The following is a 54,988-nucleotide window of genomic DNA, read 5'->3' on the forward strand; positions in this document are numbered from 1 at the left end:
AGCAATCCTTTAAGGTGCATGTATTACAGCATCATACAGTCTTTGAAGAGGTTGCGAAGATGGATTTAGCTTCCTCACCATTTTTGGAGTTTGGTGCGATGAAAATTTTTATTGATGGAGCCTTTGGAGGTCGTACGGCTGCACTACGTCAGCCTTACTGCGATGATTCGGACAATGCAGGGATGCTTATTCATACAACTGAGCAATTAACAAGCTATGTTCAGCTGGCACGTCAATATGGACAAACCGTTGCCGTGCATGCCATTGGGGATTTAGCAATCGACACGATTTTAGACGTTTTTGCGGCATATCCTCCTCAGGAAGGTCAGCTTGATCGCGTAATTCACTGTAGCTTAGTCGATGAGGAACTATTAGCCAAGCTAGCTGCATTACCAGTGGCAGTGGATATGCAGCCGCAGTTTGTACAGGGAGAATACCAAGCAGAGCTATCGAGACTTGGAGAGGAGCGCGCACAGGGCTTACATCCTTTAAAATCGCTTCTTGACAGAGGGCTGATTGTCGCAGGCGGCAGTGATGCGCCAATTGAAGTGCCAAACCCGTTGCATGGTATTTATGCGGCTGTCACTAGAAGAAATTTTGGGGAAACACATGATGGCTATAACCCTCATGAGAAAATTTCCCGATTTGAGGCAGTCCGTTTGTATACAGTAGGAGCGGCTGAAATCATTGGACAGCAATTGATGCGTGGCAAAATTGCAGAAGGCTTTGCTGCAGACTTTACGATTTTACAAGAAGACGTTTTTACGGTAGAGATGGAGCAGCTTCCACACATTCAAGTCGCATGTACGGTTGTGAATGGTCAGATAGTATATGAAAATCGCTGAGAAGGTTATCCTTCCCAGCGATTTTTTTATGGGACTATTGTTTGTCAGTTAATTGTTTTACTTGTTGTTCTAGGGTCGACACATGTTTTGATAAGTCCTCTACTTGCTGTTGCATGGTTGGTGGAGGAGACACAGGGGCAGTGGATTTCATTTTTTTGATCATATGGATCATTACGAAAAAGATCGCTAGAAACATACATAAAAGAACGGTTGTACTAATGATATCACCAAGGTTGAATTTCATGTTTGCGCTCCTTTCTGTAGCGGGTATCTAGTTATATACAGGGTGGCCTGCTAAAAAGTTTCAAAAAAATGGTGAATGTCACGATTAATACAAAAATTGACGCCTACTTTGGTATAGAGGAGTGCTATTTTATTGGCTTCGAGGAATGGGTCATAGCAGTCAAAACATACGTTAGTAGTGAGCGATTTTAACAGCATGATAGGGGTGAGTATGTGCACAAGGCAGGACAAGTAATGCGACAGGCTGTCCATAATATTTATGTTTATCGATTCGATTATGTACAGGTTTTCGCATTAATTAGAATCTTTCAGTTTTTATTAATGATCCCTGTAACCTCTATCGTTTTGAAGCTCATGCTACGAGTAACAGGGTTTACACATATTACTGAGCAAAATTGGCAAAGCTTTATGACGCATCCCTTTGTGATGATAATGATTTGTCTATTAATTTTGCTGTTTTTATTATTTGTATATTATGAGATGGGCTTTCTATTTCTCATGGCCTTTCATCAGCAACGAGGACTTCGCTACCGATTTCTTCCTTTATGGCAACAATTAAATCGCAAGGTTGTCTATTTTTTTAGTGTGCAAGTTCTATTTCTCATCGTCTATTTAGCACTATTAATGCCACTAGCTTCCTTTATGCTACCCCTTACATTGACTCAATCCATCTCCCTACCACATTTTCTAACTGAAGAAATCATGAGTAGTCGAGCGGGTAGGCTAGCATATGCTGCGGTGGCAAGCATCATCGTGATGATAGGTATTCGAAGCATCTTAACGTTACCCATCTTTACAATCCAGCCGAACATCTCTATTTTGCGTTCTTTTAAGCAAAGCTGGCGATTTTCCAAGCGTGGTTTATTTGAACTAGTCGTGCTACTAGCTATGCTTTTAACAGGTCATCTGTTGATGATGCTTGGTATCACAGTGGTCGCTACGTTTCCGCTCTATCTAATTGAACGTTTAATGCCAAGTGCAGCCTTGGTTACGGCTGGGCTGACACTAGCCTTTTTAGAAATGGTCTTTGTGGTGCTATTTAGTTTATTACAGGCGATGTTTTCACAAGTTATGGTCGCCATCACGTATAATACGCTAGTTATAGGCAAATTGAGCGGGACTACACATCGGAAGCGGCACTATAAGCCATTACTATTGATCAGTGGCATTGTGTTTCTCGTATTAAGTATGATGAATATCAATTCATTAGAGAAAAGTGTCTATGCGCCAGATACCAAAATTATTGCCCACCGCGGCTATGTAGCAGGCAATGTAGAAAATACAATTAGTGGATTGGTGAGTGCAGCCAATGCGGGGGCAGATTTAATTGAAATCGACATTCAACAAACGGTGGATGGGGAATTCGTCGTCTTCCATGATCGAACATTACGAAGGTTAGCAGGTAAAAATGGTGTTATTGCGAATATGACCCTGAGCGAACTAAAAACGTTAACCATTCATCAAAATGGCTTTAGCGATAAAATTGCTTCATTAGATGATTGTATTGAAATTGCCAAAGCGTTAGATGTGGCGCTTCTAATCGAATTAAAGGTGCATGGTCAAGAAACAGAAGATGTTTTACCTAAATTAGTAGAGAAGCTACGAAAATACAAGGTGCTAGATTCCTATTATGTGCAATCCGCTGATGGACAGAAAATGACGCAATTAAAAAAATTGGTGCCGAATTTGCGAGTCGGTATTGTCTATGCACTCAATATTGGACCGATGGAGGAAAATGTTGATTTTATCGCATTGGAGGAATCCTGGGTAACGGAGCAGCTTATCGAAGAATTGAAGCAACATCCGACCGATTTATTTGTTTGGACACTCAATGACGACCGCTCCCTGCAAACCTTTATCGAAAAAAATGTCAGCGGCGTCATCACTGACCACCCCGACGTCGCCCGTGAGCTAAGAACCCAGCAAAGCGAAAACCAGTATTTCTTACAGCGCATCCTGAATCGTCTGAGATTTATCTTTTGATCAGGGGAGAATAAAATTGCGAAGAAGCGAATATCCAAAAGCAAAGCACCGCCATCTAGTAAATCGAATATTCAAGAGAAGTCGCTCGCAAATCGCTATAGCTCAAAATGAGGAAGCAAAGCTCTAGCCATAAAAATGGAGACAGTTTGTAACCTTTTTCGTGTGAACACGACTACTTTATTGAATTCGGGAAAATGAAGGAGATGCTTTTTGTATGAAAATGACGAAAGTCGTACCATTTGCTATGTCAGCATTATTATTAGGGGGCGCGATTGGAGCTCCAACTGCATCAGCGAACGAAGGAGAGGCTACTGTGATTAACGCAGAAACTTCGGAGCAACAAGTGCAGCCTATTTTTATTAAAGTGACAGGTACAGTTGAAAACGTAGAAGTACGTGAAAATGCCACATACTATACAGTGGTTGATGGTGACAATACAAATATTGTGATTGCCAATAAAGACTCATTAGTTTTTGACAATATGGGAAAAGAAGCCAAGCTTCAAAAAGGAGATAAGGTGTCAGCTTACTCATATGCCAAGAAGCCGATGCTTGCGATTTATCCACCACAATACAACCCAGAAGTAATCATTGTAGAAACAGAAGAAATGGGTAGCGTGGAAGTGGATTTCTTCAATAAAGATTTAGTGGATACTGAAAATAACCTCAAGTTAAATGTTGGGGAAGACACGAAGCTAGCAAGTGCTACTGGCAAAGCTGTGAAAGTGGACGATTTAAAAGAGCAGCATTTAGTGGTGTTCTACACAATCGCAACGATGAGCATCCCTGCTCAAACACCGCCATCAAAAGTGATAGTATTAGATACAATTGAGAAGGAAGAGCCTGTTGAAGTGGATCCAGTTCCAACACCAGAACCAGCTCCAGCTCCAGCTCCAGTTGATTCAGCGGTTCAAGAAATTATCAATAAAGACTTTTACGAAGTAGATGGGACAAAAATGGTGCCGCTACGCTTAATCGCTGAAAAGCTAGGCTTTAAAGTAGAAGTAACGCAAAAAGGTGCCATTGTTTCAAAAGGAGCCCTTTCGTATACAATTACGCGAGGTCAAAAAGAATATGGTTATAATAAAGCGCTTCGCCAATTTAAAGTAGCCCCTGCTTTATTAGAATCTGGCAAAACATACGTACCTGTTGAATTTGTAGAGGAATTAACAAAATAATCTCGTCATCTCCCTTTATGGTTTCTACCATGAAGGGGGATTTTTTATGGGAAAAAATAGTTGTAGAAAAATATTTTAAAAAAGGTTTTAGAGAGCAGTTGGAGACAACTGAAATTGGTTTTTTGTGGAGTTTTCATTTTACGCTTAAGAGAAATAAGTGGCTTTAGAGAGAAAAAATCATACAGAAAATAAAATTCAGAGTATTGACAATTATTAAACTATTATTTAAAATTCAAAACAAATCCACATAAATACAGAAATAAAGTGTTGGATTTGTGGATTTTGTTGGATTTAACTTTGTGTTTGGAGTGATGATGTATGTCTCTTTCGTTTGAGGAACGTAAAAAAGTGATTTTAGATATTTTAGATTTAGAAGGAAAAGTGAAGGTAAGTGATGCAGAGCAGCTATTAAATGTATCAGGCGAGACTATACGTAGAGATATGGATCGATTGGAGAAGGAAGGGCTTCTACACAAAGTCTATGGGGGGGCTGTGAAGGCAAAGGAAAAGTATGAGAGGACCTTTGAACAGAAAACGTCACTTAACAATATAGAGAAGAGAAGGATTTGTAAGGCTGCTGCAAGTATTGTGGAAGACGGTGATGTTATCTTTATCGGTCATGGTACAACAGCCTATGAAATCGTTCGTTATTTAGGTGATAAGCCCAACGTCATTGTCGTCACAAATTCACTCCCAGTTCTATCATTAGCCGCAGAATGCTTTCAAGGGAAGGTGCTCTTTGCGGGAGGAGAATATGAACATCGACAAAAATTTATGGGAGGTCCATTAGCTGATTTATTTTTTAATCAACTAAAGGCAAATAAAGCCTTTGTTGCTGCAGGCGGAATTTCGTTAGCAGATGGTATTACCGACTATGATATTACGGGCGCAGCGATTTCAAAGAAATTAATAGAGCGGGCAGAAAATACGATTATTTTAGCAGACCATACGAAATTTGGTGTCTCTACATTTGCGCATATTTGTCATTTAGAGGACGTTTCGATGGTGATTACAGATCAAAAGAGCTCCACACAATGGCAGGAACGATTACAGCAGAAAAAAGTGGAATTATTCATTGCAGGTGAAATGTTGGATGACGTCAATGTATAGGAAGGTGGAAACTATGGACTATTTTGCAAATAAACAGGCAACCTTACAAAAATCAATTGACTGGTGGAATCCAGGAAAAACGAAACAGTGGCAAATCGATGGTGTTGATGTCGTTATCGGGAAACGAGAGGGCTATTATTTCTACGATGTGGATGGCAAAAAATTAATGAATGCGCATCTCAATGGCGGAACATATAACCTTGGCCATCGTAATCCAGAAGTCATTGCTGCATTAGTGGAAGGAACCAATTATTTTGACATTGGTAATCATCATTTTCCATCTACTGCACGTGCACAGTTAGCTGAAAAATTAGCAGCCTGCACACCAGAAGGCTTAACATATTCTATTTTCTCTAGTGGTGGAAGTGAAGCAATTGATGTGGCTCTAAAGTGTGCGCGTTATGCTACAAAACGTAAAAAAACGATTTCCATTAAAAATGGATATCATGGACACACAGGTCTTGCAGTTTCGCTTGGCAATGAACGCTATTCAAAACCATTTTTAAGTGAGGGCAGTCCCCATGAATTTGTGCACGTACCTTTCAATGATCTGGCGGCAATGGAACGAGAGCTTGCTAGAGGGGATGTAGCTAGCGTAATTATCGAGACTATTCCTGCGACATATGGTTTCCCCTTGCCCACTGCTAATTACTTGGCTGATGTCAAATCACTTTGTGAACGATACGGGGCATTATATATTGCAGATGAGGTGCAAACGGGCTTGATGAGAACAGGTAAGCTGTGGGGAATTGAGCATTATGGCGTGAAACCGGATATTCTGGTGACAGCAAAGGGGCTAAGTGGCGGTATCTATCCAATTGCAGCTACAGTGGTCAATGAACGAGCAGGCGGCTGGATGGAAGAAGATGGACTAGCCCATATTTCTACATTTGGTGGAGCAGAACTAGGTTGTGTAGTGGCGATGAAAGTATTAGAAATCTCCCAACGTCCTGAAGTAGTAAAGAATGTAGAATATGTTGCTCGTTATCTACGAAGTGGTTTAGAGCGTATTCAACAACAATATCCTGATTTCTTTGTGGGCATTCGTCAGCTTGGCGTTGTTATGGGCCTAGAATTTAATCATCCTGAAGGGGCTAAATATGTGATGAGCTCCTTGTACAAACATGGTGTATGGGCCATTTATTCAATGCTGGATACACGTGTGTTGCAATTTAAGCCAGGGCTATTATGTGATAAAGCATACTGTGATGAATTGCTTGAAAAATGTGAGGCGGGCATTAAAGAAGCAGCGCAGCTTGTAAAATTTGCACGCTATTAAAGTAAAGAAAGCTTGTCAATTTAGTAAACAGGGGGTTTTCTAGATGGGTCAAATGGATTTCATAGATTTAGAATTGGTCCTTTCCAACTTTCATCAAGCAGCAAATGATGCATTAAAGGAGTTTAGTTGTTTACTAGAAGCATCTTGTAAAATGATTGATTATTCCGAAAATGCGACGTATCTCGTAGAAGATGGGCAGGGCAAAAAATATATTCTGAGGATCAGCCGACCAAATTACCATAAAAAAGAGGAGATCGAAGCGGAGATTGCCTGGTTAAACTCGCTCCATGAGCAATCTCCTATTGATGTATCACTACCGATGCGAGCAGATGACGGTGACTACGTACATGCTCATTCGTATAATGACACGATCTATTATAGCACATTATTTACATTTTTGGAGGGCAATGCTCCTGATGAGAATAATGAAGATGACTTAATTCAGCAATTTGAAACATTAGGCGAAATTACAGCCATGTTCCATAAACACACAATCGAGCAGCATGATTATTACCAAGCCTTTCAGCGCATGACATGGGACTATGACACGATTCTAGGTCAATCTCCAAAATGGGCGAGATGGCAGGATGGACTAGGAATGACCCCTGCACGAATCGCTTTATATGAGGAAGCATCACATATCATTCAAAAGAAGCTTGAGGCATTTGGGAAAGATAAAACACGATTTGGTCTTATCCATGCGGATTTACGCTTAGCTAATTTACTCATCTATGGGGACGAAATTAAAGTGATTGATTTTGATGATTGTGGTTTTGGGTGGTTTTTATATGATTTAGCAACATCGGTGAGCTTTATTGAGCATATGCCTTATCTTGATGAGTTGATCGCTTCATGGGTTAAGGGCTATAGCAAAATTCGATTATTAACAGACGCAGAAAAAGAAATGATTCCAACTTTTATATTAATGAGAAGACTACAGCTTATTTCGTGGATTGGAAGTCGTGATAATGAGACAACGCGCTTACTTGGTGAAAATTACACGCTTCAGAGTGATGATTTAGTGAAAGCCTATGTAGAAAAGTATCAAGACTGTACCAACTAAATAACGATAAAAGGTGGCGAATAACATGTCTTCGAAAAAGGATGAAATCATCGTATTAAAGAAAGCCCTTACACCCATCCATTTATGGACAATTGGCGTCGGCATTGTGATTTCTGGGAACTACTTTGGCTGGAATTTTGGTTTAAGTCAATCTGGTTTTTTAGGAATGCTCATTGCCACATTATTTATGGCGATTATGTATTTAACGATGACCTTAGGTATTTCTGAATTATCGACGATGTTACCTTATGCAGGAGGACCTTACTCCTTTGCTCGACGGGCGATGGGGCGTTATATCGGTTTTATTACAGGAGTTGGTGTCGTGCTGCAATATGTCATTGCCGCACCAATTATCGCGATTGGTATTGGGGGCTATATCAGCTTTTTGTTTCCAGCCGTACCGACAGTGGTGGCAGCTGCCTTTATGTATGCTCTGTTCATGGGGGTTCATATTATTGGTATTAAGGAATACGCCACAATCGAAATGGTGCTTGTCTTTATCGCGTTAGGGCTATTAGTATTAATGTATTTCGTTGGTTTACCGCAAATTAATGTGGGCCATTTATTCCCTGAGAATGGCGATCTTATACCAGGTGGATTTAAAGGTATCTGGTCAGCATTGCCCTATGCGATGTGGCTATTCCTAGCAATCGAGATGTTGCCTATGTTATCGGAGGAGACGAGAGATGTGCAGAAGGACATGCCGAAGGGGTTAATTTCAGGTATGGTGACCTTGCTGATTTTATCCATTTTGACAACAACTGTTGCCATTGGGCTAGCTGGCATCGATGTCATGACGGTTGCTGAAGATCCATTGCCAGCAGCGATTGCCGCTGTTTTTGGAAATACGTATTGGTTGGCGCAGATTTTAGCATCTGTTGGCTTAGTAGGACTAATTGCAAGCTTTTCGGGTGTGATTTTGGCTTACTCTCGTCAGGTCTATGCTTTATCACGTGCAGGCTATTTGCCAAGCATGTTATCGAAGATGCATAAAAAGCGTCAGACACCATATATGGCCATTATTTTGCCAGGCTTTATCGGGTTAGTGTTAGTCATTCTATTTAATCCAGATGATTTAATTTTAATTTCTACATTTGGGGCATTAGTATCGTATATTACGATGAATTTATCAGTGTTGATTTTGCGTAAAAAAGAACCTCATTTAGTACGTACCTTTAAGACACCACTGTATCCATTTACGCCTATTGTCTCACTTGTGCTAGCCGTCATTGCTATCTTTGCGAGCTTCTTTGCGAATTTGACTTTTTTCATCGTTTGTTTGGCTGTTTTTGCTGTGGCAACGATCTATTATTGGGTGTGGGCAAGACACCATATTAACGAGGATGCACCAGAGGAACGCTTTGCGAAGGACGCTACAGTGCAGGTAGAGGTGCAAGCACCAGTATCGCCAATAGAGGCTATACGAGAATAAATAAAGGGATGGGTTTTCCTATGACAAAAGTGGAATGGGTCATTTTTGATAAGGATGGAACAATCATAGAAATGGATTCTTTATGGATTGCCTGGGCCAAAAATTTATATGCTAATTTAACTGAAAATTCAGACTTAGAGATCTATTTTTCCTTACAAACTTTTTTAAGAAACATAGGGGTTAATGACAATGGAACAACGATTGACCCAACGAGTCCTCTAGCTATTGGAAGTATACAAGAAGCTGAGACGATCTTGGCGTTCTTACTCTATCAGCAGGGAATCCCATGGAGCAAAGGGGTAACACTTGCGAGAGCAGCTTCCAACTTAGCCACATCGCAGCAGGAAAATAGCAAGGTACAGGCATTACCAGGTATTCGTAATCTCTTAATAACCTTAAAAAATAAAGGGAAGAAATTAGGGGTGATTACAGCTGATCAAACGGCACGAGCCAAATCTCATTTACAACAGCTAGAGTTATTAGCTTTGTTTGATTTCGTTCTAGGAAGTGACCAAGCTACATCCAGTAAGCCCTTCCCAGACTTAGCATATGTGGCAAAGGAACAATTTCAAGTATCGCTTGAGAAAGCCGTGATGATTGGCGATTCGAATGCAGATATGCTCTTTGCTAAAAATGCTGGCATGTGCTTTTCCATTGGCATCATTCCTAGTACCACATACCCAAAGGATTATTTACCTGATGCAACCGCAATTATTGAAGCGTATGACGAATCTGTTCTCACCATGCTAATCGAAAAGGAGTGAGCATATGGACAATCAGCTAATTGCCAAGATTACTGAATTGGTATTGGAAAAACTAACGCAAGGCTCTCAGCCTGAACAAGCTTCTAAAACGTTATCAAATGATGAATTACAGGAATGGCAATCATTTCGATTAATAAAAGAAAACCAACATCAGACGCAGCAAACAACTGCCCCTGCCTATGTAGCATTATCTACGCATGAATTACAGCATTGGCAAAGTCTGCACCAGCAATCATCAGGCACTGTCTTTGTAGCTAATTCAAGCGATTTAATTGCCCTAAAAAAATTTACATGACGGGAGGTTCGTCATATGGTGAGAGACCAAGATTTGGTTTCGATACAAGAGGCAAGAGACGGAATAGCAGCCGCTTCGATTGCGCAAAAAATGTATGCCAGCTTTACGCAAGAGCAGGTCGATCGAATTGTAGAGACCATTGCCCAAGCTGCTTATAAACAGGCAGAAAATCTTGCTGTATTAGCTGTTACGGAAACAAAGATGGGCATTATTGAACATAAAAAAATAAAAAATGAGTTGGCTTCTCAAGGTGTCTATGAAGCCATTCGGCATGAAAAGACAATTGGCGTTATACACGAGGATAGGGTAGCAAGGCAGGTGGAAATTGCTTATCCATTCGGTGTTATTGCGGCAGTTACACCTGTTACGAACCCGACTGCTACAGCCATTTTTAAAACGCTAATTGCCCTAAAGGCGCAAAATGCCATTGTCTTTAGTCCTCATCCAACAGCAGTCAACTGCACTATCGAGGCATTGAAAATTTGTCAGCAGGCAGCCGTTCATGCAGGAGCACCAGAGGGACTTATTCAATGGATTAGCCATCCAACAATAAAAGGAACAGAGGAACTTATGCATCATCGTGATGTACAGCTAATTTTAGCAACTGGTGGAGCAGGGCTTGTCAAAGCTGCCTATAGCTCAGGGAAACCAGCCTATGGTGTTGGCCCTGGGAATGTTCCTGTCTATATTGATCGCACAGCAAATGTGAACGAGGCAATGAAGCAAATTATCGATAGTAAATCATTTGATAATAGTACGATCTGTGCCACAGAACAAGCTATTGTCGTACATCAGGAGGTCAAAGCACATGTGATGGCTGCTTTAGCAGAAAATGGGGCCATCCTTCTAAGTGGGCAGGACAAGGAAAAATTAGCAAAGGTGATTTCACCAGTAGCTCGTACATTAAATAGCCAAATTGTCGGGAAGCCAGCAACCGTAATAGCCCAAATGGCTAATATTGATGTCCCTCGGCATACACGCGTATTAGTGGCGGAGGAACAGGAGATTGGGAAGGAGTATCCATTTTCCATGGAAAAGCTTTCTCCCATCCTAGGTCTTTATACGGCTCGTTCTCAGGAAGAAGCCGTAAAGATTTGCCGTCGCTTGCTTGACGTTGGAGGGAGAGGACATAGCCTGGCTATTCATGCACAGGACGAAAATTTTGTTAAGCAGTTTGCCGCTCAAATGCCCGTGTCCAGAATATTAGTCAATACTTTAGCATCTGTTGGGGCTGCAGGCGGTACGACAAGTTTAACGCCTTCCTTTACATTGGGCTGTGGGGCCTATGGGGGAAATATTACGAGTGATAATATTTCTGCACATCATTTATTAAATAAAAAAAGAGTGGCCTATGGTGTGAAGGCACTAACTATTCCACCCCCACAGCATCCACAAAATATACAGGCTCCAGCGATGCAAGCAATTGAAGGGGTGTCTATTGACAGGTTGTCCATTGAAAAGATTGTAGAGGAAGTACTCACAAAGCTAAGTAATTAGAGGAGGAAAAGGAAATGAGCGTAGAGATAAATGGAGCTTTAGGCATGATTGAAACAAGAGGCTTAATCGGATCAATTGAGGCGGCAGATGCCATGGTGAAGGCAGCAAACGTCAATATTGTAGGGAAAGTACATGTTGGTGGCGGCATTGTGACGGTGCTGGTGACAGGTGATGTCGGGGCAGTCAAGGCAGCGACGGATGCAGGCTCTGAGGCCGCACGTCGAGTAGGTGAGCTATTATCGGTACATGTTATTCCACGCCCTCATTCGGAATTATACGCAATTTTACCTAAGTGAAAAGTGAGGGATTGTGATGACAAACAATCAAATACATGTCACTGAAGTTACAAATCAAAGTATCCCGATTGCGATTTCTGCCCGTCATTGTCATGTTAATGAGGAGGATTTCTATTATTTATTTGGTAGAGACGCAGCGTTACAGAAATGGAAGGAACTTTCCCAGCCAGGTCAATTTGCTTCACAGCATGTTCTAACGATTAAGGGACCCAAAGGCCAAATTGACAAGGTTCGGGTTTTAGGCCCATTTCGCACTGCAACCCAAATCGAAATCAGTCAAACGGATGCCATCAAGCTGGGTGTAACACCACCGATTCGTATGTCAGGCGACTTAGAAAAATCTGAATCAATCACATTGATTGGACCTCATGGAACTCGCCATAAAACACAAGGATTGATTATTGCACAAGCACATATTCACATGGCTGTATCCGATGCTGCTGCCTTCAATGTCCAAGATAAGGAAGTTGTGACGGTTGAAATCTGTGGGGATGGACGTAAGCTCCGATTAATGAATGTGGTTGTGCGTGTCTCCTCAGCATTCGTCCTTGAGATGCATGTAGATACAGATGAAGCGAATGCCGCCGCTGTTCAACAGCATTCAATTGGCAAGCTTATCAAAATGGAGTGACAGGTATGGATATAAAAGAATTACAGAGAATCATCGAAGAAGTAGTCATATCAATGATGGATAAAAAGCATAAAAGACTTTTGCTTGTCCATTCTCATACGACCATTTCTAAGAAACAGGTGGACGTATTACAAAGCTATTGCCATGTTGAGGAGTGGCAGGCAAATGAAACCACAAGTCCCACTCAGCTATTCTACGATGCTATTGTTTTTCTCGAAGTGGATCAAGCATTTATCGTCAGCAGTGCCCAAGGCTTGCCTACTACACCGGCAGCCTTGTACCTGTCTGAGCTGCTGGTTAGCAATCAAACAGCAATTTTAATTCCAAATGAAAAATTATCTGCTGTTGTCACAGCAAAGGAACCGAATCCTTACATGAAAATGTTGCTGCATCATATAGAGCGCTTACAGGAGTTTGGCTGTGACATTCAGTTATTTGCACAGCTTATTCGATTTTTAAAGCAGCAAGAGGAACCGGCTCGTTCGACTATAGTGGCAAACTATTTGACAGCAGAGATGCTTCAATCGTACAAGGGGCAACGGCTGACACTACCTGCCCACACAAAACTTACACCACTAGCACAAGAAATGATTCAGGAAAAAGGGATGACGATACAAAGATATTAGCAGGAGTGTTGTTACATGATGAAATCGATTGGTATTGTGGAGACAAGAGGACTTGCGATTTCAATACGAATCGCAGATGCTATGCTTAAAGCAGCGGATATTCGAATACTTCGACAAGAAACCATCGATTTGGCTCTAGTAACCATTGCCATTGAAGGGGACACAGCGGCCATTCAGGAAGCGATAGCCATTGGTACACAACTAGCTAAAGCAGACAACCAATGGATTGCCTCTTCAACTATTTTAAGGCCAGATATCGCGGTGAATGGATTAGTAACAGAAATTGCGAAAAAGCCAAGTACTTAAAATGAATAAAAGGAAAGGTGGAGGAACGAGTTGAAGGTCGATTTAACAGGGAAGGTTGTCATAGTTACTGGTGGTAGTAAAGGAATTGGGAAGGGGATTGCTACCGTATTTGCTGAACAGGGTGCTCATGTGGTGATTGCAGCAAGAGGTATGGAAGCTGCCACAGATGTAGCAAATCAATTACAAGCGCAAGGATTCTCCGCTTCTGCTGCCACTGTTGATGTTGAAAACTATGAATCTGTTGAAAGCATGGCTACGGAGGTTGCTAGCTCTTTTGGTTCCATCGATATTTTATGTGCCAATGCTGGTATTTTTCCCTCGATGAAACTAGAGGACATGACGACGGACCATTGGGATCAGGTATTAAATGTCAATGCCAGAGGAACGATGTTTGCTGTCAAAGCTTGCGTGCCCCATTTAAAGAAAGCGAATGCTGGCAGGGTCATTATTACCTCGTCGATAACGGGTCCAGTGACTGGCTATGCTGGATGGACACATTATGCCGCAAGTAAGGCAGCTCAATTAGGGTTTATGCGAACTGCGGCTCTTGAATTAGCACCCTATCATATTACGGTCAATGCCGTGTTACCAGGAAATATCGCTACAGAAGGCTTAGATGGTCTTGGTGACACCTATCTACAGAAGATGGCGAAGGCGATTCCATTTGGCAGCCTTGGTCGTGTGGAGGATATAGCGTATGCTGCATTGTTCCTTAGTAGTAAGGAGGCAGGCTTTATTACGGGTCAATCGATCATTATTGATGGTGGCCAAACATTACCTGAAGATGCAGAGGCATTTTAATAGAAGGAGGGATACCAAATGAATTTAGGCGCATTAGGAATGATTGAAACAAAGGGCTTAGTGGGCTCTATTGAAGCAGCTGATGCAATGGTCAAGGCTGCCAACGTGAATATTGTTGGTAAAGTCCATGTAGGTGGCGGTATTGTCACGGTGCTTGTTCGTGGGGATGTAGGGGCTGTGAAAGCCGCAACAGATGCAGGAGCAGCAGCTGCACAACGTGTTGGAGAGCTATTATCTGTACATGTGATTCCGCGACCACATGCAGAATTGGAAGCGATTTTAAAAATGCAATAATGAGTGAGGTGGCTATATGAATGAACAAGCAATAATAAAAATTGTTAATGATGTCATAGCCGAATTACTACCTAAAAAAGAAGCAGCGCCTACACCCAATGAAATTCCTATAGGTATCTCAGCAAGGCATATTCATTTACAACAAGAACATGTCGAGCAGCTATTTGGCAAAGGTGCTACGCTGAGTGTAAAAAAAATGTTAGCTCAACCCGGTCAGTTTGCAGCACATGAAACGCTACAGGTGGTGGGACCAAAAGGAAGCATCCAAAATGTACGTGTATTAGGTCCTGCTCGCACCTTCACACAAATTGAAATTAGTCATACAGATGCCATTGCCCTAGGAATTCAACCACCTTTGCGTGAATCGGGAGAAATTGCTGGCTCAGCTAGCTGTATATTGGTAGGACCTAGAGGAAGTTTGATTTTACAAGAAGGGGTCATTATCGCACAAGCACATATTCATATGGCACCTGCTGATGCACAGCAGTTAGGGGTTCAGAACGGTCAATACGTCTCCGTTAAGGTGCAAGGGCGACGTCCCATTACCTTTGAGCAAGTGAAAATTCGTGTGGCTGATCACTATCATTTAGAAATGCATATTGATACAGATGAAGCAAACGCAGGCTTCATCCAACAGGGTGAAACGGGTACAATTATAACAGGCAAGATGGCAGGAGAGCCTTACAATAACTTCGTCAGTCCTCCAATTGAAATTAACCACAAGATAATAACGGCAAATGATGTAAGCCGTTATCAAGGTGAGACAGTGATAGTCCCCAAAGAGGCAAGGTTGACGGCACTGGCGAAGGAGGCCGTGGAAAAATTAGAAATTGAACTTCAGTTTCACGAAAAAGGATGAGGATGCATGCGGATAGGAACAGTGGTCGGAAATATCTGGGCAACACGTAAAGAGGAAGGGCTACAGGGATTGAAATTACTCATTATCCAGCCAATAAAGCTGGATGGTCAACTGAGTGATGAACAAATTGTTGCGGCAGATCGTATAGGTGCAGGTGTTGGAGATAACGTCATTTTAACAATGGGCAGTGCTGCTGTACGAAGTTTTTCTACGTCCAGTATTTGTCCAATTGATGCCATTGTTGTTGGCATTATAGATGGCACAGATGAATCGTGAGGTGAGCAAAGTGACAGAAGCGATAGGAATGATTGAAACGTATGGCTTGATTGGCTCCATTGAAGCTGCAGACGCCATGCTAAAGGCAGCCAATGTCCAATTAGTGAAACAGGAGCTAGTAGACGGTGGTATCGTAACCATTATTGTTGAGGGAGATGTTGGTGCAGTACAGGCTGCGGTTGATGCTGGTAAAGCGGCAGCAACGCGAACGAGCAAGCTACTAAGCGCACATGTAATTCCACGAGCAGCCAATGAAGTATTCACAGCGATTATTGATGAAACACAGCCGATAAAAGTGACGGAGGCAGCAGCCAAAAAAACAAGCACTCGCCAGAAGCCTCAACAAGCAAAACTTGTAGAGGATGAGCAGGCAGATAAGTAGTCGATGAATCTATGTCGTTAGGAGGGGGAGGCAGATGAGCTTTAGGCGACCCAAAATCGCCATCATTGGCGCTGGACATACAGGTGCAACCGTAGCGTTAATGGTCGCACAGAAACAGATCGGGGATATTGTGCTTATCGATTTACCAGACTTCGAAAATGCTGCGAAAGGGAAGGCATTAGATATTCTCCAAGCTGGACCAATAGAAAGATTTAACGTACAGGTGACGGCTACTTCAAAGTATCAGGAAATAGCTCATGCTGATATTGTGGTTATCACGGCAGGTATTGCAAGAAAGCCTGGCATGACACGGCAGGATTTAATTCATACAAATGCGGCAATCATCCGCTCGGTAAGCGAACAAATCAAACGTTATGCGCCAACTAGCTATATTATCGTCTTAAGTAACCCTGTCGATGCCATGACCTATGTTTGTCTGGAAACAACGGGTTTTCCCAAAAATCGTGTCATGGGACAATCAGGTGTTTTAGATACAGCGCGCTTTAATACCTTTATCGCACAGGCTCTTCAGCTTGCTGTCGAGGATATATCGAGCTTCGTTTTGGGTGGACATGGCGATGAAATGGTGCCACTCGTTCGCTATACGTATGTCGGAGGAATACCATTAGAAAAATTAATGCCACAAGCACAGATTGAGCAATTAGTGGAGCGAACGCGAAAAGGTGGAGGCGAAATTGTCGCCCTACTTGGCAATGGCAGTGCTTACTATGCCCCAGCCGCCGCCATTGTCCAAATGATTGAAGCGATTGTGAAGGATCAACGGAAAGTAATGCCCATCATTACTTATTTACAGGGCGAATATCAAGTAGACAATGCCTGCATCGGTGTCCCAGTTGTTTTAGGGGGAGCTGGTATTGAAAGTGTAATTGAATTGCATTTAAACGAAGAGGAACAGCAAGCATTTAATCATTCGGTTCACCAAGTTTATCAAACATTAGCCTATATCAAATGATGCGAGCGCATGACACCATCTAATAGTGGCATGTATTAGATGGTACTTTACATAGTTGAGGCACCTTACGATGTTGTAAAGGTGCTTTTTGTTGTGCAAAATTTTCTTTTAATGGAAGATCGTTTTCTGTACAATTAAAAAAGTTACTACTGATGCACAAAGGAGGATACGATGAAACAAGCACTCATCATTATCGATATACAGGAGGCTTTCTTTCTAGATGGCCAGCAAAATCTTTGGAACAGTGAAGCTATTATCAAAAATATTAATGCCTCCATTACATGGGCACGGCGCAACGAAGTACCCGTTATTTTTATTCAGCATACAGACGCAGATGATGTGGATTTTGCATTAGGTCAACCAGGCTGGGAACTGTATCATGGATTACTTAGACAGGCGGAGGATCAAGTGATTCAAAAAACAACGTGGGACGCTTTCTATCAAACGGAGCTTGCAGCTTATTTACAAGCGCATCACATCGACCAATTGATTTTCGCGGGTGCTCAAACAGAGTTTTGTCTTGATACAACAATCCGTAGTGCTTTTAGTCATGGCTACCATCATAATATTTTAATAGAAGATGCACATAGCACCTTAAATAGTAATGTACTGGCAGCACCACAAATTATTCAACATCACGAATCCATTTGGCATAATCGTTTTGTGCGGATTCAGTCAATTGGAGGATTCCAACATGCTGATTGATCAGAAAGAGCTCCAGATAAAAGAGCTATCCTATACAATTCGCTGTGCCCGACGCGAAGATGCCCAAGCCTTATCAGATTTACGCTTGCAATTAGACGGTGAAACGGAAAACTTCGATCGTGAACAGGGCGAGGCATTGATTGATCGAGCAGGCTTTGAGCAGCTTATTCAACAGGATAGCGAAAGCTCAAAAAATTTATGTTTAGTAGCGGTTGTCGGTGATCGGATCGTTGGGTTCTCAAGATGTGAGGGCTCTCCACTCAAAAGGCTTGCCCATAAAGTAACCTTTGGTGTTGGAGTCAGTAAAGAGTTTTGGGGCTATGGCATAGGAAAAGCCTTGCTGCAAGAATCCATTGATTGGGCAGATGCCAATGGTATTCGCAAAATAGCACTAGAAGTGTTAGAAACCAATGAGAAAGCGATACAGCTCTATAAAAAAATGGGCTTTTTAGTGGAAGGCATTCTGAAAAATGATAAATGCCTTGCAGATGGCAGGTTCTATCACACGATCATTATGGGAAGATGGCAGGAATAGCATCGGAGAAGGAATTTAAAACAGCATGACAAATTTTATGTATATCTTTTGTTTGATTGTCTGGGGTCTTAATTTTATTGCAGTCAAAATTCAAGGAACGCCAGTCAGTTTAGAATTATCTTTAACCTATCGTTTAGTCATGACAGCCCTTTTATTTTTCATCCTTGCTTGGTTCTTGAAGCCACAGGGTAAACCACAACAGGGCGACGTACCTTTTATCATCGTTTTTGGCGTTTGTAATTTTGCATTCAGCTATTTAGCGCTGTATTATGCGACGATATGGAGCTCGGCTGCTATTGTCACATTAATTTTTTCATTAAAAGTCATACTAACACCCATCGCCCTACGGATATTTCTCAAGGAGCCATTGCATCGTCGTGTTTTAATTGGCGGTATTTTAGGCGTCATCGGCGTGGGGGTGCTGATTTATCCATCTTTACATAATATGGAGTTAAAAGGAGTGTTAATTGCCTTCGTAGGGACTGTCCTAACAGCCATTGGGGATGCAAGCTCTGCCCGAAATGCCAAGCATCAAATCAACCCGATTTATGCGAATGCCATTGGTTTTGCAGTGGGTAGTGCAGTCATGTGTGCCATTGTTTGGCTACAGGGACAAACAGTCGTAATACCCAAATCCTTTACCTACTTATCGGCGCTCTTGTATTTAACTCTTATTGCATCCTTTTTCGCATGGTTATTTTACTTAAAACTAGTCGAACGAATTGGAGGGGCAAAAAGTGGCTATATGGTTGCATTATTCCCCGTGATTGGTGGTATTGCGTCTGTTGTCATCGGCGAATCAACACTCAGTATTTATTTAATCTTAGGCTGTCTTTTTAGCTGCATTGGAGCTGCGATTGCCTTAGGCTTTAAAATTAAGCCTATTTTACGATGAACGAAAACCCCTTTCCCTTCATAAACTAGAGAAGAACGCTTGAAAAGGGTGAGGGACAAAATGTCATTCGTTCCATTGAATGCAATGGGTATTTTGAGAGAAAAAGATGAGGATCACTGGGACATTGATCGCTGGGAAAATGATGGTGGCAGAAGCCTAGAGGCGTAAGGGAGACAGAAATTTGTCTCCCTTTAAATATTTTTGAAACCTTTTGATCAATTGCTCGTATGATAAGTAGACAAGTTTTCGTTGTCAGCTATAAAAAAGGGAGAAATGATTTTTTTGAACCATTGAACAAAACGATTACTATTCATTATTTACGTGATTGTCATTGCGGATGCGTATTACACAACGCTCTATATTGAACCAAAAACACCGCCGCAACACCAAACCATCAAAGCAACAGCCATCACGGTAGACCAACTACGGTAGCAAGCCTCACAAAAGGAAGCGGACAACCCGTCGTTTGAAGCCTTTTTGCTTCAAGCAATTTCTTCAAAGCGTGGTCCAGGAATTGGTGATGCAAGAAATATTCGTAGAAGCACGAACTCCAAAGCGTGTCTATTTACATTATCAACAGCTACGTTGCTGACACCCTGTACATTTACAGGGTTTTTTTAATAGGAGGAGCAAAATATGAGTATGACAACCTATATAGGCTTCAATTTTCCAGTTGAAATACAGGATGACTATACAGAAAATGAAGTTGACATAAATTATTTTTTCTCGGTAAAAGAGAATCGCCAAATTGTACAGGCAAAGCATTTTACAACACCCTATGTATATGAAATCGAAACAAAGGGAGAGCCCATTTGGCAAATGCATAACGAAAATAAAGTGTATTCCCCCCATAACTATGAAAAAGCCAAAAGAACTTTTCACCATGTATGTGACTTTCTAAAAAAATTCCTTCCCAAAGGAGATTATTGCGAAATCTACATTTGCTGGATAGGAGAAGAAGGAGAGGAACATGAGAAAAAACTGGCACTTCTGTTAGACCAACTGTCAGTAGATGAGGTAGAAATAGTTGAGAAATGTTTGATGATGGTGAGAAATTAAAATCTTCATAAAGTAAAAGATTGAAGCAATAAGCCTCAATCTTTTTTCTGTTTGCTAGGAAGCTGATAGCCCTCTAAGTCTGGAATAAATTCTTGTGGGTCAATAGATACATTCACTTCAAGCCTTTCTGGATGAACATAGCTTGTCAGCTCACCATTTTGGTCATATGTTTCACTTTTAACGAGAATCCCAGTATCTTTATCCACCCAAAAACGAAACGCTTCTGTCGTGCCTTTTAAATTTTCACTATTTGTCACCGTTTCATCCATTTTCCCAGCTAATACGATTGTATTATGACCTAACAACGCTTCATTTTGTTTTTCAATCTCCCAATGCTCCATATTTCTTAAATAACTAGCAGCTTTCTCATAAGCGAATAACGACATACTTGAACTTCCAAATGAAGGTCTTTCTCTCAATTTATTATATGAAATAGGGGGATATTTCAAGTCAATACTAAAAGCTTGCTCAGGAGTAACTACGTCTCGTTTTGATTTCTGTTTCGTTTCATTAACTGTATAAACTTTTTGTCCATAAAGTGCTGTATATTTTAACCAGCTCTTTCTGTTGTTATAAAAGTACTCCTGTGTATCGTTCTTGATTCCCGTCGTGTTATCATCTAAAGCGATTATTTTTTCATAGCCTCCAACTTCTTTTTTGGTACTTACTTTATAAGTAACACCCAATGTTCTAGTGGAACCGTCTTGAGAAATTTTATGTTCTTCAAATTTTCCAGCTGCTGAGTGAAAATAATCAATCGAATTTAATAATTTACTCACGACATCCTCTTTCGTCATATCCCCGTAAAATTCTTCTTGGATCGGGGGATGATAAAGAGTAGTTTCCATTATAGGTTCTTGTGAACGGTCTCCCTTATCAACTGGTTGTACTGTCAGCTCCGTGACCATAAAATAGCTAGCTCCTATAAGAAAAAAACCAATGACTGCTATAGGTAACAAATGATTGAAAATGGATTGGAATTGGGGCTGTTTCTTGTAATCTTTTCGAAGCCTCTGCCTTACTTTTTCTTTATGTTTCTCATTAAAATGAATGTCCTGGAATGCCGTGTCATCCAATGCCTTGCCTATATTTTTAAACATATCATTCATTTATCTTGCACCCTTCCATTGATTTTTTGAGCATAAGTCGAGCCCTATGAAGTCGAGACTTAATGGTTTGTAAACGCAAATCTAACAAATCAGCTATTTGGTTATAGGACAGCTCTTCATAATAATAGAAAATAATGAGTTCTCGGTATCTTATTGGTAGAGCAAGGATTTTTTCAGAAAGTAATCGTTTATCCTCCTGTCCGACTAATTCCAACTCAGGGGATTGACTAGTACTCTTAATTTTTGAGAAAAATTCTGTCAGAACAATATTTCTATAAGACCAGCTTTTTAATTTATCTTTACATAGATTGACAGTAATTCGATATAACCATGTTTTATAGGAAGATTCATTCCTGAAATTATCTAAATGCTCATAGCACTTTATAAACACTTCTTGCGCAATATCTTCCGAAAGCTGCTTGTGCTTCATATACGTAAAGGCAAGACGTGCTATGTCATCTCCATATGCCTTCATCAACCATTCAAGCCTCTCCTCCTTACTACATTCACTGCTAACTTCTATTGATGTTCTCACATGTTCAAGCATCTTCCACACCCTTTCAATTATTAGACGGAGTTGGTGCCATTTGGTTGTAATCAATTTACTATAATAACGAGTGATTTGTAATAGCAGTAAAAGAGAGTATGAGAGATTTTTGTGTTATTATTCAATAGTAAAATGCTAATAAATGGTGAAAAAGGGGAGTAGTATGCATACACAATTCGAATTTACGGTTTTTCCTCAATTGGAAACAGAACGTTTTATTTTACGAAAAGGGATAATGGATGATGGCCAAGATATTTTGAGACTTTATTCTAATGAAAATGTAGTGAAGTACCTGCCATTACCATTGTTTGCTTCAGTTGAAGATGCTATTGATGAAATCAATTGGTATGAGAAAATTTTTAAAGAACAAAAAGGCTTAAGATGGGTAATCGAGGAAATTCAGACCAACAAGGTGATTGGCACATGTGGCTATTTGAATTATGAAAAAGAGCATAATCGTATAGAAATTGGCTATGATTTAAACCCTGACTATTGGGGAAAGGGTGTGATGCAAGAGGCTTTAAGTTCGATCATCCACTTTGCCTTTACATCCATGGGAATCAATAAAATCGAAGCAAAAATAGAGCCAGAAAACACAGCATCTATCAAACTATTGGAAAAATTAAACTTTTCTCAAGAGGGTCTTTTGAGGCAACATGAATTTGAAAAAGGGAAGTATGTGGATCTCGCTATCTTTTCCCTATTGAAAAGTGAATATTAGGAGGTTAGGAAAGTCGCTCTCATCATGAGGGTGGCTTTTAATTTTGCTATTACTGCGAGATACATAGAGAATCAGCCATGTTAAACGTAACTTTTAAATGGAAAATATTATAAAAATTAACTAATGTAAGGTATTATTATAATAAATGGCTAACCTTCTAAAGAGGAGTGAGAGAGATGAAGCTCGTAAATGTTGTATTGACAGGACTATTGATAAGTGGATTGTTAATAGGTTGTACCGAGGAAGGAGAAACGAAAGGGGAACAGGTAAAAACAGAAGAAACAACAATCAAACACGTAGCAGCAGTAAACCCTTCGAAAATCTGGAATGATGTATCAACCCCTGAAGGCTTCAATAACTATGAGATTGAACCAACGTTGGAAGCTTGGATTGCCTATCATGCCCAAGATATTAACAAAACAACAGACGTAGACGAATATTATCTAAGGGCAGATCGTCTCACGAAGGAAATGATATATTTTAGGGTTCAAGGGGAAGACCTTCAAAAGGATTTTGAAAATTTAAATGTACTGCAGATTTTGATGGGACATCTGGATTATGTAATATCGGTTGAGAAACAGCAAGGTCTTGATACAGCTGAGTCCTATGGAGAATTAACTAAGTGTTTTACGTATTTCACTGAATTACTTCACGATCTCAACGTAATCATCAATAACGATGGCAAGGGTGAAACATATGGGCTCACACACCAATTAGACGGGAGCAAGGTGGACGAACTCGAAAAACTTCTTTATACAGAGGCCAGAAAGGAGTAAAAGCTCAAAGTGAAATATTTATTAGCAATATTGAAGGGGGAATATTTTTGAATAATAAACAACTAATTCCTACAAATGAAATTAAAGAAGAGTTCGAGGCTATTTTATTAGAACATGCTAGTATTGCGCATTGTGAGATTAATTTAAAAAACGGCACGTTCAAAAATATACAACGATTAGACACCCGCTATGACGAGTTTGCTTTGGATATTATGAATAATGAATTTTGTTTTAGTCTAAAAGAAAAAAATAACATAAACTTTTATAGAATTAATCTTGAAACATTTAATCAAACACATGCTATCACATTAAATTTAAATAATTATTTTTCTTCTGAAGAAATTAAGGATGAAAGTTATTATTCCAAGTTAATTTACCTTAATCCTCAATATTTGTTGTATTTTATTACGAAAAGAGAAATTAACTATGGACGTCCTTTTTATCAATGTATTTTTTTGATAAACACTTCAACAGGAGAGATAAAACGATTAAATCCTTTACTTCCAAACGGAGATAATTTACTTAGATTAGATACTTCCAAAAACATCTATCTAAGCAATCACAATCACTTATTACTATTAAAAACTGGGAGAATTAGACCCTTTGAGAAACAAGCAATGTATAATGGAGTAGATATTGAAAGTCCTTATCATGACCACCTTGAATCGATTTACTTAATGGAGGTTTCATCTTTAATTAACCAACAGAATTTTAATAATGCGACATTACTATCTTTATTAAATTATTCAGGTGTTTCTGAAAACTTACGATATGAGAACAATATTCTTTCATACGTAGTATCTGATTTTACGAACAACACTAAAGAGTTAATAAAACATGATTTGTTAGACGGGGATGTTTCAAAATTTCAAGATGACCAATTAATACGAGATTATTTAAATTATGATTTTGAATTATTACCAAACTACTATCATTATATCTCTAAATTATCTAAACAAGATAAAGCTGATACGTTTAATCTAATTGACGATGAATTGTCGTTTAATGTAAAGCTGGATAAAATAAGCTGAGAGAATTTTAACTAGTTATAAGCATCTGTAATGGAGTTATGGATTACATAGGAGGCAGAATAAACCACTCTCCGATGAAGTGACTGCATAGGATAGATACAATTATTTTCATTAGGAAGCTATTTGGCATGGATTCGATAGTCTATCGAGATTCATGTCTTTTAATTTTGCTTTCATCCATGCTAAAGATATTTCTCATAAACAAAAAAGATTGAAGCCCATTAGCCTCAATCTTTTTATGGTCGCTTTCATTATTTTACGTTCGGATAAATCATTGTTGCTGGGTCTACATATTCATCGAACTGTTCTTCTGTAAGTAAGCCACTTGCGATGGCTGCTGCCTTTAAGGTCGTGCCTTCTTTGTGGGCCTGTTTTGCGATTTTTGCTGCGTTTTCATAGCCAATATATGGGTTTAACGCTGTTACAAGCATTAATGAATTTTGTAAATTATGATCGAGTACCTCTTTGTTTGGCTCAATGCCTACTGCACAATGGTCGTTAAATGATTTCATTGTATCCGCTAATAGGCGAGTTGATTGTAAGAAGTTGTAAATGATGACTGGTTTAAAGACGTTTAATTCAAAGTTACCTTGAGAAGCGGCGAAGGCAATCGTTGCGTCATTTCCAACTACTTGCGTGACGACCATTGTCATTGCTTCACTTTGGGTAGGGTTTACTTTACCTGGCATAATGGAAGAGCCTGGTTCGTTTTCTGGGATCGTAATTTCCCCAATACCTGAACGAGGACCACTTGCTAGCCAGCGAACGTCATTGGCAATTTTCATTAAATCAGCCGCTAAAGCCTTTAATGCACCGTGTGCTACAACTGCTTCATCATGACTCGTTAGGGCATGGAATTTATTTGTAGCTGATGTAAATTGTTTGCCTGTTAGCTCACTAATTTCCTCAGCCACACGATCACCAAATTCAGGGTGAGCATTGATTCCTGTACCGACCGCTGTTCCACCAATTGCAAGCTCCTTCATATAGTCAATATTTTGGATAATCATATGCTCTGATTTTGAGAGCATGGCTGCCCAGCCACTAATTTCTTGACCTAATGTAAGAGGTGTCGCGTCCTGTAAATGCGTACGACCAATTTTAATAATGTCCTTAAATTGAGCTGCTTTATCTTCCAAAGTTGCTTTTAGTAAACGTAGTCTTGGTAATAAATAATCTTCCACTTTTAAAACAGCCGCAATATGCAATGCTGTTGGGAATGTATCATTTGAGCTTTGTGATTTATTGACATCATCATTTGGATGAATACGGTCCGCTTCACCAGCATCCTCTAATAGCTGATTCGCACGGTGAGCAATGACTTCATTCACATTCATATTGGATTGTGTACCACTACCAGTTTGCCAAACCACAAGAGGGAATTGATCGTCCCATTGACCATTTAAAATTTCATCTGCAGCCTGCACGATGGCATTTGCTTTAATATCAGAAAGTTTGCCTAGTTTATTATTCGCAATCGCCGCACTTTTCTTTAGGATTGTCATAGCTTGCACAAGCTCGATTGGCATTTGTTCTGTACCAATTTGGAAATTTTCTTTACTGCGCTGTGTTTGCGCGCCCCAAATTTTATTAGCAGGTACTTTAATTTCACCCATAGTGTCTTTTTCAATACGATAATCCATGTCAAAACAGCTCCTTTAGTATGTAAAGTTCTCCTCATATAAAGATAAAAACGGATACTCTTAGTCTGATGTAAGAATATCCGTTTGATACATGCTTATTCAAAAAAGAGGGGGATTCTGAATGAAGCAATTTGGAGAAAGAAATAATCTATTGATAATGATAATTGTTATCAATTAAAAAGTCAACGGTTTTGCTTGAAGAAATTTAAAGTGAATGATTCGCAATCATTACCTATTTTATTCCCGAAAATTAAGGGAATAAACCATGTTTTAGTTGATTATCTCTTTTTCTTTCCAAGCTCTTTAAGAGGCTGCTTTTTAGGGATTTTTTCGAATAATATCTTCACATGAAAATTGTTGTCATCAACTTGAAGTACCTCCAACACCTTTGCCTTGCGCCCTTTAATGCGAATATCTTCTTCCACAGTAGGTAGCTTGACGAGCAATTGACTTAAAACAGACGTCTTGTTTTCGTAGTAATGCGTCACAAACATCGCGATTCTCCTTCTGACTTTTGATTGTTACTCAATTTATGAGCGAGGGATAATAGTTAGAACTTTGGAGATGGTGAGCAAAGAATGAATGGAACCGCTCGAAAAGCTGTTAGAGGTGATCATAAAGAGAGGAAACCCGCTCATCGAGTTACTGAAGGTAATCATAAAATGAGAGAGCCAAGCACAGAGGAAAACTAGTAATTAGTTTCCTATAGAAGTTTATAACTTAGTGAGGGGAAAGAGGCGTAGAATCCCATACAATACTTAATAGTCATATTGTGGGTGAATGGAATAAATATATTTTACATTTCCGGTTGGTTAATTATGTTAATATCACGTTAGATTAACATGATTAGATAGTAAAGAAAAGGAGGCGAGTAAGTAGAATGACAAATAATATCATTGAACAAGCAAAACGAGGGTTGGAAGGTTTTGCTATTGGGGGTTATCATACTAGCGGAAATTTTAGTAAGTATCGGGAGGAATACTATAAATATTTTGGAGATCCAGATGATGAAACGAGAAAATACGCTATAGCTGCATTTACTTGTATGCTGGGTAATTGGGAAACGGGTTCTCTTCAGATATTTCAGCCCATACAAGAGTGGGAGGAAAATAAAAAATGGAGCTCGAATCCATTAGACCAGAAGCGATTTTATCGTTTAAAAGATTATCTTTATGCATTATTAGCACATCATGAGCAGATAGAGAAAGAATTCCCCTATATGTATGAAGATATTGTTTTATTTTTAATAAAAATAGAATTAAATCAAGGGGTCAGATATGAGGAATGGTTTCCAGAGCATAACCCGAATTTGTTTCAGCGATTAAGAGAAGAAATTTTAATACCTAAACAACATTTGGTAGATAAAAGAAGTCATCGGAAATTCTTATTAAAAGAAATAGGTATTGAGCCTTTTTTTGAATCGGATCAATTTAGGTAATGAAAGTAATCCAAAAGTGGATGGAATCGCTCAGAAAGGAACCCAAGGTGATCGAAAAGAGAGGCACCCCGCTTATTCAGCAAGCCACTGCGAAATAAAATTGCAATGGAAAACACTACTGCATGTTGCAGGGAAATCATTCACTTAATCAGTTAGAGAGGAGGTCAATGTCCACTTTTTTTATAAAAAAATCAAAAATATGACATGATACTACATGTAGGAATTGCAACTTTCGACATGTTTTTTATTTATTTCTCGGGAAATATCTCATAGCTAGTTGTGAAAATGGTAGGGTCTTCGTCAGCTGTTTTAGGCTATTTATGTTGGGCAGGCTCGGGTGGATACATAAAAAGGTGACATTTCAATCAAACAGGTGGGTGGATTACGTTTCAGCTTGAGGGATGTTCGCTATAATAAGAGTAAGGAGGAAATGAAATGTATTTAAAGTCATGTAAGGTGTTACAGGATACGATTCCCAATAAACAGGAGTATCCTTTTAATATTCCAAGCTTGCAGGATTTGCATGAGCTGGAGTTTCCGACGAATGTGACGTTCTTTGTTGGGGAAAATGGTTCGGGGAAATCAACATTACTGGAGGCGATTGCTGATCGTTGCGATTTCAATACGGCTGGTGGCGGTCGTCAAAATTTATATGAAGTACATAAGGCGGAATCTTCATTGGGGGAATATATCCGTTTGTCGTGGCTGCCGAAAATATCGAATGGGTTTTTCCTTCGATCAGAAACATTTTATCAATTTGCCAGTCATATTGATTTGATAGAAGATCCAAGGAGATATAACGCTTTTGGTGGGAAATCACTACATCATCAATCTCATGGTGAATCCTTTCTTGCGTTATTTATGAATCGTTTTAAGGGTAAAGCCATTTATTTATTGGATGAGCCTGAGGCGGCATTGTCACCAACGAGGCAGCTGAGCTTGCTGAAAATAATGAAGGACCTTGAGCATGAGGCACAATTTATTATTGCTACACACTCACCCATTTTGCTTGGCTATCCGAATGCCACGATTTATAGTTTTGATCAAGGAGAAATTGAATCCATTCGCTATGAGGATACCATTCATTACATCGTGACCAAACGTTTTTTGGATGCACCACAGTCGATATTAAGAGAGTTATTTGATGAGGAGAGGGAATCATGAATCAACGAAAAGGCTTAATCATGCGAGAAATTCGATTGGATGAAATGGCACAGTCCATTGATTTACTGAATTATGTCTTTCAAATGTCAATGTCCATTCACAAGGATCGTCGCTTTGTGAATGCGAAGAGTAGGCAATTTAATGAAGGGCATGCGATCGGGTGGTTTGATGGTCCACAACTAGTATCGCAAATTTTAAGTTTGCCTTTTGAGGTGAATGTGCATGGCAAGATTTATGAAATGGGTGGCATCACAGCAGTTGGGACATACCCTGAATATTCAGGGCATGGCTTAATGGAGAGCTTGATAATTGAAAGTCTGCAAAGTATGCGAAATGAAGGACAGTATATATCCTATTTATTTCCATATTCTATCCCTTATTACCGCAAAAAGGGATGGGAAATTATGAGTGATATTGTGGAATTTCAAGTGAAGGATACACAGCTTCCTCATTATGCTGGGCTTAATGGGAAAATTCGCCGTGTTGATCCCAAGCATGAGGATGTGGTGGCTATCTACGCACGCTATGCGCAGAAAACGCATGGGGTAATGGTGCGCAATAGTATTGCCTGGAACGAGAAATTTCAGGAGGATTTCTGGGAGGAGAAATTTATAGATAGTGATGTGAACCTTCAGGCGGCGGTCTACTATGATGAAGAAGATGTGGCACAGGGCTACATGTTCTATCGTATTATGGAGGAAAATTATTACATTGATGAAATCGTCTATTTGCAGGAAGAGGCTCGTAAAGGTTTATGGAATTTCGTCTCGGCTCACAGCTCAATGGTCTACAATGTCTACGGGAAAACAACTGGTAATGAAGCGGTAGCCTTTCTATTAGAGGACAGTGAGATCATTCAAAAGGTATCGCCTTATTTCATGGCAAGAATCGTCGATGTCAAAGAATTTTTACTGCGCTATCCATTTATTGGTCAGAATTTCGAGCTTCAGCTAGCTGTCAGTGATCGCACTGTGGCGTGGAATAATGGCACCTACATCATCAAAATGAAAGATGGAAACCTTTCTGTGCAGAAGGTAAGTGAGACGTTGAACGCGAATGCTGTGCATTTAACAGTGCAAACACTGGCTACTATGCTGTTAGGCTACAAACGTCCAACCTATTTAGAACGAATTGAACGATTACAGGGACGTACAGAGGAAATTGCATTGCTCGAGGCGGTTTTACCAGTAGGTATCCCAACATTTATTGATTATTTTTAAGTGGTATGGTAAGAGCCATAACGTTGAAGGTTATGGCTGCCACGCCTCTTTTAACAGCTCGATGCCCAGCTTGATTTCTTCCAACGCTAATTTACTAAAGCCTAATTGCAGCATTGGTTCCTCATTTTTTTGATGGATAAAAAAGGGGCTTGTCGGATAAACCTTCACACCGTAAGTCGCCGCTCGTTGGATCAGCTGCTGCTCAGAAAGTGGAGACTTTATCTTCACTAATACATAGAGTCCTGATTGCTCGCCTAACACGGTTATTTGCTGACCAAAATGTCGTTGTAGCTCCTGTACAAGGTGCTGCATTTTTTGTTTATAGGTCAAACGCATTCGTTTAATATGGCGTGTCCATTCCCCCTGCGCCATAAATTGGGCCATTGTGCGTTGATGGAGGGACGAAGCATTTTGTTCAAAATGAGCAAAACGCTCTTTATAGGGCTGAACAAGTGCATTTGGTAGCACCATATAGCTTAAACGCACACCTGGTAAAAACGATTTGGAGAAGGTGCCGAGATAGATTACCCTTGATGAGTCGATGGAAGCAAGGGCAGGAAATGGCTGTTGTGTATAGCGAAACTCTCCATCATAATCATCCTCTAGAATATAACCATCGACTTGTTGAGCCCATTGTATTAAGGTCTGTCGCTGCTGAATAGACATGGACACACCGTATGGGAAATGATGTGACGGGGTGACATACATTAAGCGTGATTGACAGTTTTGGAGTATGTCAAGTTGAGCTCCTGTTTCCATTACAGGTAGTGGCTCTATTTCGAAGTGATGTAACTGGAAGGCTTCCCGTGCACCATCATAGCCAGGGTCTTCCAAAAGAATGCTTGGGAAAGATTCTTTTAGTAAAAATCCAAGATACAAGAGCATTTGCTGTGTGCTACTACCAATAACGATATTGTCGCTCGTTGTATAAACCCCTCTTGCTTGCAGTAAATATTGCACAAGCTGCTCCTTTAGCACTGATTCTCCAAACAGTTCTCCATATTCGTAACAGGTTGATTCCTGTAATACTTGATTGGCAATTTGGCGCCATGTTTTCATGGGAAAATGTTGCTGATCGACAGCCCCAGCGCGAAAATCTACAAGATAGGATGCAGCCTTCTTTTTTGGCTGTGTCATAGGGGACTGTTCCTGCTCCTTTAGAAAAACCTGCTCTAGTGCATTGACGAAATAGCCTTTTCGTCCCTCCCCACGTATGTATCCTTCTGCCACAAGCTGTTCATAAGCAGTTAATGTAGTATTACGACTGACCTGTAAAGTTTCTGCAAGTTTTCGTATGGAGGGCAGGGAATCATCTGTTTGAAGTGTACCTTGCATAATAAGTGCTTTAATTTGCTGGTACACTTGCTTATATTTTGCCTCTTTTTCTGTTAATAGAAAGATTAAATCGTCCATAAGGCACCACCTTGACATGTTAAAATGTTTGGAACTGTTTCTTTTGAAATGTCAGATTATTTACTACCATCATACTAGAAGGACAATCAAAAGGAAATGGAGATCAAAACATGAAAATTTGTATGGTGACACAGCAAACGATGGGAGACGTAGTCCCATTATTTAATGCCTATCGTGAATTTTATGGACAATCATCTGATTTACAGCAAGCTGAGCAGTTTATACAGGAGCGAGTAATGGGAGCAGAGTCTATTATTTTCCTGGCATATTTGGAGGAGGAGCCAGTTGGATTTGCACAATTGTTTCCAGTCTTTTCATCCGTAGCTATGAAACGAGCGTTTCTCTTAAATGATTTATTTGTGGCGAAACAAGCCAGAAAACAAGGTGTAGCACAGGCGTTGATGGAGCAATGCTATATCTATTGTCAGCAGGAAGATGCTCGTTACATGATGCTAGAAACTGCCAGAGATAATGTCCAAGCACAGAAGCTCTATGAAAAAATGGGCATGACGATTGATGAAACTGTTTATTATTACAGTATTTATTGGTAATTTTTTTCGATGTGACTATAAATCTAAGTTTCAGCCCCCACCATTGATTGTGACTATGGTGGGGGCATTGTGGTTATGCGTGGCTCATCCATCCTGCGAAGAGACCTGAGGAGAAAAAGCGGGTAATATTTTGAAAGCCCGCTTCACTTAATAGCTGTTGGATTTCTTGATCGGAGAGGAAGGAAATATTCATGATGCCCTTGCCCATGCTATCTACCTTTTCTTTTGTATAGCCGGCCTCTAAAAAGTAGCTTTGCCATATTTTGATGCGATCTTGTAGCTCGTCACTTTCTCGTTCTCCGTAGGCACAAGCGAGGACAAAGGGCTTTCCAGGTTTTAATTGCTTGTGAATATTTTGCAGTAGATGGAGTTTCTCCTGTCGATCTTCAATAAAATGAAGAACGAGGATACAGCTTGCCGCATCGAATTTCGGTGTTGATTGGGGTAAGCGCTCAATTGTTCCTTGTAGTAGCTGAACGCGACTTTCAATATCCAGTTGCACGGCTTTATGTTGTGCAATTTGGAGCATTTCCTCAGATGGATCAACCCCAGTGAACATCCATTTAGGGTTTGTTGGTCCCCATGCAGAAAGCTCGTTGCCCCCACCAGCTCCTACAACAAGCAGGGATGCTTCTTGTTCTCCTAAATGCATGCGGAAATAGGCTTGTGTCACGGCAAATAATGTGTCATAGGCAGGCACTGAAATTCTTGTGCTGTGCTCATATGTTTGTGCCTTTTCTAATAAATGTGTAGGTAATGTACGCATTGTGATAGCCTCCAGTGTTTTATCATCTCTATTACAGACCTTTAATATCTGTAATAGAGTATAAATGAAAATAACTGAAAAGACAAAGGAGAAGCCCTTTGACTTCGTTTTTTTATTGTAAAACATTTAATAATTAACAATAAAGATAAATAATTTAATGTTTATCGTTAAATAACTATTGAAAAAAATGGCACTTTCTTCTATGCTTGTAGTAAACAGGAGGGGAAATAAGATGATGAATAGTTTAATCAGTGCCATTTTGCAAGTGATGTTATTTTCAGTGATTCCGTTTATTTGGTGGCTTTGTACAGCGAGAAAAAAACAGCCCTTTTTAACGTGGATAGGATTGCAAAAGCCTATTATTGTGCACAAGGGAAGGTATGCTATGTACATTGTACTTTCTACTTTCACGATGTTAATACCGAGCTTTGCGCTAGTCTTTTTCTATATTGATCGCTCCTTGCTAGCGGCGAATCAATTCGCGGGACTTGGAGCTGCTGCCGTCATTCCAGCACTTTTCTACGCTATTATTCAAACAGGTTTATCAGAGGAGCTATTATTTCGCGGCTTTTTATTAAAGAGATTGATGAAGATTTTTGATTTTCAAGTAGCAAATCTCTTGCAAAGTATTGTTTTTGGCTGTGTTCATGGGGCCATGCTATGGTCGGTGCTTCCGCTTCATGTAATCTTATTAGTTGTGCTTACTACAGCGCTTGCTGGCTATGTGATGGGCTGGGTGAACGAACGAATTGCTGGAGGTTCCATTGTCACTAGCTGGAGTATCCATAGTATTGTAAATTTCATAGCGGCGTGCTTGTATATGTTTAAATTTTGACTTATTTGCATTTCTTTGCTGTCACTTGCATAATAGGGCAGAGAAGATTTTTTCGTGAAGGGACGTGCAAGCATGACAGAGTGGCCTAAGGGAGTAGCAAAACCAGCAATTCGCGCATTACATGCAGCGGGCTATACAGAATTGAAGCAGCTAGAAAGAGTTGAGCTTTCTACATTAGCTCATCTTCATGGAATGGGTCCAAAAGCTTTAGCAGCGATTGAGGCGGCACTAAAGGAAAGTAGGGAACTTCGTGAATAAGCTGACATTGTTTTTACTGGCAATGGTTGTCTATTATATCCTCGTTGTAGTCGTTATTAGCAAGCTGTTTATTATTCCTATTATGAAAGTGATGGCTCTTATCTTTTTTATAGGGGCAGGCTATATCTTTTCTCGTAAAATGCGTAGGAAATTACAGTAGGAGGTAATATGAAAATTGTTAAATTAACATTCTTTTATTTAGCTATTATTTTATTGGCATTGACGCTGTCCTTAGCGGGTGTTCGTCTATCCATCTCTCTTGGGATATTTGCATTAATTGCGGTAGGGATGATTTATCGCCATATACATATTTTATATCGCACAAACAATATGGAGCAGGTGGATAAATGGGTTAAAAATCACCGAAAAGAGCCTATATTTGCTGCTCTCTATGCATCAGCTTACGGGACAAAAGAGGAACAGATTCAGGCAATCGATGTCATCATCCATCATTATAAGCAGCCAGCCATTAAGTACAATTATCTCTTTATTAAGGCCATTATGGAGGAGAATCTTGGTGCTGCTAAAGTAGCCGCAAGACAAATTGATAAGGAGCCTTTAACTAGCTATGCACTATGCTATATTGCTGCGCTGGAAGGTCGAGCGGCCGATATGAGAAGTGATAAACTAACACAGCCGTGGATGCAACCTGCAATTGAAGCGGTCTATGCCTGTACAATAAAGGATCAGGCTAATTTCCGCCAATTCGCGGATGCTAGCATCCATCAAGCACGTGGCATACAGAAGTACGCTTTAATACATAATTTTAAGCAAATGGAAGATGAATTGGTAAAGGCATAATCGAAGGGCTACTTGATAACAGTATCAGGTAGCCTGATTTTGTGTCAGAAATCATAAATTAATTCAATGAGGTGAAAATGTTTGTCTAAAATGGATCATATGATGCAGATTTTATGGATGTTGAATTCAGGTAGGAAAATTACCGCGAAAGAAATCGCTGAAAAATTAGAGATTAATATCAGATCCGTTTACCGCTATATTAACTCACTTTCTGCCAGTGGTGTGCCGATTATAGCTGAAACAGGTCATCATGGAGGATATACCCTGTTGAATAATTTTATTAAAAGTCCTCTTATTTTTGATGTTGATGAGAAAGCGGCATTACTTCATGCTTCTATTTTTGCAAAAGAAGCTGGCTATTTTTTAGATGAGGCATTAAACAGTGCAACAGCAAAGCTTACAATGTATTCAAATCAAGAGCAAGAAAAAATGATTCAACAGCATTTACAAGGTTTCGAGATAATCGGTCCTGATGAATCTTCCTTGGAGCCACTGTTAAAAAAATTAGAAGAGAGTATAGTAAAGGGAACATCTATAGAAATGGAATACCATACTAATAATGAAGAGCAATCTAAGTCTAGGGTGGTTAATCCATATGGTTTGGTTTATTGGAAACAAAACTGGTATGTCGTTGCATTTTGTCATGTAAGAAATGAAATCCGTACTTTTAAAGTAGGCCGAATTAGTAGTCTGCATCAAACAGGCATTCCCTTCCAACGACCACAATCTTTCTCTGCCAGTGATTTTTTTATGAAAAGCCTTTTTCCTCAAGTCGAAGATAAACAGAACCTAGTGCCCTTCATCATTTGTGGAAAGTCAAGTGCTGTGGATGCGATCAGTCAGCATTGGTTTTTAAAGTATCACCTCCAAGAACGCACCAATAAGAACGCTATATTTTTAGTAGATGAGGAAGCATTACATACCTATGTACCCTATTTACTTTTTCCCTATGGAAAATCAATCCGAGTAGTAGAACCCATAAGTCTAAAGCAAAAGATAATTGACGTTCTATATGAGCTCATTCATTTTTATGAAAATGAAAACTTTACTGACGGAGAATGTCAGTAAAGTTTTTTTATACTAAGCATAGTTTCAATAAAAGGAGTGTTTATTATGCAGACAAGAAAAGTGTATCTTTATGTATTTGATACGATGGCAGATTGGGAGATAGGGTATTTAATGGCCGAATTAAATACAGGTAGATATTTTAAAAAGGGGTTAGAGCCTTTAGAGGTGATGACAGTAGGGATTGATAGAAGTCCTGTTACGACGATGGGTGGCATCACCATACTTCCAACGATGGCCGTTGCTGAATGTCACTTGAATAGCATGGATGTCTTGATTCTTCCAGGAGGCAATACATGGCTAGAATCTATTCATGAGCCTGTATTGAATAAAGTCTCAAAAGCGTTGAATGAAGATGTTTTCGTAGCTGCAATTTGTGGTGCAACGTTTGGTCTTGCAAAGGTTGGTTTGCTTGATACAAGACAACATACGAGCAACGATCTCGAATACTTGAAGATGCTTTGTCAACATTATATTGGGGATGAACATTTTAAACAGAAGCCAGCCGTAACTGAAGGGAATTTAGTAACGGCATCTGGCATTGCACCGTTGGATTTTGCCTACCATGTTTTGAGGCTGCTCGATGTTTTTACACCTGAAACATTACATGCTTGGTATAAGCTTTATGAGACGCAGGAGAAAAAATATTTTTATGAATTAATGACATCCATTGAATAATAATTAGTCTAAGAAGAGCATGTTCATTGTTAAAACATGCTCTCTTTTTTTACATTAACTTTTTTTAGCCAACAAAATGCCTCGCACAATCCCTATCATGAAGATGCCAAATAACAGCAGTAAAAATAAGTAAGCATGCCATTGTTGTAAAATACGTTCACGACCTAGAGCTACCGTCAGGTCATTGAATAGGGAGTAGGTAAAATACAATAGAATACTATTTTTGATGAGACAAAACGTAAGGATGCCATTTTGTCGCTGTTTATGGGAGAGAGGTGCTTTATTTTTACGCATCACAGGATAAGCTGCCTTTATCTCTAAATAGTGTAAAAGTAGAAAGAGCATAAGAGCGACAAAGGGTAAATAAAAAATAGCAATTTTCGGACCGAATTGGGCATGTTCACTCGTGAAGCTTTGCAAGACAGGAATCATGGCAGGGAGCTTGCCGTATTGAATGAGTGTCGCTGTAATGCCAGCTAGAAAAATAGTCGCCACAATAACCGTTAACTGGTGACAAAAGCGTGGTGTAGGTGTTTTTTGTTGTATATGCATCCTTGCTCCTCATTTCCATCATCATTGATAATAACAATCTGTTATACTGTATCATAGAATGATTGCTTTTTGTGTTAGGGAAAGAAGGATATTATGGAATACTTGTTGTTTTTACTTATTGGCATCATTGGGAATGTCATTGGTACGTTAGTTGGGGGTGGTGGCTTAATTACCTTGCCAACGATGATGCTAATGGGTGTACCCGTCCATTCGGCTATTGGCGCAAATAAAGTGTCCAATATGGTGAGTGCTTTTTCAAGCTTTTATACAATTTATCAACGTAAGGAATTAGCATGGAACGAAATGCGTTCGGTGTTACTTGTCTCTTTAATCGGAGGTACATTGGGGGGACTTTTCGCTTCATTCATGAGTAGTCAATCATTAACGTTCATTGCTATTATTTTACTTGGCTTTGCGCTTGTCATGTCCTTTATGGGGGGAGCTGATTTTGGCGACAAGGAACGTTTTACGATGAATCGAAAAAACGGTCCTATCCTTCTTGGAGTTGGCTTTTATGACGGTATGTTTGGTCCGGGCAGTAGTACATTGGCGCTTTATACATATGCACATGAGAAGATTTCCTATATTAAAGCCGTGGGGCTATCACGGGTAGGGGTATTTGCCATGTGCTCAGGAGCAGCGATTACCTATATTGCTACAGGGAAAATCGAATGGCCGTTAACGCTTATTTTAATGATTGGCTCGACGATTGGTGCACAAATTGGGCTTGTGCTAGCCAGAAAAGTGAAGGCACATCAGGTAAAGCTTTTACTGCGTATTGTAACGATTGTGCTGATTATACAGCTTGTTTATGATTTCATCCATCAGCTTTAGGAGGTGATTGTCCTGTTTGAAATTTCACCCTATCCAACCTTTTCGTGGTCGCTATCGCGTCATAAAACATTGACAAGCTGCGCCCGCAAATACGGCTATGAATATTACTTTTCACATAACGGGTGGCTCAGTTACAATGTGGAGCCATATCATCAACAGGTGTATCGCTTAAAAAAGCTGCAATCGATGCCTATTTTATTTGGGCAAATTGTCCATCGATACATTGAGCAGGCCATTAATGATTATTTACAAACAGGAAAAGCTCCAACTGTAGAGGAGCTAATTCAATTGGGGCGCGGACAGCTGAATGCAGCCTTTATTGACTCCACTCGTCGTCTTGAATTTTGGAGGCAAAAACCAAATAAGTATTATATGATGCAGGAAATCTATTATCATGGCACCCTTTCTCCTGAGCTTGTGCAAGACTATAAAGAACGTTTACGACTTGTTTTTAATCATTTTTTAATGAGTGAAACATTCCAGCAAATCACCTCACAAAAAGGCTCTCTTCGTATCGGAGTACCAGAGCAATTCCGCTCCATGAAAATAGAAGATGTCCAGGTATTCGTTGTTATGGACTTTCATTATTATGATGAACTGAGGGATAAATGGATTATTGTTGACTGGAAGACCGGTGGAGAATCTGATGATGACCGTCAGCAATTAGCCCTCTACGCGTACTATGTTCAGCAAAAATACCGTGTGTCTCTAGCGCAAATCGAGGTCTATAATGAATATTTATTAACAGGCAAGCGCAAGAAATATAGTTTTACAGACATGGATATGGAGAATATTTTGTATACGTTTCAGCGCAGTGTTTTAGAAATGAAAAAGTATCAGGCAGATATTTTTTCCAACGAGCCCGTAGACATCGAGGACTTTGAACAAACACAAGAAAAATGGCATTGTCGTGGCTGTAATTTTAGGGAGCTATGTGCGCAGAAATATGATGAAAAAATGAGCAAGTGACCAAAAAGACATCGAAATGGTCGCTTGCTTCATTTTTATCCTTTTTGGTTAAATGACTATATGTGTTGATTGTCATTTTTATATCAGAGTGACCGAGTTGCTCCTGTATGATCTTAAAATTTACATACCGACTGACCATAAATGAGGCATATGAATGTCGTAAAGCGTGAAAATTCAACTTTGGTAAACTATACTTTTCAATAATTCTTCTCCAAGCAAGATTTATAGCAGCAGGTTTTGATGGATTACCATCTGATTTTTTGTAAAGTTTAAGTTTAAGGGAGTTCCATCATCATCTTTTATCAGATTCCAAGCATCACTCTTTTCATTTTTTAGTTCCTAATAGCCATCAACAAATAACTTTAGTTCACGCATCAAACTCTTTGGGACGTTAACTAATCGAGGCTTTTTGTTTTTTGGGGGTAAAATTTTTAGTTTTCTAACTTCAATATCAAATTGAAGGGTTTTGTCTACATAGATAGTATTATTTTCAAAATCAAAAGATTCCACACATAATCCTGCTATTTCTGCTAGTCGTAGTCCAACCATTGCTGCCAACTTAATCTGGAGCTTGAGTTTAGGATTTACGTTTTCTAATACTCTGAAAAGATGTTTTAACTGTTCTTCGTTGTAAAATTCTAAGTCCTTCTTTTTAGGTTCCAAACGAGAAGATTTAATGTTTGTCCATAGGATTATCTTTAATTAATTTCCATTCAATCCCTTTAGAGAAGATGCTTTTTAAAACAGTATATTGTCCTTTTGCTTCACTAGGACATCTTTCTCTCCATCTTTTTAGACATTCTACTAGATATAGGGTTTAGATGTTAGAATGTTTATAGTCACCTAAATCCTCTATAATACATTGATCAATAAAATTTGCAAATTTAATATTTTCAACTTTTCATCTTCTTTATTTAATACTTCGATTTCAAAATCTGTAATAGCTTCCTTTATTGCATATTGCACGATCAGACATGGATTTCGTACGTATGGTTTTAGTATATCTAAGTCGTTTACCAGTGTCTTCATCATACCCATGTTCAACAGTAACTTTTATTCGAGGTTCTCCTTTCTTGGTAGGTGGTAAAACTACATATAAATCCTACTTACTCTTGTACCCTTCAAGAGCTTCATCTAAAAAGTCTTCAGTTACGTTAAGAAAATCAGCTAGCTCATAACGATTCACTATTTGTAATTTATGAGCTTGTATTATTTTTGAAAAGGAAACAAGTATCATGTATCCCAATCCACGTGCTCTCAACTCTTGTGGAAACTCTGTTCCGCCACCATTTGCCGAAGCATTTGTATGAGCAAATTTACCTGAGATGTGTGCAACTAGCAGTAGATACGCAATGAATATTTGATAAATTTTGTAGAGAAGGGAGAATGGAAATGAACAACATAGTTATCCACGAATTAAGGAGGAAGTTGCAGCTATTTTAAAACAATCACCAGCAGAGCCCACATTTGAAGATACAGTTATAGAAGGAAAAGAAAGACGTTATACAATAATTAATGAGCTTGATGTTGAAAAGTATTTAAACATTGGAGAGCGACAAGAACTAGCGATTGTGTTAGTTAGGATCTCCAAAACATTAAGAATGGGATAAACCGTTGGGAAAGAGTTGCAGATTTTCCTTAGAGTTAATGAACAATATGCTATTTCTTTTCATATTTTTTACTATCCCATGCCCAATTTAAAAAAGCATAAACAATTACTGCCCATAAAGAAAAGAAGAGATTATTAAGAAAATCCCAATTACCTTTTTTGAAATAATCCGAAACAGATAAAAGTAAAAAAAGTATAACGAAGTAAACAATATTCAAGTATTTTCTGATAAATGTCATTAGAATCACCTTAATATGTATTTTGTGTAAATTATAACATAAAAAGTCTTAGTGATTTGTGACTTAATGCTTCTAGCCAATGATGACTACTACCAAAACCTAAAACGCATCATCAAGACTGTGGAAGACCTATACAACGAGTTAGGTGAGGATATGCATACCATTGTAGATATGCGTTACTGGATACAGATGACTGTTATGAATGCGAGGACATAGCCGATAAGCTTATATTTCACGTCATAAGGTATTGTGTAAACGTAACATTTTAATAGATAAAACAGCAGAAAGTATTGGTTGGGTTTAAAATTTATTTCATTTCATTTGTATTTTTTAACACTACTAAAGTCATGTTTTATTATAAATTAAATATTATTATAGTAGAATCTTGATTTGAAAAAATAGATGATTCAATATAAGAACCTTCATCATTAAAGAATGGAGGTTCTTTGGCAATGAATTGGTGATTTAACACTTTATAAATTGTAACTATTTGTCATTTAATAAAAGGTAATTAAATACTATTTAAGTTTATTTTGTAAAATTATACAATTGCGGTGTACCCAGAAAAATAAAGGAGTGGAAAAATGAAGAAATTTAGCGGATTATTGATAGTTTTATTTATGACTATATTAGTAATTCCTGTAACAGCAAAAGCTAACGATGATATTTTATCGGAGTTAGTAAAAAAAGAGGCACAAGATTACTGTGGTGTTTACACTCTAAGTCCAATGGACGGTTTTGAACCTATAGAAGTGCCTGAAGGCGAAATTCCAACTGATGAAATAAACTTTGCTGAAGAGAACGAGGCAATGAAAGCAGCGTCACCGATGAAAGATCAGGTGGCAACATCATCCTCTGGTTCAAAGATTGTAATGCCAGCAGCTAAAACTAGAAATTACGGTTATTGTCATATTTATGAGTATCATATGAAGTTTTCTAAGGGGAAAATAAAATATGAAACTCAAGTAAACAATGAATGGAAATCACAATTCAAATATGCTTATTATCCAGCAAAATCTATGGATATCGCAATGGAAGTAATAAATGGAACAGACGAACTGTTAAAAGATCCTACAGTTAAAGATCGTTATACAAAAGAATTTATTTCGTTTAAAGAAGGACAAAGAGTTAGGGTTGCAATTCAAAAAGGGAGTTCATGGTCAGGGTCATATTCAAAGTATGATTGGATTATTGTATCAATGTTCCCTGTATTCTAAATGTGTGTTATAATCTATATTATGGAAATTTTTAAAGAAAGTGACTATGGTATGGAAAATAATAAAATTATACAAAATGTGAAACAAACTATTTCTGGGATTGAAATTGGGTATTTTACCACTGCCAAAAACTATATTTATGATGAGTATTTTAAATATTTTAATGATGATGATAAAGAAACTAAAAAATATGCATTATTAATTTTTACATGCATGTTAGGCAACTGGTTTAATAAGTCTACTTTTGTCTTTAAACCTGAAAAGGAACGTTTAAAATACAACAATGAAAAAGGAACAAAATTTTTTAATTTTGAGGATTATATAACTTCATTGTTAGATAACTATCAAAATATTAAACAAGAATTTCCTTATATGTTTGAGATTATTGTTGTGTATTTAATTTTGATAGAAAAGGATAAACATATGATTTATGAAGAATGGTTTCCAGAAATTAATCCGGAAATATTTCAAGAACTTAGGGAGAAAATTTTAATTCCCAACAAAAATCTGGTCGATGATTGTCATCCAATAAAATATTTATTTAGAGAAGTTGGAATTAAACCTTTTTTCAAAGGTGATTTTTTTGATGAATAAATACTAAAACCACATTTCAAATGTACAGCACCCCCTAAGTTAGGCCAAAAATCTAACTTTTAGCCTGTAGACCTCGAGGACTTTGAACAAACACAAGAAAAATGGCATTGTCGTGGCTGTAATTTTAGGGAGCTATGTGCATCAAGGTGAAAAAGAAGCGAGTGCTAATATAGCCTCTCGCTTCTTTTTAAGTGATTTTCGTAAAGTGAGCTTTTGTGCTTTTTTTAATAAAGTAAAGAAAAATTAATTGCACAAGTAAAACGATTAGAAACATGATGCCCAAAATAATGAATGAAACCATTTTCACTTCAGGTGTTTGCACAATCCCTGCACCATCAACATTTCTTGCCCCAATAAATACGGCGATGCCAGAAAAGATCAATAACCATACAATATTTACAGCCCACCAGAATATTTTCATACCCAATATAAACACCTCTTTCTTCTTGTAATTCCCTCTTGGAGCTTAATTATAACAATTTACCTTAAATTTGGAAATGTCCGATAGACGGTGCTACATCTCAGCCTACAGACGGATTGACTATTTTAAAAATAGAAGTTTTTCATAGGCTTCATTCCTTGTTTAGGGGATATATGGTAAATTTGGTATGTGCATATTACGTATTACCTTAGAAAGGAGGCAGCATATGGTTAACAATAAAAAGGCCTTTATCGGGTCAATCGTTATGTTGGGTATATGTATGTGTCTGTTTTTTCCTTATCCTTACAATGAAGCAAGTATGGCACATACTACATTCATGTCAATTCCTATCGAAACACAAGATGGATACGTGTTACTTGGCATCTTTGGCTCGATTTTATTTATAATTGCTATGATTTTACTACTTAGGAGTATCAACAAATATCATTTTCGAACATTTGTTATTGTAGTATTACTTTATTCATTTTTACCTCATTTGCTTATCGTGGCGTATCAAGAAACCTTTGCTAGTGGCATTATGGCCATTTCATACAAAGGGGATGGAGAATGTCGGTTTGATATGGTGGAAAAAGACTTAATGAATGGGGAATGTACCATTGTCTTACATAATCGAAGCAATGAAGCTGTGTCCTTTGATTTACAATTTATCGATACGAATTTTTTTAAAGGCGATAAGCGGATGGATTCACTTATGAATATAGCAGGGCCATATCATGTGACCATCGAGGCCAATCGTGAAAAAGCTATTCATCTAAAGGAATTACTCAATTTAACAAATGTTCCTAATCATATAGAGGGAGGTGGCTCCTCCAAGGTGCATGTTCAATTAATAGACGGTGACAAGGAAAGAACTTTATAAATAGTAAATGCGTGGAAAATATGTTGCGTCTTATACATAGTTCAACATTGTATTTGCTTTTGTGGTAAACTTGTATTAAATTATAGTAAGCTATGAATTGATCTTGAGAGAGGAGGCAAAAAGTCATGGAAACTATTTTCAGAAGAACGGCGATTGAGGTAAAGACATTTTTACAATTAGATGATTTAGGCTCAAAGGGACCAGTCTGTGGTTTTTTAAGAAAACAGCATAGTGAAAGTAGTAACCGGAAGCTTTTTGCTTTTGTCAGTCATGTGTGAAAAATGACTTTTTAACCATACAAAGTAATTGGTAGACGCCGGTTTTATGGCGTCTTTTTTGTTGTGATAAAACTGAGAGAGGGTGAGTGAATTGCTAAAAAAACTAAGACAATTAAGGAATGTTGCAGTGTTCCATGCGCTTCTAATTTAGAAAAATAATTAGAAGCGAGGAATTTTCTATGAAAAAACAACCAATTTTTACTTCATCATTTCTTTTTCTATTCATAAGTAATTTTTTTATTTTTATAGGATTTGAAATGCTATTGCCTATTTTACCAGCCTATTTATTAAGCATAAACGCCAATCCGATGCAAGTAGGCTTGGTGACGACGGTATTTACACTAGGTGCCATTACGATAAGACCTTTTGTAGGGTACTATTTAATGGATCATAAGCGGAAAAAACTAGCAATTGTGGCAAGTATAGCATTACTCATAATTACAATACTGTATCCATTGCTTAACACGATTTGGATTTTCCTATTACTCCGACTTTTCCATGGAACAGCGTGGGGTGTATCCACGACAGCCAATAGTACAATGGCTGTAGATAGTATCCCTAAAGCTCGATTAGGAGAGGGAATGGGCTATTTCTCGGTATCCACAACCGTGGGAGCGATTGTTGCACCAAGTCTCGGTATCCTTATTTACAGTACCTTTTCTTTTCACACGCTGATTTGGTCGTCAGCCTTCCTAAGCCTATTTGCGATCATAATGTTTTCCTTTGTGCATGCAACGACACCTATTCAAAATGACAAGCAGCCATTTCGGTTTATGGAAGCGATATTTGAAAAAGAAGTAAGGTTTCAGGCAGTATTGACTGTTGTGACGACGCTTGGTTTTGGCGCTATTATTACATTCCTAGTTCTTTTTGGTGAACAAAAGGGATTAAAGCATATTTTTCTATTCTTTCTTATCAACGCAATTGTTTCCACTTTAATACGTCCTTTTACAGGGAAATGGTTTGATAAGCATGGACCATGGTCGATCATTATTGTGTCAGCGATTTTCGGTTTTCTATCTTTAATCGTGTTATCCTATACTACAAATAATTTCACATTGATTATCGCCGCGATTTTATTTGGTGCAGGCTATGGCACCGTTATGCCGTGCCTACAAACCTGGGCTGTTCAAAAAGTAAGTGAAGCCAAAAGTGGTGCAGCCAATGCCACTTTTCTTTCCAGTTTTGATGTTGGAGTAGGGATGAGCGCATTTATCTTAGGAATTTTAGCTGAATGGATAAGTATAGAAATGATTTTCCGACTTGTTAGCCTTAGCTTTCTTCTTGTCGCTCTGTTAGTCTATCGGGATTACATTCTTAATAAGAAAACAAACCATTAATATAGGAAGAAGGACCAGTCTCAAGTGTCTGGTCTTTTTTCTTTGACTTATATAACGCAGGAGTAAACTATTTTTCCCAAAGCTCAATCAGTCGACCTTCTGGATCTTTAATCCAAATAAACTTTCCAAATTCGTTACACTCTAGAGGTTTTGCGAGTGGGACATCAAGATGTTCAAGATGCTTTATCATCTCGTTTACATCATGAACTTGGAAATTTAACATCACTTGCTGTTCTGCTGGAAAATAATTGTCCTGTTCAGTGAAAAAAGAAAAGATCGTTTCATTGCCTTCTTGGGGTTTAATGATTGTCCCATTCCAATCGTTTATTTCTAGCATCAAGGTTTCGCTATACCACTTTTTTACAGAATCTAGATTCTTTGTTCGCCAAAATATTCCTCCAAAGCCTTTTATCATCGTCTCGATCTCCTGTCTGTTTAACGTTTCCTCATCTTTTCCATTACTATAGCATGACAAGATGGCCATAAGAAAGAGACCATGCCATTTTGGATGATCTCTACCTATTATTCGGTAATCGTTTCTGCAAATGTTTTACGGCCAGGGCTTACTTTATTAATATGAATATCGATTTTACTGATGGAATCTTTGCTTAAAGGAATTTTGCCATCCTTCTCTAATCTCTTCCAAGCCTTTACATTACTACGATAGAGATATTCGGATAGACGAAAGACATCCGCATCCATTTTTAGTCCTTCCTCAAAGGTAGTTAGGATTTCTTCCTTGACGGCTTTTTCTACTTTTTTTCTTACCTGATTGGGTGTCAGCTTTCCTTTAAAACCATTTAAAATCGTATCGAATTTTAAATTTACCTCAAACTTTACATCATTACCTTTCACAATTGGCTTGACTTTAACATCTAGCTTTTTAATATCGACGGTTAAGTAATCACTTTTTTCATTATTTTCTAATTCGACGGTAATTTCTCCTTGCTTTGTTTCATCATTCATCCACTCTATTCCACGTGCAGATTTGCCTTTAATATAGCCTTTAAAACTATCCTTTGAAAGAATACCAACGCCAGCAAAAAAGGTTTCTGTTTTGGGGCCATCCATTGTCTCCCAGTTTTCGTTGACGGTTACATAAGGAATTTTCATTTCGTGGTTGGGCTCATTTAAGCCAATGACGAGCTGTCTTAAATTAACAGGCTCTACAAATGACTCCTGCTTCGCTGTATTTTTAGGATTACTTAATTTGGTGGCAGTTGGTGATTTCTCTAACAATGGAGAAACTAATAAAACATCCTCGATAGGATCTTGGGTACAGTAAACCCAAATATGATATCTGGTCTCGCGAAAGCGTAAAAAAGTGTCAATAACCGCAATCGCATTTTCATCTTTCATAGCACTCTCTGAGAAGAGAAGAAAGGTCATATGTCCCCAAAATACTTCTTGGTCCATTGAACGATACAATTTGTAGATGGCTTCTTCTATTGTCTTCCCCTTCGCTTGGCCAATTTCGGTAGGTGCAGCTTCGGGATTAGCTGATTCTGTTTTCGCTACGTTAGCAAAGTTGATAATTTGTAAGTATGCTGTATATTCATTATCCTTGTAGTCAACCCCCACACCTTGTGCGTAATACATGCGTTGCGGCTCTGTTACATCCCAACAGCCTGATAGCAGTAGTGTAGTCGTCAGCATTAAAATAACAATCGCAATTTGTTTTTGGCTCATATATCTCCCTACTTTTTGAAGTTCGTGTATATTAGTTTGTACAAGAACGCAAGGTATTATAAGTAGAGCCCATTTGTATGTAGGAAAGTGCTGCTCTCGTCAAAATGACGTAGAGACAGCACTAATGATTTTAGTGGAAATATTTTTGGACGCGTTCAACGACCTCGTTTGCCGATAGTCCATTCGCATCAATCACAGGACCTTCCATAACTGGATCACTAATTCCCATGACATCGCGATCCTGACCTGTAATAATACAAGCATCACATTTTTTCGCATCCTCTTCATTGCGAAGCTGGATGACTTCAAAGCCTTGTGCTTTTAAAGCATCTTCGATATTCGTTAATGATTGTTCCACACCAATAATTCTAGACATTTCTTGTCCACCTCCTACAAATAATGTGCCATTTCAGGTTGCTCATTATTCATACTATTTTTTAGTGGGGAGAGATAATTTCTAGAGATCCGTGCGTAATAGGGGTTGTGTACTACATCTAAAAGAACCGCCAAAGCTTCGAGAAATCGTAAAATCAACATATTCTACGGTGATACCTCTCTTCGCTAGTTGCTCGCCAATCCATGTAAATTCTTTGTCTGTAATATAGACTTCTTCATTAATAGGTAAGCCGTTAGTAGCAAGTTTTGCGGCATCTTCTAGGGAAACGTGAATTTTATCCCAATCTTTTAGCTGTTTGGGAATACCATCAATGAGTGCTTCCTCGCAGACAATCATTAGACCCTCTCTAACGAGGCTAAGCGCACAGTCGAGATGAAGAATGGTTGGATGAAGCGGCACTTCGACCACCGTATAATCAAAGTTACTTGCTAAATTACGCAGCCACTGCACACCATTTTTGTTGGAGGCTAGTCCTGAATTCCCGACGAAAATCGTTTTATCTAACACTAACACATCACCGCCCTCTAAAAACGGGCCAGCTTCAGAATCTAAACCATCTGCCATATCAGGCTTTGGAATGGAGACATAGAAACATTGATTTTCATTTGCTTCCTGTGCTAAAAGATTACGTACGGGCAAAACTTCGTTGCGTCTATGTGGGAATCGAAGGGAGCCCTCGATTAAAAAATGGCCGATAGTGAAAAAGGGATCGCGAACGAAGAAATTGCTATAGCCATCTTCTTTTCCTACTTCTTTTTCATAGTCTGTTAAACGTCTTGGTACTTGTACTTCTACCCCGTATTTTTCTAATACTTTTTTTAAATTTGCTCGTTCCAATTCCCATTGCTGCTGTCTTTCTGGAAAGACATCTTTAAAATTTTTACCGAGTGTATCTACGCTTGCATAAAGTGCTAGTGTTTCTTCTGTTAAAAATTCATCATCTGTTGGAGCCTCCTTAGCTGGAAAAGCAAATTCCGATTGCGCCATGACAACTCGTTTTAAAGGAGCAAACTCACTTTTTACAAAAATATTCGTCATCTTACTGCCTCCTGTTGTATGATTTAGAAAAAGTAGTGAAAATTTTTCCTGTGATGTTCCTTATCGTAAGATATATAGTTACTATATAGTCAAGGATGGGCTGTAAGGTGGTGAAATGATGGGCATTGCAGAAGTGTTGACCATTGTCTTTGTTGTATTAAAGCTAACAAATGTCATTACATGGTCGTGGTGGCTGGTATTATTACCAGCGATTCTTTCATTTAGTCTCTATGCCATTATTGGGCTGGTGAAGCTTGGGATGGTATTGATTGCTGTGGTAGCAGTGAAAAGGCGGGAAAAGAAAGCAGAATTATGAAATCATAGTAGCCAAATTACTAGTAGTCAGAACAACCAGGTCCTTCTTTTGTTTCGCATAGTCATGTAGGATCGTATTGGAGATTAGAGCATGAAAAAGGTGAGGTTAGTCCAATTAGGTCCACCCTCACCATTTTATTATTTGCTTAATTCATAAGTTTTCACAGCTGGAGGAACAAAGCTTTCACATTTATCTAATAGTGCTGCTGCGTCCTCATCAACAATAAGTGCCTCACGATATTGTGCTTTTAAAAATTGTTCATTTTGCATATGGTCAAAGAATGAAATTAATAAATCAAAATAGTTTTCCATATTGAAAATAGCACAAGGTTTTTGAAGCAGCCCGATTTGATTCCACGTAAATACTTCAAAAAATTCCTCTAATGTTCCAGGTCCACCAGGAAGGGCAATAAAGCCATCTGCTAATTCCATCATTTTACTTTTACGTTCATGCATCGTCTTTACAACAATCAGCTCTGTCAGCTGTTGATGTGCAATTTCACGTTCTTCTAATAATGTCGGAATCACCCCAATGACCTTGCCGCCTTCTTCTAGCACTGTATTCGCTACTGTTGCCATGATGCCTACAGAAGCACCACCATAAATAAGAGTTATTTGTCTTTTGGCTAATTCTTTTCCTAGTAAAATCGCTCCTTGACGATAAGCGTCGGAAGCGCCTAGACTGGATCCGCAAAATACGGCAATACTTTTCATAGCTGATTTCCTCCATATCTGATCGAATTCTTTTATAGTATAATTTATTTTGAAGAGGAAGGAAATGGAGGAAACTGAATTGGAACTAAATGAATTTCAACGCTGGGTAAAGGATTACTATGAAGCACGTGGCTGGTCAGAGCTTAATATTTTTACACGTATTGGCTTCTTGGCAGAAGAAACAGGTGAGGTAGCCAGGGCAATTCGAGCAATCGAGATTGGTAGAGATCGACCAGATGAAAAAACACAATCCTTTGAAGAAAATAAGCAGGAGCTAATTGAAGAGCTAGGGGATGTCTTAGGAAATCTTATAGTGATTGCCAATCAGTACGATATTCCATTAGAAGAAATATTTGCAGCTCATCAAGACAAGCTGATAAAGCGTTACCAGGAATAGGAGGAGCGAGATGGAATATCAAGTAGAGGTTTTACGGGGACAGCATGAGGATTTTACAAATTTTTTAAGCGAAAAAATTCGTGCCTATAATAATGAGCAATCTCCTTATCATCGCGAAAGTAGAAAGAAGGGTGCGGTTCTTCCTTTACAGTTAATCGTCACAGATCAACAGCAGCAATGGATAGGTGGTATAACAGCTGAAGTCTACTGGGGATGGATAGAAATACATAAATTTTGGTTTAGTGAAGAATATCGTGGAAAGGGTATGGGCAAAAAGCTCTTAGCACAAGCAGAATGGGTAGCGAAGGATATGGGGGCAACAAAGGCCCTGCTAACAACCTACGAGTTTCAGGCGCGTACCTTTTACGAGGCACATGGCTATCAAGTAGTGGGCGAAATTAAAGATTATCCACCAGGCAGTAGCTATTATACGATGGTGAAAGTGCTTGCTTAAGAATTGGCTGTCTATTCTATAGACAGCCTGTTTTAATTGACATCACCCAAATAGATTGTTGTTTGTTGTCCTCGTATAAACTGCTGTAGCGGTTGGATAAGCGCTTTTGGGTAAAGTCGATAAGTATGAAGCTTTTCAATTGGTATCCATTGTGTCCCAATTTGAAGAGTATCTGGATTTGTTGGTTGACAAGTTTGCGTATTTACCTGATAGAGGAAATAATATTCTACCTGATGTACGTCTGCATCAAAGGCGGCATGCTCATGATTTTGTCCGATGTATTCACGGATAAATAACAGCTCTCCAATGTGAACGGAGGAGCCAATTTCCTCCAGGCATTCTCTTTGCAACGTCTTGTGAAAGGTCTCTCCATGCTCCTGTCCACCACCTGGACAAAGGTAAAAGTAGCCCTCTATATCTTGATTTTTTGTTAGCAATAGTTTCCCATCCACGATGATGATGGCTTTGACAGAATTTCTAATCATGGACTTCTCCTTTTAATTGTTATTTTTCGTGATCATGACTAAAACGCTTCATGAATGTCTACCTTAGTAAAAAGGGGAGATGAAGCGTGTATTCAATGTCCAATTTTAAATTACTTGTCGAAAAACAGACCGAAATTGATACCATTTATCAGAAATGTAATGATTTAATTCAATCAACTGTTACACCAAAGCTAGATGCAGAGGTCGAGCAGTTTTTAAAGCTGGTTGAACAGCATTTGACACAGCAAGGCTTTACAATTACGAATACATCAACAGGGTTAATCGCCAATTATCAAGAGGCTGTCATTAATGTAGATAAACATTCAAAGCATTTGGAAGAATGCTTTTTTATCAATTTAAATAGTTATGCTGAGGATCAAGTCTCTATTGTACTCGATATCTCACCAACGATGCTACCGAAAATTTCAAACCAGCTCGATGGCTACACAGATATTATTGAGCAAATGACGGATAAGCTAAAGCAAGCAAAAAGTCTAGAGAAAGCCTGTACGAATCCCAAATTTCTTTATAAAACGCAAAGCAACAAAGTTTTTCATACCCCTCAGGAAGTGTTGGATTATTATTTTCAAGGATAGGAGAAGCAGCTAGAAAGAACTAGTAGGTGTATAAAAAGTGGAAAATTGATGTTGAGGACTGACCTCAACAGTATAGACAAATAAAAAAATACACCTTCGATTGAATATGGGGTTAAAAACTAAATTTCAATTAGGAGGTGATTTTTCTAAGAGTAAAAGGTTTTAAATGAATTAATTGATCCCTATTGCGAAATATATATATAAAGGATGATGATTCAATTACAAATCACCATCCTTTTTAGCGTATTAAATAAGTAAAACATACTTAATCTGTAAATAAATCATTCCTTAATCCGTTTCAAAGGGCTTTTCTTTATACTTGGAAACATCATAACGCCCAATTACTTGATAATTAGACGTTTCATCGTCAGCCTTGAATTTATTGAAATCAGCTACATCCAGAGCATCTGTCATCATCTTCAATAAATATTGTGGTTCCGGAGCTTCTTCTACTGCTGCAAGAACTAGTGCATTTCGTAAATATCCTGCATACTGTGAGAGCAATTGAGCATTGAAGTCTAGCCTATTTGCTTCAGCAAAAAGCTTCATGAAAATCGATACCGTTCGTGTATTTCCTTCTCGGAAAGGATGAACACGCCAAAGTTTTGTCATAAATGAAGAAAAGTCCTCAACAAGGAGAGGATTAGAATACTTCCATTGCTTAGATTTAGACCAACTGAAAATAGTTTTTAAATCAGATACAATGTGATCTTTATCACTATAAGCAACAGATAATCCACTTAAAACATGTTCGCTTTTATAAATATTGACTGTGCGGAATTCTCCTGCCCATAAATATAGCTCATGAAAAAGGAAGTGATGAATCTTTTGGAGACTTTTATATTTTTGGAAGTCAATCTCATGCGTGATAGAAGAAATATCTATAATCCCAGCGATTAACAGTTGTGCTTCAACGTCAATCAATTGTTGTTCATCTCGAATATTTAATTTGTTGATTAAGACATTTGTATTAGGATAAATATATGGGTCCATAAACTACTGTGAAGCCCTTGTATATTTTTCAACAATCGCTTGTTTCAATTGGCTGGATGATACTTGACCATTTTCATATTGGTTTAAGAGGTTCTGTGTAAATGCGCTCGGTTTTCCACCGTCAATGGCAGCCATACCAACTGCGAATTGCACTTGCTTTTTACGTTCTAAGGATGAATTTTCTTTCATAAATAACACCCCTCACTTTAATGGTATATCTATTATATCAGTTTTATGCATCAGGAGATAGTTAGATCACTGCACGATGCCTACTGACATAGTTCAATCTTTGTCATTAAGTATTTACACTTTGAGTGAGAAAATTCAATAGGTGCCAGTGGGGAAAATTTAGAGCTAGGCTATCCTATAATCAAAGTGGGTGAAATTTTACGAAGAGTAAAATTTCACCCACTTTTTCTATTCGGAGGAGAGGTTTTGTTCTAGTCTTTCATCTATCTAAAAGCGATAGCGATTGGAAGCCCGCTTTCTTCCATTATCGAATAAACTTTCTTCCGCAAAGCCACATTATCAAGGTTAGACCTAAGAAATAAAGTGGCATTGTCAGTAAAGAACCGTTATGCAGTAAGCTCATACCAGATGTGATGGCACTGACGAGTAAGTAATAGCCGAGACTAAAGATAGCGCCTGCTGTGCCAATCACATCCTGAAAATCTACTAACGCTAAACTTAAGCAATTAGGCAGTGCGATGCCCGAGCCTAGCAGTGTGATAAAAATAGTAATCAGCATACCAATGGCCATCATGCTCGCGTGCAATGGCAGGCTACAAACGATGGTTAAAAGCAAAGTGCCACCAAGCATTACCAAACAGCCAACATGGATGATTTTTTGTGGTGAATGGCTGATGACGAGTCGCTTTGAAATCATAGCCCCAATTATGGAAGCAAGGGCAACGATAATGCCAAGAAATCCGTACAGGCCAGGTGACAGCTGGAAATGCTCGATGAATATAAAGGGTGCTTCGGCATAGTAGCTAAATAGAACACCATTAATGCCTCCTATTAGTAGCCCATAGACAAGCACGATGGGTGAAGCAAAAATGCGTTTGACGACAGGCCAAATCGCTGTTCTTTGTCTTGTTGCAGGATTGGTTGTTTCTGGAAGTCTGCAATAAGCATAGATAAACAACAGGATACTCATGATGACAAGGACAAAAAACACGGCTCGAAAGCCTAGTGCTTGATCCACCCAACCACCAATTAACGGCCCTATAGCTGGGGTAAAGGCAATGACGGCTGAAATTTGAGCAAACATAGCATGGCGTTGGCTTCCCGTCACACTTTCACGCAAAATGGTTTGCGTAATAATGGAGCCAGTTGCAGCGCCGAATGCTTGTAGCAATCGACTTGCTAATAGAAAAGGGATTGTCTCTGCGTAAAAGCAGAGTAGGCTACCTATTCCATAAAAAATTAAACCACCTAGCATGGCAGGTCTACGGCCAATAAAATCAGAAATCCATCCCCAGCAGAAAACGCCGAACGCAAAGCCAATAAAATAGATGCTTAATGTTAATTGGACAGAGCTATTGGCTACATCAAGTGCAGCGGCAATATCCGGAAGTGATGGTGTGTATATTGTTTCACTAATTTGTGGAAAAGCCACAAGAACAATCATTAATAATAAAGATGGTACTGCCTGTTTTTTCAACATATTGCCCTCCTACAAGCAAAATTCTACTTTGTTAGTTTCAAGTAGATTGCGTAGCTAGGGAAACGGCGGGACCATTATAAGAATACGTTCATAGGATGTCATGTTGAAATCACCTTTATATGCTTGAAGTAGGAGTGCATAGTCTAGCAACTATTATAGGCTATTTTACAATAATTATATAGTAATAATTGCTAAAGCTAAGAGATATTGCTTGTATATGGAAGGGGGATTTTGTAAAATGGAACATATGTTCTTTTGAGAGGGTGTATCTAATTGAATTTTGAGCTAACTTTATTTACTTCTAGTGATATTCAGGGATTAATCGAGCTATCAGCTTCCGTTGGATGGGATTACGATGCCTACGAAATTGAAACGATTATGGCAGCAGGTAGAATAGTTGGACATAAAAATATGGAAGGAAAAATTGTTTCCAGTGCAGCCATTATTCCCTACGACACAAATGTAGCTTCCATTGGCATGGTGATTGTACATGAGCAATGCAGAGGTTTTGGCTTAGGTAGAATCGTTACACAAGCCTGTATCGATAGTGTTTCAGCGGAAACAGCGATTATGCTCGTAGCTACAAAAGAAGGACAACCTTTATATCAAAAAATGGGCTTCACAACTGTTGAGCATGTACATAAATATTTGGCAGACAAATATGTTGAGACGACAAGCGAAGCCGATTTTTTAGGCACCATCAAAGAATTTCAAGAACAGGATTTTGAACAGCTGGCCCAACTTGACGCAGCAGCCTTTGGGGATAGTAGAAGAATCTTTTTGCGTAAAAGAATACAGCAGTCACAGCGCTGTGTTGTTGTCAAAAATCAAGACAACCAAATGATTGGCTATGGCTTAACAATCGCGGGGCCAATTTATCTACTTTTAGGACCAATCGTCGCGCCAAGTAAAGAAATAGCACATCATATTATCAATGAATTGGCTAAGGGCTATCAGGGAAAATTA

Annotated in this window: 69 protein-coding genes and 1 pseudogene (2 of these 70 only partly in view); 49 read left to right on the forward strand and 21 right to left on the reverse strand. The window is 38.8% G+C overall.

Annotated elements, in window-relative coordinates:
- Positions 1-845, forward strand: the 3' portion of a protein-coding gene (locus tag BFM98_RS11640) for an amidohydrolase (RefSeq protein WP_083225362.1). The gene continues 721 nt to the left of window position 1, outside the view; 845 of the gene's 1,566 nt are visible here — the last part of the coding sequence; the start codon falls outside the window, past its left edge; it ends in the stop codon at positions 843-845.
- A gap of 34 nt (positions 846-879) precedes the next feature.
- Here BFM98_RS11640 and BFM98_RS11645 read toward each other — a convergent pair whose 3' ends face one another.
- Entirely contained in the window at positions 880-1,089 is a 210-nt protein-coding gene (locus BFM98_RS11645; RefSeq protein ID WP_066037466.1) for a hypothetical protein, read from the reverse strand.
- A 212-nt stretch (positions 1,090-1,301) separates the two neighbouring features.
- Between BFM98_RS11645 and BFM98_RS11650 the strand changes: the two genes are divergently transcribed.
- The 23 genes from BFM98_RS11650 to BFM98_RS11760 all read left to right on the forward strand — a co-directional run bounded on the left by BFM98_RS11650 (position 1,302) and on the right by BFM98_RS11760 (position 20,326).
- The gene (locus BFM98_RS11650; protein ID WP_066037467.1) at positions 1,302-3,071 is read left to right on the forward strand and encodes a glycerophosphoryl diester phosphodiesterase membrane domain-containing protein; all 1,770 of its coding nucleotides are present in this window, start codon (positions 1,302-1,304) and stop codon (positions 3,069-3,071) included.
- Between the two features lie 214 nt (positions 3,072-3,285).
- Positions 3,286-4,248, forward strand: coding sequence for a stalk domain-containing protein (locus BFM98_RS11655; RefSeq protein ID WP_066037468.1), 963 nt, complete (start codon positions 3,286-3,288; stop codon positions 4,246-4,248).
- A gap of 318 nt (positions 4,249-4,566) precedes the next feature.
- The gene (locus BFM98_RS11660; protein ID WP_004229022.1) at positions 4,567-5,358 is read left to right on the forward strand and encodes a DeoR/GlpR family DNA-binding transcription regulator; all 792 of its coding nucleotides are present in this window, start codon (positions 4,567-4,569) and stop codon (positions 5,356-5,358) included.
- Positions 5,359-5,371: 13 nt separating this feature from the next.
- The gene (locus BFM98_RS11665; RefSeq protein WP_004229019.1) at positions 5,372-6,637 is read left to right on the forward strand and encodes a class-III pyridoxal-phosphate-dependent aminotransferase; all 1,266 of its coding nucleotides are present in this window, start codon (positions 5,372-5,374) and stop codon (positions 6,635-6,637) included.
- Between the two features lie 43 nt (positions 6,638-6,680).
- Positions 6,681-7,700: a phosphotransferase enzyme family protein gene (locus BFM98_RS11670; RefSeq protein WP_054550922.1), complete on the forward strand. Its 1,020-nt coding sequence runs from the start codon at positions 6,681-6,683 to the stop codon at positions 7,698-7,700.
- Positions 7,701-7,725: 25 nt separating this feature from the next.
- Positions 7,726-9,132 (forward strand): ethanolamine permease, encoded by a 1,407-nt coding sequence (eat, locus tag BFM98_RS11675; protein ID WP_048390427.1) that lies wholly within the window; start codon positions 7,726-7,728, stop codon positions 9,130-9,132.
- A gap of 20 nt (positions 9,133-9,152) precedes the next feature.
- The gene (locus BFM98_RS11680; RefSeq protein ID WP_066037469.1) at positions 9,153-9,896 is read left to right on the forward strand and encodes an HAD family hydrolase; all 744 of its coding nucleotides are present in this window, start codon (positions 9,153-9,155) and stop codon (positions 9,894-9,896) included.
- Between the two features lie 4 nt (positions 9,897-9,900).
- Positions 9,901-10,191: a hypothetical protein gene (locus BFM98_RS11685; RefSeq protein ID WP_066037470.1), complete on the forward strand. Its 291-nt coding sequence runs from the start codon at positions 9,901-9,903 to the stop codon at positions 10,189-10,191.
- Between the two features lie 15 nt (positions 10,192-10,206).
- Positions 10,207-11,688, forward strand: coding sequence for an aldehyde dehydrogenase family protein (locus tag BFM98_RS11690; protein WP_066037471.1), 1,482 nt, complete (start codon positions 10,207-10,209; stop codon positions 11,686-11,688).
- Positions 11,689-11,702: 14 nt separating this feature from the next.
- Positions 11,703-11,984, forward strand: a complete 282-nt coding sequence (locus BFM98_RS11695; RefSeq protein WP_004229005.1) for a BMC domain-containing protein — start codon at positions 11,703-11,705, stop codon at positions 11,982-11,984.
- Positions 11,985-12,000: 16 nt separating this feature from the next.
- Positions 12,001-12,615, forward strand: coding sequence for a phosphate propanoyltransferase (pduL, locus tag BFM98_RS11700; RefSeq protein ID WP_066037472.1), 615 nt, complete (start codon positions 12,001-12,003; stop codon positions 12,613-12,615).
- 5 nt (positions 12,616-12,620) lie between these two features.
- Positions 12,621-13,241 (forward strand): hypothetical protein, encoded by a 621-nt coding sequence (locus BFM98_RS11705; RefSeq protein WP_066037473.1) that lies wholly within the window; start codon positions 12,621-12,623, stop codon positions 13,239-13,241.
- A gap of 15 nt (positions 13,242-13,256) precedes the next feature.
- On the forward strand, positions 13,257-13,547 hold the full coding sequence (locus BFM98_RS11710) for a BMC domain-containing protein (RefSeq protein WP_066037474.1): 291 nt from the start codon (positions 13,257-13,259) through the stop codon (positions 13,545-13,547).
- 30 nt (positions 13,548-13,577) lie between these two features.
- Entirely contained in the window at positions 13,578-14,348 is a 771-nt protein-coding gene (gene fabG, locus BFM98_RS11715) for a 3-oxoacyl-ACP reductase FabG (protein WP_016995121.1), read from the forward strand.
- 18 nt (positions 14,349-14,366) lie between these two features.
- Positions 14,367-14,642 (forward strand): BMC domain-containing protein, encoded by a 276-nt coding sequence (locus BFM98_RS11720; protein WP_048390439.1) that lies wholly within the window; start codon positions 14,367-14,369, stop codon positions 14,640-14,642.
- 16 nt (positions 14,643-14,658) lie between these two features.
- Positions 14,659-15,501 carry a phosphate propanoyltransferase gene (gene pduL / locus BFM98_RS11725; protein WP_066037475.1) on the forward strand — a complete coding sequence of 281 codons (843 nt, stop codon included), beginning with the start codon at positions 14,659-14,661 and terminating at the stop codon, positions 15,499-15,501.
- A 6-nt stretch (positions 15,502-15,507) separates the two neighbouring features.
- On the forward strand, positions 15,508-15,777 hold the full coding sequence (locus BFM98_RS11730) for a EutN/CcmL family microcompartment protein (protein WP_016995124.1): 270 nt from the start codon (positions 15,508-15,510) through the stop codon (positions 15,775-15,777).
- The gene (locus BFM98_RS11735) at positions 15,767-16,159 is read left to right on the forward strand and encodes a BMC domain-containing protein (RefSeq protein ID WP_066037476.1); all 393 of its coding nucleotides are present in this window, start codon (positions 15,767-15,769) and stop codon (positions 16,157-16,159) included. The genes BFM98_RS11730 and BFM98_RS11735 overlap by 11 nt, the downstream gene beginning before the upstream one ends.
- 34 nt (positions 16,160-16,193) lie before the next feature.
- Positions 16,194-17,132: a malate dehydrogenase gene (gene mdh, locus BFM98_RS11740; RefSeq protein ID WP_066037477.1), complete on the forward strand. Its 939-nt coding sequence runs from the start codon at positions 16,194-16,196 to the stop codon at positions 17,130-17,132.
- 171 nt (positions 17,133-17,303) lie between these two features.
- Positions 17,304-17,837, forward strand: a complete 534-nt coding sequence (locus BFM98_RS11745) for a cysteine hydrolase family protein (RefSeq protein ID WP_066037478.1) — start codon at positions 17,304-17,306, stop codon at positions 17,835-17,837.
- Complete coding sequence (locus BFM98_RS11750; RefSeq protein WP_066037479.1) at positions 17,827-18,372, forward strand: GNAT family N-acetyltransferase; 546 nt, start codon at positions 17,827-17,829, stop codon at positions 18,370-18,372. Before BFM98_RS11745 ends, BFM98_RS11750 begins: the two co-directional genes overlap by 11 nt.
- A gap of 25 nt (positions 18,373-18,397) precedes the next feature.
- Positions 18,398-19,267, forward strand: coding sequence for a DMT family transporter (locus BFM98_RS11755; protein WP_004228976.1), 870 nt, complete (start codon positions 18,398-18,400; stop codon positions 19,265-19,267).
- Positions 19,268-19,903: 636 nt separating this feature from the next.
- Positions 19,904-20,326, forward strand: a complete 423-nt coding sequence (locus tag BFM98_RS11760) for a hypothetical protein (protein ID WP_054550934.1) — start codon at positions 19,904-19,906, stop codon at positions 20,324-20,326.
- Between the two features lie 35 nt (positions 20,327-20,361).
- On the opposite strand, the gene BFM98_RS11765 is transcribed toward BFM98_RS11760, so the two are convergent.
- Positions 20,362-21,435, reverse strand: a complete 1,074-nt coding sequence (locus BFM98_RS11765; protein ID WP_066037480.1) for a hypothetical protein — start codon at positions 21,433-21,435, stop codon at positions 20,362-20,364.
- On the reverse strand, positions 21,428-21,982 hold the full coding sequence (locus BFM98_RS11770) for a sigma-70 family RNA polymerase sigma factor (protein ID WP_066037481.1): 555 nt from the start codon (positions 21,980-21,982) through the stop codon (positions 21,428-21,430). Before BFM98_RS11770 ends, BFM98_RS11765 begins: the two co-directional genes overlap by 8 nt.
- Before the next feature lie 163 nt (positions 21,983-22,145).
- Here BFM98_RS11770 and BFM98_RS11775 point away from each other — a divergent pair, with 163 nt between their 5' ends.
- From BFM98_RS11775 to BFM98_RS11785, 3 genes are all read left to right on the forward strand, one after another.
- The gene (locus tag BFM98_RS11775) at positions 22,146-22,703 is read left to right on the forward strand and encodes a GNAT family N-acetyltransferase (protein WP_048390456.1); all 558 of its coding nucleotides are present in this window, start codon (positions 22,146-22,148) and stop codon (positions 22,701-22,703) included.
- 176 nt (positions 22,704-22,879) lie between these two features.
- Entirely contained in the window at positions 22,880-23,479 is a 600-nt protein-coding gene (locus tag BFM98_RS11780) for a hypothetical protein (protein WP_054550937.1), read from the forward strand.
- 47 nt (positions 23,480-23,526) lie between these two features.
- Positions 23,527-24,510 (forward strand): hypothetical protein, encoded by a 984-nt coding sequence (locus BFM98_RS11785; RefSeq protein ID WP_066037482.1) that lies wholly within the window; start codon positions 23,527-23,529, stop codon positions 24,508-24,510.
- Between the two features lie 251 nt (positions 24,511-24,761).
- Here the strand turns inward: BFM98_RS11785 and fumC are convergent, their stop codons facing one another.
- Positions 24,762-26,153 carry a class II fumarate hydratase gene (gene fumC, locus BFM98_RS11790; RefSeq protein ID WP_066037483.1) on the reverse strand — a complete coding sequence of 464 codons (1,392 nt, stop codon included), beginning with the start codon at positions 26,151-26,153 and terminating at the stop codon, positions 24,762-24,764.
- 278 nt (positions 26,154-26,431) lie between these two features.
- On the reverse strand, positions 26,432-26,647 hold the full coding sequence (locus BFM98_RS11795; RefSeq protein ID WP_004228943.1) for a hypothetical protein: 216 nt from the start codon (positions 26,645-26,647) through the stop codon (positions 26,432-26,434).
- A 386-nt stretch (positions 26,648-27,033) separates the two neighbouring features.
- Here BFM98_RS11795 and BFM98_RS11800 point away from each other — a divergent pair, with 386 nt between their 5' ends.
- The 3 genes from BFM98_RS11800 to BFM98_RS11810 all read left to right on the forward strand — a co-directional run bounded on the left by BFM98_RS11800 (position 27,034) and on the right by BFM98_RS11810 (position 29,975).
- Positions 27,034-27,591 carry a hypothetical protein gene (locus BFM98_RS11800; RefSeq protein WP_066037484.1) on the forward strand — a complete coding sequence of 186 codons (558 nt, stop codon included), beginning with the start codon at positions 27,034-27,036 and terminating at the stop codon, positions 27,589-27,591.
- 435 nt (positions 27,592-28,026) lie between these two features.
- Positions 28,027-28,755: an AAA family ATPase gene (locus tag BFM98_RS11805; RefSeq protein ID WP_036081249.1), complete on the forward strand. Its 729-nt coding sequence runs from the start codon at positions 28,027-28,029 to the stop codon at positions 28,753-28,755.
- Positions 28,752-29,975, forward strand: coding sequence for a GNAT family N-acetyltransferase (locus tag BFM98_RS11810; RefSeq protein ID WP_066037485.1), 1,224 nt, complete (start codon positions 28,752-28,754; stop codon positions 29,973-29,975). Before BFM98_RS11805 ends, BFM98_RS11810 begins: the two co-directional genes overlap by 4 nt.
- 30 nt (positions 29,976-30,005) lie before the next feature.
- Here the strand turns inward: BFM98_RS11810 and pdxR are convergent, their stop codons facing one another.
- The gene (gene pdxR / locus BFM98_RS11815; protein ID WP_066037486.1) at positions 30,006-31,388 is read right to left on the reverse strand and encodes a MocR-like pyridoxine biosynthesis transcription factor PdxR; all 1,383 of its coding nucleotides are present in this window, start codon (positions 31,386-31,388) and stop codon (positions 30,006-30,008) included.
- A gap of 110 nt (positions 31,389-31,498) precedes the next feature.
- Here pdxR and BFM98_RS11820 point away from each other — a divergent pair, with 110 nt between their 5' ends.
- Positions 31,499-31,939 (forward strand): GNAT family N-acetyltransferase, encoded by a 441-nt coding sequence (locus BFM98_RS11820; RefSeq protein ID WP_066037487.1) that lies wholly within the window; start codon positions 31,499-31,501, stop codon positions 31,937-31,939.
- Between the two features lie 73 nt (positions 31,940-32,012).
- Here the strand turns inward: BFM98_RS11820 and BFM98_RS11825 are convergent, their stop codons facing one another.
- A complete protein-coding gene (locus BFM98_RS11825) occupies positions 32,013-32,705 on the reverse strand; it encodes a class I SAM-dependent methyltransferase (RefSeq protein WP_066037488.1) in 693 nt (230 codons plus the stop codon).
- A 232-nt stretch (positions 32,706-32,937) separates the two neighbouring features.
- Here BFM98_RS11825 and BFM98_RS11830 point away from each other — a divergent pair, with 232 nt between their 5' ends.
- From BFM98_RS11830 to BFM98_RS11850, 6 genes are all read left to right on the forward strand, one after another.
- A complete protein-coding gene (locus BFM98_RS11830; RefSeq protein ID WP_004228915.1) occupies positions 32,938-33,540 on the forward strand; it encodes a CPBP family intramembrane glutamic endopeptidase in 603 nt (200 codons plus the stop codon).
- Between the two features lie 72 nt (positions 33,541-33,612).
- Positions 33,613-33,798 carry a helix-hairpin-helix domain-containing protein gene (locus BFM98_RS11835; RefSeq protein WP_048390683.1) on the forward strand — a complete coding sequence of 62 codons (186 nt, stop codon included), beginning with the start codon at positions 33,613-33,615 and terminating at the stop codon, positions 33,796-33,798.
- A complete protein-coding gene (locus tag BFM98_RS23980; RefSeq protein WP_016993359.1) occupies positions 33,791-33,958 on the forward strand; it encodes a hypothetical protein in 168 nt (55 codons plus the stop codon). Before BFM98_RS11835 ends, BFM98_RS23980 begins: the two co-directional genes overlap by 8 nt.
- Positions 33,959-33,966: 8 nt before the next feature.
- Positions 33,967-34,599, forward strand: coding sequence for a hypothetical protein (locus BFM98_RS11840; RefSeq protein WP_066037489.1), 633 nt, complete (start codon positions 33,967-33,969; stop codon positions 34,597-34,599).
- A gap of 81 nt (positions 34,600-34,680) precedes the next feature.
- Positions 34,681-35,667 (forward strand): helix-turn-helix transcriptional regulator, encoded by a 987-nt coding sequence (locus tag BFM98_RS11845; RefSeq protein ID WP_066037490.1) that lies wholly within the window; start codon positions 34,681-34,683, stop codon positions 35,665-35,667.
- Positions 35,668-35,712: 45 nt separating this feature from the next.
- Positions 35,713-36,342 (forward strand): type 1 glutamine amidotransferase family protein, encoded by a 630-nt coding sequence (locus tag BFM98_RS11850; RefSeq protein WP_066037491.1) that lies wholly within the window; start codon positions 35,713-35,715, stop codon positions 36,340-36,342.
- Between the two features lie 54 nt (positions 36,343-36,396).
- Here BFM98_RS11850 and BFM98_RS11855 read toward each other — a convergent pair whose 3' ends face one another.
- The gene (locus tag BFM98_RS11855) at positions 36,397-36,894 is read right to left on the reverse strand and encodes a hypothetical protein (RefSeq protein WP_066037492.1); all 498 of its coding nucleotides are present in this window, start codon (positions 36,892-36,894) and stop codon (positions 36,397-36,399) included.
- A gap of 93 nt (positions 36,895-36,987) precedes the next feature.
- Between BFM98_RS11855 and BFM98_RS11860 the strand changes: the two genes are divergently transcribed.
- Both BFM98_RS11860 and BFM98_RS11865 read left to right on the forward strand, forming a co-directional pair.
- Positions 36,988-37,728 (forward strand): sulfite exporter TauE/SafE family protein, encoded by a 741-nt coding sequence (locus BFM98_RS11860; RefSeq protein WP_004228897.1) that lies wholly within the window; start codon positions 36,988-36,990, stop codon positions 37,726-37,728.
- A 12-nt stretch (positions 37,729-37,740) separates the two neighbouring features.
- Positions 37,741-38,697 carry a PD-(D/E)XK nuclease family protein gene (locus BFM98_RS11865; RefSeq protein WP_083225368.1) on the forward strand — a complete coding sequence of 319 codons (957 nt, stop codon included), beginning with the start codon at positions 37,741-37,743 and terminating at the stop codon, positions 38,695-38,697.
- Here the strand turns inward: BFM98_RS11865 and BFM98_RS24555 are convergent.
- From BFM98_RS24555 to BFM98_RS23985, 3 genes and pseudogenes are all read right to left on the reverse strand, one after another.
- Positions 38,651-38,938, reverse strand: a pseudogene (locus BFM98_RS24555) (tyrosine-type recombinase/integrase); the annotation flags it as partial. The gene BFM98_RS11865 and the pseudogene BFM98_RS24555 overlap by 47 nt on opposite strands.
- Positions 38,939-39,036: 98 nt before the next feature.
- Complete coding sequence (locus BFM98_RS11870) at positions 39,037-39,360, reverse strand: site-specific integrase (protein ID WP_066037494.1); 324 nt, start codon at positions 39,358-39,360, stop codon at positions 39,037-39,039.
- 189 nt (positions 39,361-39,549) lie between these two features.
- Positions 39,550-39,735 carry a hypothetical protein gene (locus BFM98_RS23985; protein ID WP_066037495.1) on the reverse strand — a complete coding sequence of 62 codons (186 nt, stop codon included), beginning with the start codon at positions 39,733-39,735 and terminating at the stop codon, positions 39,550-39,552.
- A 1,394-nt stretch (positions 39,736-41,129) separates the two neighbouring features.
- Between BFM98_RS23985 and BFM98_RS11885 the strand changes: the two genes are divergently transcribed.
- Positions 41,130-41,762: a hypothetical protein gene (locus BFM98_RS11885; RefSeq protein WP_066037497.1), complete on the forward strand. Its 633-nt coding sequence runs from the start codon at positions 41,130-41,132 to the stop codon at positions 41,760-41,762.
- Between the two features lie 51 nt (positions 41,763-41,813).
- Positions 41,814-42,356, forward strand: a complete 543-nt coding sequence (locus tag BFM98_RS11890; protein ID WP_225340902.1) for a hypothetical protein — start codon at positions 41,814-41,816, stop codon at positions 42,354-42,356.
- 187 nt (positions 42,357-42,543) lie between these two features.
- On the opposite strand, the gene BFM98_RS11895 is transcribed toward BFM98_RS11890, so the two are convergent.
- On the reverse strand, positions 42,544-42,777 hold the full coding sequence (locus BFM98_RS11895) for a DUF3923 family protein (RefSeq protein ID WP_066037514.1): 234 nt from the start codon (positions 42,775-42,777) through the stop codon (positions 42,544-42,546).
- A 226-nt stretch (positions 42,778-43,003) separates the two neighbouring features.
- Here BFM98_RS11895 and BFM98_RS11900 point away from each other — a divergent pair, with 226 nt between their 5' ends.
- The 3 genes from BFM98_RS11900 to BFM98_RS11905 all read left to right on the forward strand — a co-directional run bounded on the left by BFM98_RS11900 (position 43,004) and on the right by BFM98_RS11905 (position 45,275).
- Positions 43,004-43,657, forward strand: a complete 654-nt coding sequence (locus BFM98_RS11900; protein ID WP_066037498.1) for a hypothetical protein — start codon at positions 43,004-43,006, stop codon at positions 43,655-43,657.
- A gap of 125 nt (positions 43,658-43,782) precedes the next feature.
- Positions 43,783-43,935 (forward strand): hypothetical protein, encoded by a 153-nt coding sequence (locus tag BFM98_RS23990; protein WP_167444836.1) that lies wholly within the window; start codon positions 43,783-43,785, stop codon positions 43,933-43,935.
- 179 nt (positions 43,936-44,114) lie between these two features.
- Complete coding sequence (locus BFM98_RS11905; RefSeq protein ID WP_066037499.1) at positions 44,115-45,275, forward strand: MFS transporter; 1,161 nt, start codon at positions 44,115-44,117, stop codon at positions 45,273-45,275.
- Between the two features lie 67 nt (positions 45,276-45,342).
- Here the strand turns inward: BFM98_RS11905 and BFM98_RS11910 are convergent, their stop codons facing one another.
- The 4 genes from BFM98_RS11910 to BFM98_RS11925 all read right to left on the reverse strand — a co-directional run bounded on the left by BFM98_RS11910 (position 45,343) and on the right by BFM98_RS11925 (position 48,399).
- Positions 45,343-45,690 carry a VOC family protein gene (locus tag BFM98_RS11910; protein ID WP_048390551.1) on the reverse strand — a complete coding sequence of 116 codons (348 nt, stop codon included), beginning with the start codon at positions 45,688-45,690 and terminating at the stop codon, positions 45,343-45,345.
- A gap of 107 nt (positions 45,691-45,797) precedes the next feature.
- Complete coding sequence (locus tag BFM98_RS11915; RefSeq protein ID WP_066037500.1) at positions 45,798-46,964, reverse strand: Ger(x)C family spore germination protein; 1,167 nt, start codon at positions 46,962-46,964, stop codon at positions 45,798-45,800.
- 130 nt (positions 46,965-47,094) lie between these two features.
- Positions 47,095-47,340 (reverse strand): YkuS family protein, encoded by a 246-nt coding sequence (locus tag BFM98_RS11920; protein ID WP_004228871.1) that lies wholly within the window; start codon positions 47,338-47,340, stop codon positions 47,095-47,097.
- A gap of 81 nt (positions 47,341-47,421) precedes the next feature.
- The gene (locus BFM98_RS11925) at positions 47,422-48,399 is read right to left on the reverse strand and encodes a dimethylarginine dimethylaminohydrolase family protein (RefSeq protein ID WP_048390558.1); all 978 of its coding nucleotides are present in this window, start codon (positions 48,397-48,399) and stop codon (positions 47,422-47,424) included.
- Between the two features lie 118 nt (positions 48,400-48,517).
- On the opposite strand from BFM98_RS11925, the gene BFM98_RS11930 reads away from it, so the two are divergent.
- Positions 48,518-48,715 (forward strand): transmembrane Fragile-X-F protein, encoded by a 198-nt coding sequence (locus BFM98_RS11930; RefSeq protein WP_054548795.1) that lies wholly within the window; start codon positions 48,518-48,520, stop codon positions 48,713-48,715.
- A gap of 137 nt (positions 48,716-48,852) precedes the next feature.
- On the opposite strand, the gene BFM98_RS11935 is transcribed toward BFM98_RS11930, so the two are convergent.
- Complete coding sequence (locus BFM98_RS11935) at positions 48,853-49,428, reverse strand: LOG family protein (RefSeq protein WP_066037501.1); 576 nt, start codon at positions 49,426-49,428, stop codon at positions 48,853-48,855.
- Between the two features lie 79 nt (positions 49,429-49,507).
- Here BFM98_RS11935 and BFM98_RS11940 point away from each other — a divergent pair, with 79 nt between their 5' ends.
- Together BFM98_RS11940 and BFM98_RS11945 are read left to right on the forward strand one after the other, a co-directional pair.
- Positions 49,508-49,825: a MazG nucleotide pyrophosphohydrolase domain-containing protein gene (locus BFM98_RS11940; RefSeq protein WP_048390687.1), complete on the forward strand. Its 318-nt coding sequence runs from the start codon at positions 49,508-49,510 to the stop codon at positions 49,823-49,825.
- 10 nt (positions 49,826-49,835) lie between these two features.
- On the forward strand, positions 49,836-50,279 hold the full coding sequence (locus BFM98_RS11945) for a GNAT family N-acetyltransferase (RefSeq protein ID WP_048390565.1): 444 nt from the start codon (positions 49,836-49,838) through the stop codon (positions 50,277-50,279).
- A 32-nt stretch (positions 50,280-50,311) separates the two neighbouring features.
- On the opposite strand, the gene BFM98_RS11950 is transcribed toward BFM98_RS11945, so the two are convergent.
- Positions 50,312-50,764 carry an NUDIX domain-containing protein gene (locus tag BFM98_RS11950; protein ID WP_066037502.1) on the reverse strand — a complete coding sequence of 151 codons (453 nt, stop codon included), beginning with the start codon at positions 50,762-50,764 and terminating at the stop codon, positions 50,312-50,314.
- Positions 50,765-50,859: 95 nt separating this feature from the next.
- On the opposite strand from BFM98_RS11950, the gene BFM98_RS11955 reads away from it, so the two are divergent.
- Positions 50,860-51,360 (forward strand): hypothetical protein, encoded by a 501-nt coding sequence (locus BFM98_RS11955; RefSeq protein ID WP_231595564.1) that lies wholly within the window; start codon positions 50,860-50,862, stop codon positions 51,358-51,360.
- Between the two features lie 288 nt (positions 51,361-51,648).
- Here BFM98_RS11955 and BFM98_RS11960 read toward each other — a convergent pair whose 3' ends face one another.
- From BFM98_RS11960 to BFM98_RS11970, 3 genes are all read right to left on the reverse strand, one after another.
- The gene (locus BFM98_RS11960) at positions 51,649-52,353 is read right to left on the reverse strand and encodes a Fic/DOC family protein (protein ID WP_048390571.1); all 705 of its coding nucleotides are present in this window, start codon (positions 52,351-52,353) and stop codon (positions 51,649-51,651) included.
- A 3-nt stretch (positions 52,354-52,356) separates the two neighbouring features.
- The gene (locus BFM98_RS11965) at positions 52,357-52,542 is read right to left on the reverse strand and encodes an antitoxin VbhA family protein (RefSeq protein WP_048390572.1); all 186 of its coding nucleotides are present in this window, start codon (positions 52,540-52,542) and stop codon (positions 52,357-52,359) included.
- Positions 52,543-52,846: 304 nt separating this feature from the next.
- Positions 52,847-54,019: a multidrug effflux MFS transporter gene (locus BFM98_RS11970; RefSeq protein WP_066037515.1), complete on the reverse strand. Its 1,173-nt coding sequence runs from the start codon at positions 54,017-54,019 to the stop codon at positions 52,847-52,849.
- Between the two features lie 276 nt (positions 54,020-54,295).
- On the opposite strand from BFM98_RS11970, the gene BFM98_RS11975 reads away from it, so the two are divergent.
- Positions 54,296-54,988: the 5' portion of a GNAT family N-acetyltransferase gene (locus BFM98_RS11975; protein ID WP_066037503.1), read on the forward strand. 159 nt of this gene lie beyond the right edge of the window; 693 of the gene's 852 nt are visible here — the first part of the coding sequence; its start codon is at positions 54,296-54,298; the stop codon falls past the right edge of the window.

This window comes from Lysinibacillus sp. AR18-8 (assembly GCF_001705465.1).
Classification (GTDB): domain Bacteria; phylum Bacillota; class Bacilli; order Bacillales_A; family Planococcaceae; genus Lysinibacillus; species Lysinibacillus capsici.

Excerpts from the sequence above, each read along its gene's own strand:
- BFM98_RS11935 (WP_066037501.1), bottom strand. The coding sequence starts at position 49,428 with ATGAAAAGTATTGCCGTATTTTGCGGATCCAGTCTAGGCGCTTCCGAC.
- fumC (WP_066037483.1), bottom strand. The coding sequence starts at position 26,153 with ATGGATTATCGTATTGAAAAAGACACTATGGGTGAAATTAAAGTACCT.
- BFM98_RS11730 (WP_016995124.1), top strand. The coding sequence starts at position 15,508 with ATGCGGATAGGAACAGTGGTCGGAAATATCTGGGCAACACGTAAAGAG.
- BFM98_RS11665 (WP_004229019.1), top strand. The coding sequence starts at position 5,372 with ATGGACTATTTTGCAAATAAACAGGCAACCTTACAAAAATCAATTGAC.
- BFM98_RS11770 (WP_066037481.1), bottom strand. The coding sequence starts at position 21,982 with ATGCTTGAACATGTGAGAACATCAATAGAAGTTAGCAGTGAATGTAGT.
- BFM98_RS11840 (WP_066037489.1), top strand. The coding sequence starts at position 33,967 with ATGAAAATTGTTAAATTAACATTCTTTTATTTAGCTATTATTTTATTG.
- pduL (WP_066037472.1), top strand. The coding sequence starts at position 12,001 with ATGACAAACAATCAAATACATGTCACTGAAGTTACAAATCAAAGTATC.
- BFM98_RS11885 (WP_066037497.1), top strand. The coding sequence starts at position 41,130 with ATGAAGAAATTTAGCGGATTATTGATAGTTTTATTTATGACTATATTA.
- BFM98_RS11965 (WP_048390572.1), bottom strand. The coding sequence starts at position 52,542 with ATGAAAGAAAATTCATCCTTAGAACGTAAAAAGCAAGTGCAATTCGCA.
- BFM98_RS11660 (WP_004229022.1), top strand. The coding sequence starts at position 4,567 with ATGTCTCTTTCGTTTGAGGAACGTAAAAAAGTGATTTTAGATATTTTA.
- BFM98_RS11755 (WP_004228976.1), top strand. The coding sequence starts at position 18,398 with ATGACAAATTTTATGTATATCTTTTGTTTGATTGTCTGGGGTCTTAAT.
- BFM98_RS11890 (WP_225340902.1), top strand. The coding sequence starts at position 41,814 with ATGGAAAATAATAAAATTATACAAAATGTGAAACAAACTATTTCTGGG.
- BFM98_RS11695 (WP_004229005.1), top strand. The coding sequence starts at position 11,703 with ATGAGCGTAGAGATAAATGGAGCTTTAGGCATGATTGAAACAAGAGGC.
- BFM98_RS11930 (WP_054548795.1), top strand. The coding sequence starts at position 48,518 with ATGGGCATTGCAGAAGTGTTGACCATTGTCTTTGTTGTATTAAAGCTA.
- mdh (WP_066037477.1), top strand. The coding sequence starts at position 16,194 with ATGAGCTTTAGGCGACCCAAAATCGCCATCATTGGCGCTGGACATACA.
- BFM98_RS11765 (WP_066037480.1), bottom strand. The coding sequence starts at position 21,435 with ATGAATGATATGTTTAAAAATATAGGCAAGGCATTGGATGACACGGCA.
- BFM98_RS11690 (WP_066037471.1), top strand. The coding sequence starts at position 10,207 with ATGGTGAGAGACCAAGATTTGGTTTCGATACAAGAGGCAAGAGACGGA.
- BFM98_RS23985 (WP_066037495.1), bottom strand. The coding sequence starts at position 39,735 with ATGGGTATGATGAAGACACTGGTAAACGACTTAGATATACTAAAACCA.
- BFM98_RS23990 (WP_167444836.1), top strand. The coding sequence starts at position 43,783 with ATGGAAACTATTTTCAGAAGAACGGCGATTGAGGTAAAGACATTTTTA.
- BFM98_RS11915 (WP_066037500.1), bottom strand. The coding sequence starts at position 46,964 with ATGAGCCAAAAACAAATTGCGATTGTTATTTTAATGCTGACGACTACA.
- BFM98_RS11800 (WP_066037484.1), top strand. The coding sequence starts at position 27,034 with ATGACAAATAATATCATTGAACAAGCAAAACGAGGGTTGGAAGGTTTT.
- BFM98_RS11745 (WP_066037478.1), top strand. The coding sequence starts at position 17,304 with ATGAAACAAGCACTCATCATTATCGATATACAGGAGGCTTTCTTTCTA.
- BFM98_RS11905 (WP_066037499.1), top strand. The coding sequence starts at position 44,115 with ATGAAAAAACAACCAATTTTTACTTCATCATTTCTTTTTCTATTCATA.
- pdxR (WP_066037486.1), bottom strand. The coding sequence starts at position 31,388 with ATGGACGATTTAATCTTTCTATTAACAGAAAAAGAGGCAAAATATAAG.
- BFM98_RS11750 (WP_066037479.1), top strand. The coding sequence starts at position 17,827 with ATGCTGATTGATCAGAAAGAGCTCCAGATAAAAGAGCTATCCTATACA.
- BFM98_RS11895 (WP_066037514.1), bottom strand. The coding sequence starts at position 42,777 with ATGAAAATATTCTGGTGGGCTGTAAATATTGTATGGTTATTGATCTTT.
- BFM98_RS11830 (WP_004228915.1), top strand. The coding sequence starts at position 32,938 with ATGATGAATAGTTTAATCAGTGCCATTTTGCAAGTGATGTTATTTTCA.
- BFM98_RS11795 (WP_004228943.1), bottom strand. The coding sequence starts at position 26,647 with ATGTTTGTGACGCATTACTACGAAAACAAGACGTCTGTTTTAAGTCAA.
- BFM98_RS11910 (WP_048390551.1), bottom strand. The coding sequence starts at position 45,690 with ATGATAAAAGGCTTTGGAGGAATATTTTGGCGAACAAAGAATCTAGAT.
- BFM98_RS11900 (WP_066037498.1), top strand. The coding sequence starts at position 43,004 with ATGGTTAACAATAAAAAGGCCTTTATCGGGTCAATCGTTATGTTGGGT.
- BFM98_RS11945 (WP_048390565.1), top strand. The coding sequence starts at position 49,836 with ATGGAATATCAAGTAGAGGTTTTACGGGGACAGCATGAGGATTTTACA.
- eat (WP_048390427.1), top strand. The coding sequence starts at position 7,726 with ATGTCTTCGAAAAAGGATGAAATCATCGTATTAAAGAAAGCCCTTACA.
- BFM98_RS11705 (WP_066037473.1), top strand. The coding sequence starts at position 12,621 with ATGGATATAAAAGAATTACAGAGAATCATCGAAGAAGTAGTCATATCA.
- BFM98_RS11920 (WP_004228871.1), bottom strand. The coding sequence starts at position 47,340 with ATGTCTAGAATTATTGGTGTGGAACAATCATTAACGAATATCGAAGAT.
- BFM98_RS11685 (WP_066037470.1), top strand. The coding sequence starts at position 9,901 with ATGGACAATCAGCTAATTGCCAAGATTACTGAATTGGTATTGGAAAAA.
- BFM98_RS11720 (WP_048390439.1), top strand. The coding sequence starts at position 14,367 with ATGAATTTAGGCGCATTAGGAATGATTGAAACAAAGGGCTTAGTGGGC.
- BFM98_RS11655 (WP_066037468.1), top strand. The coding sequence starts at position 3,286 with ATGAAAATGACGAAAGTCGTACCATTTGCTATGTCAGCATTATTATTA.
- BFM98_RS11670 (WP_054550922.1), top strand. The coding sequence starts at position 6,681 with ATGGGTCAAATGGATTTCATAGATTTAGAATTGGTCCTTTCCAACTTT.
- BFM98_RS11835 (WP_048390683.1), top strand. The coding sequence starts at position 33,613 with ATGACAGAGTGGCCTAAGGGAGTAGCAAAACCAGCAATTCGCGCATTA.
- BFM98_RS11805 (WP_036081249.1), top strand. The coding sequence starts at position 28,027 with ATGTATTTAAAGTCATGTAAGGTGTTACAGGATACGATTCCCAATAAA.
- BFM98_RS11950 (WP_066037502.1), bottom strand. The coding sequence starts at position 50,764 with ATGATTAGAAATTCTGTCAAAGCCATCATCATCGTGGATGGGAAACTA.
- BFM98_RS11820 (WP_066037487.1), top strand. The coding sequence starts at position 31,499 with ATGAAAATTTGTATGGTGACACAGCAAACGATGGGAGACGTAGTCCCA.
- BFM98_RS11735 (WP_066037476.1), top strand. The coding sequence starts at position 15,767 with ATGAATCGTGAGGTGAGCAAAGTGACAGAAGCGATAGGAATGATTGAA.
- BFM98_RS11680 (WP_066037469.1), top strand. The coding sequence starts at position 9,153 with ATGACAAAAGTGGAATGGGTCATTTTTGATAAGGATGGAACAATCATA.
- BFM98_RS11825 (WP_066037488.1), bottom strand. The coding sequence starts at position 32,705 with ATGCGTACATTACCTACACATTTATTAGAAAAGGCACAAACATATGAG.
- BFM98_RS11850 (WP_066037491.1), top strand. The coding sequence starts at position 35,713 with ATGCAGACAAGAAAAGTGTATCTTTATGTATTTGATACGATGGCAGAT.
- BFM98_RS11925 (WP_048390558.1), bottom strand. The coding sequence starts at position 48,399 with ATGACGAATATTTTTGTAAAAAGTGAGTTTGCTCCTTTAAAACGAGTT.
- BFM98_RS11810 (WP_066037485.1), top strand. The coding sequence starts at position 28,752 with ATGAATCAACGAAAAGGCTTAATCATGCGAGAAATTCGATTGGATGAA.
- BFM98_RS11960 (WP_048390571.1), bottom strand. The coding sequence starts at position 52,353 with ATGGACCCATATATTTATCCTAATACAAATGTCTTAATCAACAAATTA.
- BFM98_RS11760 (WP_054550934.1), top strand. The coding sequence starts at position 19,904 with ATGAGTATGACAACCTATATAGGCTTCAATTTTCCAGTTGAAATACAG.
- BFM98_RS11645 (WP_066037466.1), bottom strand. The coding sequence starts at position 1,089 with ATGAAATTCAACCTTGGTGATATCATTAGTACAACCGTTCTTTTATGT.
- BFM98_RS11860 (WP_004228897.1), top strand. The coding sequence starts at position 36,988 with ATGGAATACTTGTTGTTTTTACTTATTGGCATCATTGGGAATGTCATT.
- BFM98_RS11855 (WP_066037492.1), bottom strand. The coding sequence starts at position 36,894 with ATGCATATACAACAAAAAACACCTACACCACGCTTTTGTCACCAGTTA.
- BFM98_RS11710 (WP_066037474.1), top strand. The coding sequence starts at position 13,257 with ATGATGAAATCGATTGGTATTGTGGAGACAAGAGGACTTGCGATTTCA.
- pduL (WP_066037475.1), top strand. The coding sequence starts at position 14,659 with ATGAATGAACAAGCAATAATAAAAATTGTTAATGATGTCATAGCCGAA.
- BFM98_RS11775 (WP_048390456.1), top strand. The coding sequence starts at position 22,146 with ATGCATACACAATTCGAATTTACGGTTTTTCCTCAATTGGAAACAGAA.
- BFM98_RS11955 (WP_231595564.1), top strand. The coding sequence starts at position 50,860 with ATGTCCAATTTTAAATTACTTGTCGAAAAACAGACCGAAATTGATACC.
- BFM98_RS11780 (WP_054550937.1), top strand. The coding sequence starts at position 22,880 with ATGAAGCTCGTAAATGTTGTATTGACAGGACTATTGATAAGTGGATTG.